At 59.5% G+C, this 55,769-nt stretch carries 54 protein-coding genes (2 of these 54 cut by a window edge); 24 read left to right on the plus strand and 30 right to left on the minus strand.

What is annotated here, in order from left to right:
- The 4 genes from Azoinq_RS08360 to Azoinq_RS08375 all read left to right on the plus strand — a co-directional run.
- Nucleotides 1–827 carry the 3' portion of a PA4780 family RIO1-like protein kinase gene (locus Azoinq_RS08360; protein ID WP_216130087.1) on the plus strand. 58 nt of this gene lie to the left of the window's left edge, so 827 of the gene's 885 nt are visible here — the last part of the coding sequence; its start codon lies off the left edge, out of view; it ends in the stop codon at nucleotides 825–827.
- A gap of 127 nt (nucleotides 828–954) precedes the next feature.
- Nucleotides 955–2,628 carry an ABC-F family ATP-binding cassette domain-containing protein gene (locus Azoinq_RS08365; protein ID WP_216130085.1) on the plus strand — a complete coding sequence of 558 codons (1,674 nt, stop codon included), beginning with the start codon at nucleotides 955–957 and terminating at the stop codon, nucleotides 2,626–2,628.
- Between the two features lie 167 nt (nucleotides 2,629–2,795).
- Nucleotides 2,796–4,142, plus strand: a complete 1,347-nt coding sequence (locus tag Azoinq_RS08370) for a type II toxin-antitoxin system HipA family toxin (protein WP_216130083.1) — start codon at nucleotides 2,796–2,798, stop codon at nucleotides 4,140–4,142.
- Entirely contained in the window at nucleotides 4,139–4,483 is a 345-nt protein-coding gene (locus tag Azoinq_RS08375; protein ID WP_216130081.1) for a helix-turn-helix transcriptional regulator, read from the plus strand. The genes Azoinq_RS08370 and Azoinq_RS08375 overlap by 4 nt, the downstream gene beginning before the upstream one ends.
- Nucleotides 4,484–4,525: 42 nt before the next feature.
- Here Azoinq_RS08375 and dbpA read toward each other — a convergent pair whose 3' ends face one another.
- Nucleotides 4,526–5,977 (minus strand): ATP-dependent RNA helicase DbpA, encoded by a 1,452-nt coding sequence (gene dbpA, locus Azoinq_RS08380; RefSeq protein ID WP_216130079.1) that lies wholly within the window; start codon nucleotides 5,975–5,977, stop codon nucleotides 4,526–4,528.
- A gap of 195 nt (nucleotides 5,978–6,172) precedes the next feature.
- Nucleotides 6,173–6,673: a hypothetical protein gene (locus tag Azoinq_RS08385; protein ID WP_216130077.1), complete on the minus strand. Its 501-nt coding sequence runs from the start codon at nucleotides 6,671–6,673 to the stop codon at nucleotides 6,173–6,175.
- Nucleotides 6,674–7,160: 487 nt separating this feature from the next.
- Here Azoinq_RS08385 and Azoinq_RS15105 point away from each other — a divergent pair, with 487 nt between their 5' ends.
- Nucleotides 7,161–7,646 (plus strand): type II secretion system protein, encoded by a 486-nt coding sequence (locus Azoinq_RS15105; protein ID WP_216130075.1) that lies wholly within the window; start codon nucleotides 7,161–7,163, stop codon nucleotides 7,644–7,646.
- A gap of 38 nt (nucleotides 7,647–7,684) precedes the next feature.
- On the opposite strand, the gene Azoinq_RS08395 is transcribed toward Azoinq_RS15105, so the two are convergent.
- From Azoinq_RS08395 to Azoinq_RS08420, 6 genes are all read right to left on the minus strand, one after another.
- On the minus strand, nucleotides 7,685–8,857 hold the full coding sequence (locus Azoinq_RS08395) for an MFS transporter (RefSeq protein WP_216130073.1): 1,173 nt from the start codon (nucleotides 8,855–8,857) through the stop codon (nucleotides 7,685–7,687).
- A gap of 121 nt (nucleotides 8,858–8,978) precedes the next feature.
- Nucleotides 8,979–9,728: a tetratricopeptide repeat protein gene (locus Azoinq_RS08400; RefSeq protein ID WP_216130071.1), complete on the minus strand. Its 750-nt coding sequence runs from the start codon at nucleotides 9,726–9,728 to the stop codon at nucleotides 8,979–8,981.
- Nucleotides 9,725–10,390: a hypothetical protein gene (locus Azoinq_RS08405; protein ID WP_216130070.1), complete on the minus strand. Its 666-nt coding sequence runs from the start codon at nucleotides 10,388–10,390 to the stop codon at nucleotides 9,725–9,727. Before Azoinq_RS08405 ends, Azoinq_RS08400 begins: the two co-directional genes overlap by 4 nt.
- A gap of 63 nt (nucleotides 10,391–10,453) precedes the next feature.
- Nucleotides 10,454–11,140, minus strand: coding sequence for a DUF799 domain-containing protein (locus tag Azoinq_RS08410; protein ID WP_216130068.1), 687 nt, complete (start codon nucleotides 11,138–11,140; stop codon nucleotides 10,454–10,456).
- A gap of 5 nt (nucleotides 11,141–11,145) precedes the next feature.
- Nucleotides 11,146–11,535: a DUF4810 domain-containing protein gene (locus Azoinq_RS08415; RefSeq protein ID WP_216130066.1), complete on the minus strand. Its 390-nt coding sequence runs from the start codon at nucleotides 11,533–11,535 to the stop codon at nucleotides 11,146–11,148.
- An 11-nt stretch (nucleotides 11,536–11,546) separates the two neighbouring features.
- The gene (locus Azoinq_RS08420; protein WP_216130064.1) at nucleotides 11,547–12,221 is read right to left on the minus strand and encodes a CsgG/HfaB family protein; all 675 of its coding nucleotides are present in this window, start codon (nucleotides 12,219–12,221) and stop codon (nucleotides 11,547–11,549) included.
- A 345-nt stretch (nucleotides 12,222–12,566) separates the two neighbouring features.
- Here Azoinq_RS08420 and leuE point away from each other — a divergent pair, with 345 nt between their 5' ends.
- Nucleotides 12,567–13,220 (plus strand): leucine efflux protein LeuE, encoded by a 654-nt coding sequence (gene leuE, locus Azoinq_RS08425; RefSeq protein WP_216130062.1) that lies wholly within the window; start codon nucleotides 12,567–12,569, stop codon nucleotides 13,218–13,220.
- Between the two features lie 27 nt (nucleotides 13,221–13,247).
- On the opposite strand, the gene Azoinq_RS08430 is transcribed toward leuE, so the two are convergent.
- Nucleotides 13,248–14,147, minus strand: coding sequence for an AraC family transcriptional regulator (locus tag Azoinq_RS08430; RefSeq protein WP_216130060.1), 900 nt, complete (start codon nucleotides 14,145–14,147; stop codon nucleotides 13,248–13,250).
- Nucleotides 14,148–14,242: 95 nt separating this feature from the next.
- Between Azoinq_RS08430 and Azoinq_RS08435 the strand changes: the two genes are divergently transcribed.
- Nucleotides 14,243–15,520 carry a YbfB/YjiJ family MFS transporter gene (locus tag Azoinq_RS08435; RefSeq protein ID WP_216130058.1) on the plus strand — a complete coding sequence of 426 codons (1,278 nt, stop codon included), beginning with the start codon at nucleotides 14,243–14,245 and terminating at the stop codon, nucleotides 15,518–15,520.
- Between the two features lie 22 nt (nucleotides 15,521–15,542).
- Here Azoinq_RS08435 and Azoinq_RS08440 read toward each other — a convergent pair whose 3' ends face one another.
- From Azoinq_RS08440 to cbiB, 4 genes are all read right to left on the minus strand, one after another.
- A complete protein-coding gene (locus tag Azoinq_RS08440) occupies nucleotides 15,543–16,079 on the minus strand; it encodes a flavin reductase family protein (RefSeq protein WP_216130056.1) in 537 nt (178 codons plus the stop codon).
- A gap of 130 nt (nucleotides 16,080–16,209) precedes the next feature.
- Complete coding sequence (locus Azoinq_RS08445; protein ID WP_216130054.1) at nucleotides 16,210–17,130, minus strand: cobalamin-binding protein; 921 nt, start codon at nucleotides 17,128–17,130, stop codon at nucleotides 16,210–16,212.
- Nucleotides 17,114–18,115 (minus strand): threonine-phosphate decarboxylase CobD, encoded by a 1,002-nt coding sequence (cobD, locus tag Azoinq_RS08450; protein WP_216130052.1) that lies wholly within the window; start codon nucleotides 18,113–18,115, stop codon nucleotides 17,114–17,116. Before cobD ends, Azoinq_RS08445 begins: the two co-directional genes overlap by 17 nt.
- Nucleotides 18,108–19,079, minus strand: a complete 972-nt coding sequence (gene cbiB, locus Azoinq_RS08455) for an adenosylcobinamide-phosphate synthase CbiB (RefSeq protein WP_216130050.1) — start codon at nucleotides 19,077–19,079, stop codon at nucleotides 18,108–18,110. The genes cobD and cbiB overlap by 8 nt, the downstream gene beginning before the upstream one ends.
- 134 nt (nucleotides 19,080–19,213) lie before the next feature.
- Here cbiB and Azoinq_RS08460 point away from each other — a divergent pair, with 134 nt between their 5' ends.
- The gene (locus tag Azoinq_RS08460; protein ID WP_216130048.1) at nucleotides 19,214–20,941 is read left to right on the plus strand and encodes a cobyric acid synthase; all 1,728 of its coding nucleotides are present in this window, start codon (nucleotides 19,214–19,216) and stop codon (nucleotides 20,939–20,941) included.
- 349 nt (nucleotides 20,942–21,290) lie between these two features.
- On the opposite strand, the gene cobU is transcribed toward Azoinq_RS08460, so the two are convergent.
- The gene (gene cobU / locus Azoinq_RS08465) at nucleotides 21,291–21,863 is read right to left on the minus strand and encodes a bifunctional adenosylcobinamide kinase/adenosylcobinamide-phosphate guanylyltransferase (protein ID WP_216130046.1); all 573 of its coding nucleotides are present in this window, start codon (nucleotides 21,861–21,863) and stop codon (nucleotides 21,291–21,293) included.
- Between the two features lie 160 nt (nucleotides 21,864–22,023).
- Between cobU and cobT the strand changes: the two genes are divergently transcribed.
- The 15 genes from cobT to Azoinq_RS08540 are packed head-to-tail and all read left to right on the plus strand — an operon-like array spanning nucleotide 22,024 to nucleotide 38,473.
- On the plus strand, nucleotides 22,024–23,079 hold the full coding sequence (cobT, locus tag Azoinq_RS08470) for a nicotinate-nucleotide--dimethylbenzimidazole phosphoribosyltransferase (protein WP_216132102.1): 1,056 nt from the start codon (nucleotides 22,024–22,026) through the stop codon (nucleotides 23,077–23,079).
- 6 nt (nucleotides 23,080–23,085) lie between these two features.
- Nucleotides 23,086–23,871: an adenosylcobinamide-GDP ribazoletransferase gene (locus tag Azoinq_RS08475; RefSeq protein WP_216130044.1), complete on the plus strand. Its 786-nt coding sequence runs from the start codon at nucleotides 23,086–23,088 to the stop codon at nucleotides 23,869–23,871.
- Nucleotides 23,856–24,410 (plus strand): alpha-ribazole phosphatase, encoded by a 555-nt coding sequence (cobC, locus tag Azoinq_RS08480; RefSeq protein ID WP_216130042.1) that lies wholly within the window; start codon nucleotides 23,856–23,858, stop codon nucleotides 24,408–24,410. The genes Azoinq_RS08475 and cobC overlap by 16 nt, the downstream gene beginning before the upstream one ends.
- 10 nt (nucleotides 24,411–24,420) lie before the next feature.
- Nucleotides 24,421–25,515: a putative lipopolysaccharide heptosyltransferase III gene (gene rfaQ, locus Azoinq_RS08485; RefSeq protein ID WP_216130040.1), complete on the plus strand. Its 1,095-nt coding sequence runs from the start codon at nucleotides 24,421–24,423 to the stop codon at nucleotides 25,513–25,515.
- Complete coding sequence (locus Azoinq_RS08490; protein ID WP_216130038.1) at nucleotides 25,512–26,672, plus strand: glycosyltransferase family 4 protein; 1,161 nt, start codon at nucleotides 25,512–25,514, stop codon at nucleotides 26,670–26,672. The genes rfaQ and Azoinq_RS08490 overlap by 4 nt, the downstream gene beginning before the upstream one ends.
- 52 nt (nucleotides 26,673–26,724) lie before the next feature.
- Complete coding sequence (gene msbA / locus Azoinq_RS08495; RefSeq protein WP_216130036.1) at nucleotides 26,725–28,500, plus strand: lipid A export permease/ATP-binding protein MsbA; 1,776 nt, start codon at nucleotides 26,725–26,727, stop codon at nucleotides 28,498–28,500.
- On the plus strand, nucleotides 28,500–29,525 hold the full coding sequence (locus Azoinq_RS08500) for a glycosyltransferase family 9 protein (protein ID WP_216130034.1): 1,026 nt from the start codon (nucleotides 28,500–28,502) through the stop codon (nucleotides 29,523–29,525). The genes msbA and Azoinq_RS08500 overlap by 1 nt, the downstream gene beginning before the upstream one ends.
- Nucleotides 29,522–30,610 (plus strand): glycosyltransferase family 4 protein, encoded by a 1,089-nt coding sequence (locus tag Azoinq_RS08505; protein WP_216130032.1) that lies wholly within the window; start codon nucleotides 29,522–29,524, stop codon nucleotides 30,608–30,610. Before Azoinq_RS08500 ends, Azoinq_RS08505 begins: the two co-directional genes overlap by 4 nt.
- Nucleotides 30,611–30,665: 55 nt before the next feature.
- Complete coding sequence (locus Azoinq_RS08510) at nucleotides 30,666–31,823, plus strand: CgeB family protein (RefSeq protein ID WP_216130030.1); 1,158 nt, start codon at nucleotides 30,666–30,668, stop codon at nucleotides 31,821–31,823.
- A 4-nt stretch (nucleotides 31,824–31,827) separates the two neighbouring features.
- Nucleotides 31,828–32,640, plus strand: a complete 813-nt coding sequence (locus tag Azoinq_RS08515; RefSeq protein WP_216130028.1) for a polysaccharide deacetylase family protein — start codon at nucleotides 31,828–31,830, stop codon at nucleotides 32,638–32,640.
- A gap of 7 nt (nucleotides 32,641–32,647) precedes the next feature.
- Nucleotides 32,648–33,658: a glycosyltransferase family 2 protein gene (locus tag Azoinq_RS08520; RefSeq protein ID WP_216130026.1), complete on the plus strand. Its 1,011-nt coding sequence runs from the start codon at nucleotides 32,648–32,650 to the stop codon at nucleotides 33,656–33,658.
- A gap of 1 nt (nucleotide 33,659) precedes the next feature.
- A complete protein-coding gene (locus Azoinq_RS08525; protein WP_216130025.1) occupies nucleotides 33,660–34,838 on the plus strand; it encodes a glycosyltransferase in 1,179 nt (392 codons plus the stop codon).
- A 29-nt stretch (nucleotides 34,839–34,867) separates the two neighbouring features.
- A complete protein-coding gene (locus tag Azoinq_RS08530) occupies nucleotides 34,868–36,019 on the plus strand; it encodes a glycosyltransferase family 4 protein (protein WP_216130023.1) in 1,152 nt (383 codons plus the stop codon).
- Between the two features lie 14 nt (nucleotides 36,020–36,033).
- Entirely contained in the window at nucleotides 36,034–37,395 is a 1,362-nt protein-coding gene (locus Azoinq_RS08535) for an O-antigen ligase family protein (RefSeq protein WP_216130021.1), read from the plus strand.
- On the plus strand, nucleotides 37,388–38,473 hold the full coding sequence (locus tag Azoinq_RS08540; protein WP_216130019.1) for a glycosyltransferase family 9 protein: 1,086 nt from the start codon (nucleotides 37,388–37,390) through the stop codon (nucleotides 38,471–38,473). The genes Azoinq_RS08535 and Azoinq_RS08540 overlap by 8 nt, the downstream gene beginning before the upstream one ends.
- Here Azoinq_RS08540 and Azoinq_RS08545 read toward each other — a convergent pair.
- The 5 genes from Azoinq_RS08545 to Azoinq_RS08565 are packed head-to-tail and all read right to left on the minus strand — an operon-like array spanning nucleotide 38,470 to nucleotide 43,621.
- Nucleotides 38,470–38,871: a divergent PAP2 family protein gene (locus Azoinq_RS08545; protein ID WP_216130017.1), complete on the minus strand. Its 402-nt coding sequence runs from the start codon at nucleotides 38,869–38,871 to the stop codon at nucleotides 38,470–38,472. The genes Azoinq_RS08540 and Azoinq_RS08545 overlap by 4 nt on opposite strands.
- Before the next feature lie 31 nt (nucleotides 38,872–38,902).
- The gene (locus Azoinq_RS08550; RefSeq protein WP_216130015.1) at nucleotides 38,903–40,801 is read right to left on the minus strand and encodes a polysaccharide biosynthesis protein; all 1,899 of its coding nucleotides are present in this window, start codon (nucleotides 40,799–40,801) and stop codon (nucleotides 38,903–38,905) included.
- Nucleotides 40,798–41,394, minus strand: a complete 597-nt coding sequence (locus tag Azoinq_RS08555; RefSeq protein ID WP_216130013.1) for a sugar transferase — start codon at nucleotides 41,392–41,394, stop codon at nucleotides 40,798–40,800. Before Azoinq_RS08555 ends, Azoinq_RS08550 begins: the two co-directional genes overlap by 4 nt.
- Nucleotides 41,391–42,551: a DegT/DnrJ/EryC1/StrS family aminotransferase gene (locus Azoinq_RS08560; RefSeq protein ID WP_216130011.1), complete on the minus strand. Its 1,161-nt coding sequence runs from the start codon at nucleotides 42,549–42,551 to the stop codon at nucleotides 41,391–41,393. The genes Azoinq_RS08555 and Azoinq_RS08560 overlap by 4 nt, the downstream gene beginning before the upstream one ends.
- Nucleotides 42,552–42,583: 32 nt before the next feature.
- On the minus strand, nucleotides 42,584–43,621 hold the full coding sequence (locus Azoinq_RS08565; protein WP_216130009.1) for a glycosyltransferase family 2 protein: 1,038 nt from the start codon (nucleotides 43,619–43,621) through the stop codon (nucleotides 42,584–42,586).
- Nucleotides 43,622–43,708: 87 nt separating this feature from the next.
- Between Azoinq_RS08565 and Azoinq_RS08570 the strand changes: the two genes are divergently transcribed.
- The gene (locus Azoinq_RS08570; RefSeq protein WP_216130007.1) at nucleotides 43,709–44,869 is read left to right on the plus strand and encodes an acyltransferase family protein; all 1,161 of its coding nucleotides are present in this window, start codon (nucleotides 43,709–43,711) and stop codon (nucleotides 44,867–44,869) included.
- Between the two features lie 4 nt (nucleotides 44,870–44,873).
- Here Azoinq_RS08570 and Azoinq_RS08575 read toward each other — a convergent pair whose 3' ends face one another.
- The 11 genes in view from Azoinq_RS08575 to galE are tightly spaced (at most 56 nt apart) and all read right to left on the minus strand, a layout consistent with a single transcriptional unit that may run on beyond the window.
- Nucleotides 44,874–45,887, minus strand: coding sequence for a hypothetical protein (locus Azoinq_RS08575; RefSeq protein WP_216130005.1), 1,014 nt, complete (start codon nucleotides 45,885–45,887; stop codon nucleotides 44,874–44,876).
- Nucleotides 45,874–46,854: a glycosyltransferase family 9 protein gene (locus Azoinq_RS08580; RefSeq protein ID WP_216130002.1), complete on the minus strand. Its 981-nt coding sequence runs from the start codon at nucleotides 46,852–46,854 to the stop codon at nucleotides 45,874–45,876. Before Azoinq_RS08580 ends, Azoinq_RS08575 begins: the two co-directional genes overlap by 14 nt.
- Nucleotides 46,855–46,910: 56 nt before the next feature.
- A complete protein-coding gene (locus tag Azoinq_RS08585; RefSeq protein ID WP_216130000.1) occupies nucleotides 46,911–49,016 on the minus strand; it encodes an acyltransferase family protein in 2,106 nt (701 codons plus the stop codon).
- Nucleotides 49,017–49,025: 9 nt separating this feature from the next.
- Entirely contained in the window at nucleotides 49,026–49,607 is a 582-nt protein-coding gene (gmhA, locus tag Azoinq_RS08590; protein WP_216129998.1) for a D-sedoheptulose 7-phosphate isomerase, read from the minus strand.
- Nucleotides 49,608–49,609: 2 nt separating this feature from the next.
- A complete protein-coding gene (rfaD, locus tag Azoinq_RS08595; RefSeq protein WP_216129996.1) occupies nucleotides 49,610–50,602 on the minus strand; it encodes an ADP-glyceromanno-heptose 6-epimerase in 993 nt (330 codons plus the stop codon).
- A gap of 12 nt (nucleotides 50,603–50,614) precedes the next feature.
- Nucleotides 50,615–51,382 carry a class I SAM-dependent methyltransferase gene (locus tag Azoinq_RS08600; protein WP_216129994.1) on the minus strand — a complete coding sequence of 256 codons (768 nt, stop codon included), beginning with the start codon at nucleotides 51,380–51,382 and terminating at the stop codon, nucleotides 50,615–50,617.
- Nucleotides 51,379–52,698, minus strand: a complete 1,320-nt coding sequence (locus Azoinq_RS08605; RefSeq protein WP_216129992.1) for a glycosyltransferase family 9 protein — start codon at nucleotides 52,696–52,698, stop codon at nucleotides 51,379–51,381. The genes Azoinq_RS08600 and Azoinq_RS08605 overlap by 4 nt, the downstream gene beginning before the upstream one ends.
- 56 nt (nucleotides 52,699–52,754) lie before the next feature.
- Nucleotides 52,755–53,915, minus strand: coding sequence for a glycosyltransferase family 9 protein (locus tag Azoinq_RS08610; protein WP_216129990.1), 1,161 nt, complete (start codon nucleotides 53,913–53,915; stop codon nucleotides 52,755–52,757).
- 21 nt (nucleotides 53,916–53,936) lie between these two features.
- Nucleotides 53,937–54,644, minus strand: coding sequence for an ABC transporter ATP-binding protein (locus tag Azoinq_RS08615; RefSeq protein ID WP_216129988.1), 708 nt, complete (start codon nucleotides 54,642–54,644; stop codon nucleotides 53,937–53,939).
- Between the two features lie 16 nt (nucleotides 54,645–54,660).
- On the minus strand, nucleotides 54,661–55,440 hold the full coding sequence (locus Azoinq_RS08620) for an ABC transporter permease (RefSeq protein WP_216129986.1): 780 nt from the start codon (nucleotides 55,438–55,440) through the stop codon (nucleotides 54,661–54,663).
- Between the two features lie 54 nt (nucleotides 55,441–55,494).
- Nucleotides 55,495–55,769, minus strand: the end of a protein-coding gene (gene galE / locus Azoinq_RS08625; RefSeq protein ID WP_216129984.1) for a UDP-glucose 4-epimerase GalE. 754 nt of this gene lie beyond the right edge of the window; only the last 275 of its 1,029 coding nucleotides appear in the window; its start codon lies beyond the right edge, outside the window; it ends in the stop codon at nucleotides 55,495–55,497.

Genomic DNA, 55,769 nt, shown 5'->3' on the forward strand with positions numbered 1-55,769 from the left:
TGGGCCAGCTCATGAGCGGTAAAGAGGCCATGGTCTTTGTCGTCCGCTGCGGGGACGAGGTGCGTTGCGCCAAGGTCTACAAGGAAGCCCATAAGCGCAGTTTCCGTCAGGCCGTGGCCTACACGGAAGGGCGCAAGGTGAAGAACAGCCGCCAGGCCCGGGCCATGGAAAAGGGCTCCCGTTATGGCCGTCAGGAGCAGGAAGCGGCCTGGCAGCACGCCGAGGTGGATGCCCTCTACCGGCTGGCGGGGGCCGGGGTGCGGGTGCCCACCCCCTTCAATTTCCATGAGGGGGTGCTGCTTATGGAACTGGTGGCGGACGCCGAGGGCAATCCGGCGCCCCGGCTCAATGACCTGAAACTGAGTCCGGAGACCGCCCGGCTGTACCACGACTTTCTGCTCCGCCAGGTGGTGCTCATGCTCTGTGCCGGGGTGGTGCACGGGGATTTATCCGAATACAACATTCTGGTGGATGACCAGGGGCCGGTGATTATCGACCTACCCCAGGCCATCGACGCGGCGGCCAACAATAACGCCCAGGCCCTGCTGGAGCGGGATGTGGCCAATCTGGCTGCCTATTTCAGCCAGTTTGCCCCGGAGTTGGCCGGGACCCGTTACGGCCCGGAAATCTGGGCCCTCTTTGAAAGCGGCAAGTTGCTGCCGGATAGCCCGCTAACGGGCCATTACTGTCCGGACCAAACCCCGGCGGACGTGGCGGAAATTCTCCAGGTCATCGACGCCGCCGAGGCTGAAGAGGTCCAGCGCCGGGCCCGCAAAGCCGCCGCCGAAGCGGCGGGCCAGTGGCCCCAGCCGGATAGGGGAGTCTAAGCGCCTTTCCGGGGAAGCCCGCCCATCGGCGGCCCGGGGGCCTAGGTGCCCGGGCCCATCACTTGACGGGGGCGGCCCGGTGTCGGCCCCCTGCCTTAAATTTTCTGAAGCTTTTGAAAGCGTTGTCATGATCCAGTTAAAAAACATCACCCTGCGCCGGGGCGCCAAGGTGGTTCTCAACCAGGCTTCCGTGAGCCTTAATCCCCAGGAAAAGGTGGGGCTGGTGGGGCGCAACGGGGCGGGCAAATCCTCCCTCTTCGCCATGCTCAACGGCAGTCTTCACGAAGACAGCGGCGACTGTTCCATCCCCCCCCAGTGGCGCATGGCCCAGGTGGCCCAGGACATGCCGGAAACGGATGAGAGCGCCACGGCCTTCGTGATCGCGGGGGATCAGGTGCTGGCCGCCGCCCAGGCCGAGGTGACCGCCGCCGAAGCCACCGATGACGGCATGCGCATGGCCCACGCCTACATGGCCTTGCAGGACGCCGGGGCCCACGACGCGGAAGCCCGGGCCCAGGCCCTGATCCTGGGCTTGGGGTTTCAGGTTCATGAATTGGATCGGCCGGTGAACAGCTTTTCCGGGGGCTGGCGCATGCGTCTCCAACTGGCCCGGGCGCTTATGTGCCCCTCGGACCTGCTGCTCCTGGACGAACCCACCAACCACTTGGACTTGGATGCCCTGGTGTGGCTGGAAGCCTGGCTCAAGCGCTATGACGGCACTCTGATCGTAATCAGCCACGACCGGGAATTCCTGGACGGGGTGACCAATGTGACCCTGCACATCGATAACGCCAAGCTGGTCCGCTACGGCGGCAACTACAGCACCTTTGAAGCCATGCGGGCGGAGCAGATGGCCTTGCAGCAGGCGGCCCTGGCCAAGCAGGAAGAGCGCATCGCCCACCTGAAAAAGTTTATCGACCGCTTCAAGGCCAAGGCCAGCAAGGCCAAGCAGGCCCAGAGCCGGGTCAAGGCCCTGGAACGGATGGAAAAGCTTTCCCCTGTGCTGGCGGAGGCGGACTTTACCTTCGACTTCCAGGAGCCCCTTAACCTGCCCAATCCCATGCTGTCTCTGGTGGATGTGGCCATCGGCTACCCGGCTCCGGAGGAGTCCCCAGATCAGGGCCCGGCGGTGATTGTGCGGGACATTCGCCGCTCCGTGCATGGGGGCCAGCGCATCGGCATTCTGGGGGCCAACGGCCAGGGCAAATCCACCCTGGTGAAGACCATCGCCCGGGAACTGGCGCCCCTGGCCGGGGAAGTCACCGAGGGCAAGGGCCTCAACATCGGCTATTTCGCCCAGCAGGAACTGGACGTGCTGCGCCCCGAGGAAAATCCCCTGGAACACATGAAGCGTCTGGCCAAGGCGGTCATCGCCGCCGGTCGCAGCGGCCACGTGGCGGGGCGGGAGCAGGATTTACGGAACTTCCTCGGCACCTTCAACTTCAGCGGTGACATGGTGAAGCAGGCCGTGGGCACCATGAGCGGCGGGGAAAAAGCCCGTCTGGTACTCTGTATGCTGGTCTGGCAGCGGCCCAATCTGCTGCTTCTGGATGAGCCCACCAATCACCTGGATTTGGCGACCCGGGAAGCCCTGGGGGTGGCCCTGAACGGCTTTGAAGGCACGGTCATGCTGGTGAGCCACGACCGTTCCCTGCTGCGCTCCGTGTGCGACGAATTTTGGCTGGTCTCCCGGGGCGGCATCGCCCCCTTCGACGGGGACATGGACGACTACCAGCGCTATCTGCTGGAAGAAGCCAAGCGCGCCCGTCAGGCCGCGGCGGAGGAGCGGCGGGTGGCCTGAGCCTGGGCTAGCTGGTGCCCTGCAGAAAGGAAGCCGCCGGTGTTTCTTTCCGCCAGGAGATAAGGGAGAGTCTGGTTTTCTGGAAGAAAAGGGACTTTGAGCGAAATTTTGCTCGAAATTTCCTCAAATGGCTTATGGTTGAGCAACTCTCTGCTCAGCTATAAGCCATGGACCTTACCTTACAGATTTATGTGGCAGGTGATTGGCATGATGCCGTACTCCTATCTCTCCCTGACCCGGCTATGGGGCGGCGGGGGAAAATACGCCTAGATTATGAGCAAGACTACGCGCTGCAGTGGTTGTTCCAGGATGATGAGCATGCCTGCTGCATGGGCTTCCCCGTAGAGATTTTTTGTTCCTACGGGGGAGATAGTTGGCCCGCGTTTATTGACGATATTTTGCCCTCGGGGGCCTCCCGGCGTTACTGGGTCAATCATTTGGGCCTCCAGAACCTGTCACCCATGGAACAGGATGGGGTGCTCTTGCACCAGGGGGTTATTGCGCCCATCGGCAATCTGCGTATCAAAGAATCCCTGCCTGTTATGGTCCCTGGCAGCCAGCTGGCTGGTCGTCGTTTCTCCCTCGCCCAGGTACGGGATCGGGACACGGATTTTCTCGAGTATGCCCAGCAGATGGGAGCCGCTAGCGGTGGTGCAATGGGGGCAGGGGGAGAGGCTCCCAAGTTGGTTCTGCGTTGTTCTGCAGAGGAACAGGTATGGATTGATACCTACCAGGATGACCAGGCCTGTCCGGACCGCCACTACCTAGTTAAATTCCCACGGGGCCAACGCACTCCCATCGACTGCGATATTTTGCGTGCCGAATACCACTACTATCAGGAACTCGCTGCCCTCGGGATTCCGACTATTGATACGGCGGCGATGCGTTTGGAGGAAGGGGCCCGCTATCCCTCTCTATGGTTGCCCCGTTTCGACGTGGCATTTAAGGCAGGGCAGCTCCAGCGCTATGGCTTGGAGTCCGTGTATTCCCTCCTGAATAAGCCGCCCGGGGACTATTTGTCCCATCTGGATGTTCTGGCGGCTTTGATCGATCTGCTCAGCCATCAATATCTCGTTCGGGAAGGACGCCGGCAGTTTGATCCGGCGGAATTTGCCATCGAATGGGTAAAGCGGGATATGTTGAATGTGGTGTTTGGCAATAGTGACAACCACGGGCGTAATGTAGCTTTACTGAAAACCCCGGAGGGGATTGGACTTTCACCCGTCTTTGATTTCGCCCCCATGAAAGCGGATCCGGAGGGTGTTGTCCGGACCATAAAGTGGCCATCGCCTCTGGAGGAAGGAGGCAATTTCAACTGGTGGTTGATTGCTGACCGGCTGAAGCCCTGGGTTGCCCCTGACCGATTGTTACCAGCGCTGGGCGAATTGGCTAACCGATTGTTGGGCTTGAGAGAGCGACTTCATTCCCGTGGCGTTCCCCCCAGTATTCTGGATTTCCCCTCCCTCGGCTTCCCTTTTCTCGATGAGAAAATACTTAGTTGGAAATTGCCATGAAGAAGAATCTGAGTCCTCGGGAGCGGGATAGCCTGTTATTGGACCTGTTGCACCAGCTGATGACTGAAAAAATAACGGAAGGCCAACTCCTGCGGCATTTGCGCAAGAAAGTGCTCGGCCTGTCCCAGGATCAGTACGCCAAACTGACGGGGATCAGTCGTCGCACCCTTTCTGACCTGGAACTTGGCAAAGGCGCTTCCTCGCTAAAATTATTAAACGGGGTGTTTAAGCCCCTGGGGCTACAGGTCGGATTGCTGCCGCGCAGTTCCCTTTTACGTCGCCAATTGTTTGAAACGCTGGAACAGCCCGATCCTTCTCCTTCCGGGTCGCTAACTTCGTAACTCGGGTATTGCCTCGGTTGCCACTTTTACGGCCATAAGGGCCTAATCCTCCAGCAGCCGGGCCTTGATCTTGCGCCCTTTGACCTTGCCCGCCGTGAGGCGGCGCAGGGCTTCCCGGGCCTGGGGGCGGGCCACGGCCACGTAGCTGGTCTGGTCCGTGACGGTAATTTTGCCCACCTGTTCCTTGCTCAAGCCCACGGTGCCGGTGAGGGCCCCCAGCAGGTCCCCGGCCCGGAGTTTGTCCTTGCGTCCGCCCAGAATCAGCAGGGTGGCCATGGGGGCTACCAGGGGGGCGTCGTTATGACTTTGCAGTTCCCCCAGGCCGTGCCATTCCGGCTCCATGCCGGTGAATTGGGCGATGTCCGCCACCCGGCGCTTATCCCGGGGGCTGACCAGGCTGAAGGCCCAGCCGTCCCGGTCCCCCCGGCCGGTGCGGCCGATGCGGTGCACGTAAATTTCCGGGTCCGGGGTCACATCCACATTGATCACCGCTTCCAGCTGGTCGATGTCCAGGCCCCGGGCCGCCACGTCCGTGGCCACCAGCACGGAGCAGCTCCGGTTGGCAAAGCGGATCAGCACCTGATCCCGGTCCCGCTGTTCCAGGTCCCCGTTCAGGGTCAGGGCGTCGATGTCCGCCTGATACAGGTAATCCCGCAGGTCCCGGCATTGCTGCTTGGTATTGCAGAAGGCCAGGGTGCTCACCGGGCGGAAATGGCGCAGCAGGGTGACCACGGCGGCGAAGCGTTCCTCATGCTTGATTTCGTAAAAGCGCTGGCGGATCTGGCCCCCGGCGGGGGATTCGTCGGCTTTCACCGTCTCCGGCTGGTGCAGGAAGCAGCCTGCCAACTGGGCGATACCCTCCGGATAGGTGGCGGAAAAGAGCAGGGTCTGGCGCTGGGACGGACAGCGTTCCACCACCTGGGCGATGGCATCGAAAAAGCCCATGTCCAGCATCCGGTCCGCCTCGTCCAGCACCAGGGTGGCGACCCGGGCCAGATCCAGACTGCCCCGCTCCAGATGGTCCAGGAGCCGCCCCGGGGTGCCCACCACCACATGGACCCCGTGTTCCAGGCTGTCCGCCTGGGGCGCCAGGGGGCTGCCGCCGCACAGACAGAGAATTTTCAGATTATCGACGAAGCGGCCCAGACGGCGCAGTTCCTGGGTGACCTGTTCCGCCAGCTCCCGGGTGGGACACAGCACCAGAGCCTGGACCGCCAGGGTGGCGGGTTGGAGCCTCGTGAGCAGGGGCAGGCCATAGGCGGCGGTTTTGCCGCTGCCGGTGCGGGCCTGGGCAATCAAATCCCGCCCGGCCAGGGCCGGGGGCAGGGCGGCGGCCTGGATGGGGGTCATGGCCACGTAGCCCAGCTGGTTCAGATTGGCCACCACGGCGGGGGCCAGGCCCAGGGCATCAAAGCCGGGGGCAGCCTGGACCTGGGACGTCGCCGGGTCCGACGGGGCAAGGGCAGGCGCGGGGGATTCGGGAGAGGTGGTCATGGCGGTCTTTCAAGGAGGGAGGGGCGGGGAAGGGGGCGAGGCAAGCCTGGGCCCGGAGGAGGGAACGTGGGGGCTAGAGCTCGTGAGGGGGAGGCAAAGTGTGCGCCAAAACGGGAGGGGAAGTGGGCGCTACCGGGCCGGTGGCCGGGAGCGTTCCAGATCAGCCCCCTGTGCCTGCCCCCGGCCCCCGATTCCCTAGCCCTTGGGGCGACGGCCGGGCAGGGGCTTGCGCCGGTGTTGTCCGGGCCGCTGCTGGCTTTTTTCTGGGGTGGCGGGCTTGGGCATGAGCAGATTTTTGCTGCGCTCGTCTCCTCCCGCCCGGGGGGCGTTCAGGGCAGCCTGCCAGATGGCCTGGGTATCCGGGGCGGCTTCAGGTGCGGCATCTTCGGCGGGGGGGGCATAGGCGGCCAGCTTGTCCTTGAGCCGGGCCAGCCGGTCCGCCAGTTCCCCCTTGCGGCTCAGATGATCCAGGGCGGCCTGGGCCGCCGGGGTGAGGGCCAGGGCTTCGTCTTGCCAGTCCAGCAGGCCCTGGGCTGTCAGCCGGGTCAGGGCTTCGCTCAGTTTTTCCGCCTCCGGTAGCCCGCCCCCCAGCACCTCGGTGGCGGCCACGATCTCCTCCGGGCTGGCCGGTCGGCGCTTGGTGGCCAGCAGGGCCGCCAGCAGAAGGAGAGCATCGACATCGGGGATTTTGACCATGGGAAACCTTTGCAAATAGGGAAAAGACAGGGGGCTCAGTCTGGACTGATCCTGAAAAAAAGTCTTCAAGGCAGGCGGGGCCCGGTAAGGCTTGGGAAAAGTGAAAGTGTACGGGGTTTTCTGCTGAAACCAAACATTGGGGAACGATTATGTCTAAAAAGTCACGTTTTTATGGGGGTAATGTACCCATAAGATATGTGTTTGTCCTGAATTTAATGGGCGACTTATGCCTAGCCCTCGTTCAGGCGGTAGAGAAAAATAAGGTTGAATGTGATCAACGTAAGTCATTAAAATACAAGGAAATGGAGCGGCTTGGCTTGGTGGGGCTGAAGGCTTTAGCCCTATGAATCGGCAGGGGTAATGATTTCGGCGGTTGATGGTCGTGGCGCTGGACTTCTGATTTCTTGCGTTTTTGCAGGTAAATGAAGTTTTAGCGAAAGACGGGATTTGGTTTGTTAAGCAATGAGATTTCTTTGATTCGAAAAAAATGAAGACTTTTGATAAAAGCCGGGGTTTTACTTTAATTGAATTGGTGATGGTGATCGTTATCCTGGGGGTACTGGCCGCCGTTGCTTTGCCCAAGTTTTTGGATTTTGGTACGGATGCGCGGGTTGCCGTATTAAAGCAAACCGCCGGAGCCATGACCACTGCGGCAAATTTTGGCGGCGCTCGATGCCAGATGACCCCGGGCTGCGCCAATTCGGGCTGGTCGAATAACCCGGTTCAGTCCCCGGATGGCACCTCGGGCGATATGTACAATGGATTTCCCACGGCCAATGCGGATGCGGCGGATTCCCACATCAGCCATTGGTTTTCCATTTCAGACGATTTTGTCCTGAGCTCCAGCAATATCGAATATAGCGACTTTTCGTTGAAAGGCGCGCCGGAGCCCTCCGCCTGCGCCGTTCGCTACCAATATGCCGCCAATTATGGGGAGGTGCCGGTGGTGACTATTACCAGCAGTGGTTGCTAGCCAAGGGGGCCGTTAGGTTGCCCCTGGCCCTTTAGCTTTTACTTCCCCTCCGCTGCGTTTCTGGCCCCCGCCGCAATGGCCAGGGCAAACAGGGCCAGCAGGCCCAAGGCCAGGGGCAGGCCGGTGTGGTGGGCGGTAAAGCCCACGATCACCGGCCCCACCAGAATGCCCAGATAGCCCAGGCGGCCCACCAGGGCGATGGCTTCCGAAGAGGAAACCCCTTCCACCTTGACGCTGGCGGCAAAGAGCACGGGAACGCAGTTGGCGCAGCCCAGGCCCACCAGGGTGAAACCGGCCACGGCGCTGGCGGTGAAGGGCAGGCCTAGGGCCAGCAGCAGCCCCAGGGCGGCCAGACTACCCGAAACCATGAGGGTGCGCCGGGCGCCGAGCCAGGCCCGCAGCCGATCTCCGCCGAAACGGCCACTGGCCATGCCCAGGGAAAAGCCCCCATATCCAGCCCCGATCCAGAAGGCCGGGGCCCCCACCTCGTCCCGCAGATAGACCGAGGTCCAGTCATACATGGCCCCCTCTACCACCAGCCCGAGAAAGGCCAGCACCCCCAGGGCCAGCAGGCGGCGCCGGGCCCCCGGAGGCGCTCCCCGGCGGGAAGCGGCGGCATCGCTGTGGGGGTCCGGGAGCAGATGGGGGCTGCCCAGCAGCACCAATCCGGCCACCAGCAGGGCGGTGACCACAAACAGGGCAGCGGCGGACCCGCCCGCCCCCAGCCAGACACTGCCCGCCAGGGCCCCCACCAGCCCCCCGGTACTGAACAGGCCGTGAAAGCTGGACATGATGGGGCGGCTGGCCTTCAGCTCCAAGGTGGCGGCCTGGGCGTTGATGGCCACATCCAGTACCGCATTGGTGGCGCCGAACAAGAGCAGCCAGGCCAGTAGCAGGCCGAAGTGGGGAATCAACAAAATGGGCGCCACGGACAGGGCGAACACCAGCCCCCCTTGGCGACAGGCCGTTGGACTGCCCCGCCGGGCGATCCAGGGACCGATGACGGACATGGATAGCAGGGCCCCCAAGGCCACGGCAAACATGGCTAGGGATAGGTGGGCGTCATTCAGGGCGAACTGGCTTTTGATTTGGGGCAGACTGACGCCCCACACCGCATAGGTGAAGCCGCTGGCAAAAAACAGGGCGGAGTTTGCCAGCCGGGCGGCGGTCAAGGGATCAGAGAAGGGTGAGGGACGGGAGGTCTGGCGCATCGGCGGATTATGGCCGATGGGCCGGGTAGCGGGGTGCAAAGGAGGGAAATATTTTGCTGCTAAATAAATATGGCGGCTAATTAATTTGCGCAGATATTTTATATAAAAAATTACAACGTTTTTATTTCATATACTTTTTTTTGATTTCGGCGAAAGGCTCTTCTGAAAGTAACTGAAGAGTTTTACTACGGTCGTCCTCTTTTTTTTGATTGACTAGTAGACGTACCTTTTCCATATCTGCGAGCGCAAAAGATGATAGGCCCATCTGGTCGTAAGCAAGAGCACGGTAAGCATATGCCCACAGATAATTAGATTGATAACTCATTCCTTCAGATAGTGCTTCAGCAGCATCTGGCCATCGCTTTAAGGAGATTAGTGTTACCCCAAGGTGATAGTAACTAGGCATACCAGGTGAGGTCCCTTTTCCTGTCATCCCAATATTGTCCTGAAGCATTTTTTGCAGCATTTTCAGTGCCTGTTCTGGTTGCCCATTCTCACGATAAAGAGCGGCGAGCCCAATAATCGCCCAGGCGGATCGGGCGGGGGCTAGAAGTAAAGCCTCTTCTCTATCTTTTATGGCGTGGCCGTATTCTCTTCTTTGGGCATAGGCAATGGACCGCAAAGTCAGTGCGGCAGCCTTTGTATTTGCCGGTGCGTTGGGTATAACAGCTAGACATTCAGATAGCTTTTGGATTACCCCGCTCGGGTTTTGAACTTCAGATCCATCCTGAGAGTACCTAATATATTTAATTTGCTCGCAAGGCCCCAGCTCTTTTGTATTAGTGAGGTCCGTGATATCCGCATCTTTCGCTTGGCAGCTGAAAGAACATACGGCGAGAAACAGCGCCGCTCGGTAGGGGAGCGGGCTCATTGAGGATACTCGGCAGTAGTCAGGTCGGGGCGCATGAGCTGAATCAACGGTGGTGTGAGAGACCCCTGTAAGCTGCAGAATATGCTCGTTTGGCCTGGGGCTTCACTTTCAAGCAAGAGCACGCGCTCTACGCTTCCCTTGGGAGTGGGAATACCTGCGGAAGCCCTATTAGGCCGCCAAGAGCCGAGTGGGTCGCCGATTACATGGATTTCTGCGCGTGCCCAGGTATCACCGGTTTTTTCCAATTTTTGGGGTGTTGTGAGAATGGCGTTTAGCTTTTCCGCTATGGTTTGCGGAGTTCCATTTGCCTTAAATCCCCAAAACAGGAAGCCACCGAGATGTTCCTCATAAAGTACTTCGTTGTGCCATGAAATTAGTTGTATCCCATTTATTTCCAAGGGATTTGTGAATAGCTGTTCTTGACCATTTTCGGCTAACGGATTGGCCACTTTGATCGTTGCCGCAGTCCCTTGGTTTTGTACGATTACGGACGGTCCGAGAAGAGTTTTGTTTTCCTTAAGAGCCTTAAACAGAGAGGCATCACATTGGGTAAAAAGACGGAGTGCGTCGCTTGCCCCAGTTGCTTGGGAGTCTGTTGCTAGAGCAGAACCGATTCCTAGAAATAGGGCAGAGGCAAGAAAGATCATCGGGAATTTTGACATTTTGTATCCCAGGAAAAGAAATAAGACTCTCGTACGTAAAGGCCGTTTTTTTCCGATTGAGCTTTAATGATCCGGCCCCCCCTCCTTCAAATACTTAGGCGACCGGGGCCCATACAGCAGTCCTCCGGCGGTGCTTGCTGCCAGGAGGCGGAAGCTGGTGACGCCGGCTATGGTGTGGCCTTTGTCGTTGATGGAGTCGGCGATCTGGTTGATCAGGGCTTTCACCAGCATGCCCACCAGGCCGTTGTTATTGTTGTTGTCCCCTTCAGCGCTGGAGGCGGTGGCGTGGCCTTTCCATAGGGAGCGGCCGTTGCGCAGGTCGATCAGTTCCCCGTCGGCGGTGACCCGGGTTTCGCTGGAAATGATCTTGTAGGAGGTGCCGTACTGGGTGACGTTGATGTAGAGAGCCGCGTCGGCGCCGAAGATTTTGCGCAGCTTGTCGATGGGCAGCTGGTGGATGTCGTCCGGGGTGGTCAGGCCGTTCTGGCGGAAGGTTTCGTTGGCCAGGGTGACGGGCACCACGTAATAGCCGGATTCGGCCAGGGGGTAGGTGACCTGGGACAACATGCTGAGGGAGGCATCCACGTCCGGGGAGGTGTTCAGGGGCGGCAGCACCAGGATGGAGGCGGGGCGGCTTTCCTTGAAGGCGGAGTAATCGGGGCCGGCGTAGTGGCTGGTGGAGGCGCAGCCGCTCAGGAGGGCGAGGCCCAGCAGCAGGCTGGCCCCGGGAAAAATAGCGTGGCGGGTCATGGGGTTCAGCCTTTCGTGGCGGTGGGGGCGGGAGTGGCTTGGGCTTTTTTCAGGAGAAAGTCCATGAAGGTGGCGCTTTCCGGGTACTGGCGCTTTTCCGCCTCCAGGTTTTCCACCATTTGGTCGGTGCGGCCGATTTCCCCGTAGAGAATGCCCAGGTGGGCGCGGAAGCCCGGGGGCACGGCCTCGCCCTTGGCCAGGGCCAGTTCCTTATCCTTTTCCATGGCCTGGATTTCCGCTTCCGGCCCCTTGTCCCCCTTGAGGTGGCTGTAGATGGTGGATTGGTAGCTGCCCCAGTAGTAGAGGGGCTTGGGCTGGCTGGCGCAGGCGGCGCAGAGCAGGGCCGCCGCAACGGGCAGGCCCCAGGTTTGGCTGAGGTAACGCAGGCGGGTCATGGGGCGTCTCCTCAGGAAGATTTCTTCAGCCAAGCGCCACCGTCCACCCCGGCCACCAGGGCGTCCACGGCCTGGCGAATGGCCAGATCCAGCACCTTGCCGTTGAGGGTGGAGTCGTAGCTGGCGGTGCCGCCGAAGCCGATTACTTCCCGGTTGGAGAGGGCGTATTCCCCGGCGCCTTGGGCGGAGTAAATAACTTCCGAGGTCTGCACATCCACCACATTGAGGGACACCTTGGCGTAGGCGATCTGCTGCTTGCCCCGGCCCAGGATGCCGAAGAGCTGGTGGTCCCCCACTTCCTTGCGGCCAAACTCGGTCACGTCCCCGGTAATGACGTAATTGGCGCCCTTCAGGTTCTGCCGGGCCTTGGTGAGGGAGGCTTCCTGCTTGATCTCGGTCATGTTGTCCCGGTCCAGCACGTTGAACCGGTTGGTTTGTTGCAGGTGGGTGACCAGAATGGTCTTGGCCTGACTACCGAGCCGGTCCACCCCGTCGGAGAAAATGCCCCGCAGGAAGGTGGAGCGGTTGTCGAACTTGCCCACGGATATGGGATAGCGCACCCCGTTATAGGCGACGGAGGCGGAGGCCGACTGGGCGACGGGCAAGCTTTGGGAGGTTTCCGTGGCGCATCCGGCCAAGCCCCCCAGGGCGATCAGGCCCATGGCCATTAGTGTGACTTTTTTCATGTTTTTTGCGATTAGAATAAAGAAGGAGAGAGCGGTAATTCCGAAATTAATCAATTGGTTAATTAAATAACTCCGGGGATTTTAAGATTTATGATTTTTAAAATTCTCCTGCCGGTCATATTTCAATGGCAATAATCCAAAAGTAATAAAATAGGTTAAGTTCTCTGAATATAAAGCAATATTTTTTGATTGACGGCATTAATCCTGGAAAATCTGGCCACGGCGAGAAGTCCCCTTTTCCGGGATTTCTGGCCTTTCTTACTGCCTATTTTCTGGGCGCTAAGGCGTTCCGCTCCGGGCTCGCCGGTGTATCCTTCCCCTCTCCCTATTTGTCTCCCCGTTCCCATGTTTTTCGGCATCGATCACCTGGCCACCTTTGTGCTGGGCACCATTTTTATCGTCCTATTGCCCGGGCCCAATTCCATGTATGTGATGAGCGTGGCTTCCCGCCGGGGAGTGGGTGCAGGCTATGGGAGCGCCTGCGGGGTGTTTCTCGGGGACACCATTCTCATGGTGCTGGCGGCCACCGGGGTGGCTTCCCTGATCGAGGCCAATCCCCTGCTCTTTACCCTGCTGAAATACGGTGGTGCCGCCTATCTGGCCTATCTGGGGATCAATCTGCTGCGGGCGGCGGTGGCCCGCTGGCGGGGTCAGGAAAGCGCCGGGGATGGGGCGGCGACGGGGGAAGACAACGGTGCCGGACCCTTCCGCCGTGCCCTGGTGATCAGCCTGCTCAACCCCAAGGCCATCCTCTTTTACCTGTCCTTCTTCATCCAGTTTGTGTCCCCGGGCTACGCCCATCCGGGGCTTTCCTTCCTGGTGCTGGGGGCCATCGTCCAGCTGTGCAGCGCCCTTTACCTTTCAGCCCTGATCTTTGGTGGTTCCTATCTGGCGGAGGCTTTCCGCCGTCGGCGGCGCATGGCGGCAGGGGCCACGGGCAGCGTGGGGGGCCTGTTCATCGGCTTTGCCCTAAAGCTGGCGGAAGCTTCCCTGAGCTAGGTAGGGCCCGGGGCTTAGGCCCCTTTTTTAATCTGCCCGATTCGGGGTCGGAGGCTGGATGTCCCCGGCGGCCCGCTCCTGTTCCGTCTCCGTCTCTCCTTCCCCTTCTGCGGTCCCGCCCTCCAGGTGGGTTGCCCCGCCTTGCCGTCGGCGGCGCCATTCCGTGGGGGAGCAGCCCAGGGCCTGGCGGAACATGTAGGTGAAGGCCGCCGGATTGGCATAGCCCAGATCCAGGGCGATGCCCGTAATGGGGCGCCCGGCGCAGAGCCATTCCAGGGCGAGAAAGAGGCGCAGCCGGTGGCGCCATTCCCGCAGGCTGATGCCCACTTCCCGGGCGAAGCGGCGGGCCAGGGTGCGAGCCGAAGCCCCCAGTTCCCGACCCCAGTCTTCGGCGCTTCGGTTATCCGCCGGTTGGGCGTAGAGGGCTTCACAGAGCCGTTGCAGCAGGGGGCTGGCGGGCCAGGGCAGGTGAAAGTGCTGCACCGGCTGGCGTTCCAGCTGGGCGAAAATCAGGGCGGTGAGCTGGTCCAGGTAGGTGTCGTCTTCCTGGCGATTCACGGCTTCCAATTCCACGATCAGGGCCCGCAGCAGGGGGGTGACCGCCAGCACCGTGCATTGCCGGGGCATGGCCAGATCGGGCCGGTCGGCCACGTAGAGATTGCGGAATTCGGCGCCGCTCAAGGCTCCCGTGGTGTGCTCCACCCCGGTGGGCAGCCAGATGCCCTGTTCCGGGGTAATCACGTGCCAGGTGTCGGCGGCGGTGACCATCAGGGTGCCCGCCGTGGCATAGACGAACTGGTTCCAGGGATGGCTGTGCAAGGGAAAAATCTGCCGCGCCGCCAGATTCTGGGAGCGGGGCACGATGGGCCGGGGCAGAGAGGGAAAGTCGGGAACCGGGATGGTTTCCCAGGTGTGCCAGTCCAGCATGGGCTGTCATCTCATCAATGGATATCGTCATTCTATCGAAAGGTGGCGGTAGGAAAAGGGCCTAGCATGGGGCCATTGTTTGCCGGAGTCCGCCCATGACTGCCTCTTCCTCCGCCCCTTCCTCCTCCGCCTCTCCATACCCGGCCCCGGCTCCTGACGCCGGGGTGGTTAGCCCCCTTTCCGCCGTGCCCCTGGCCGTCGCGCCGTCCCAGGCGGCCGCCCCGGCACCCCACCGGCTGCGGGTGATCTTTGCCGGGGTCTGCGCCCTCATCCTCACCGTGGGCCTAGCCCGTTTTGCCTACACCCCCATGCTGCCCATCATGCGGGCCCAGGCCGGGCTCTCCTATCTGGCCGGGGGCTGGCTGGCCACCTTCAATTACGCCGGTTACATCGCCGGAGCTCTCCTGGCCGCCTCCCTCAGCGATCTGCAACGCAAGTACCGGCTGTACCGCATCGGCCTGGTGGTGGCGGTGGCCAGCACCGCGGCCATGGGGCTCACGGACGATCTGGTGCTGTGGGCTGTGCTGCGCTTTCTCTCTGGATTTTCCAGCACCGCCGGGCTGCTCATTGCCTCCGGTCTGGTGCTCAACTGGCTCATGGGCCAGGGCCACCGGCCCGAGCTGGGGCTCCATTTCACCGGTCTGGGCCTGGGCATCGTGGTGTCCGGGCTGGCGGTGGCGGCCATGGTGGGGCGCCTGTCCTGGGAACATCAATGGCTGGGCCTGGGGCTCCTGGGCCTGCTCTTTTTTCTGCCCGCCTGGGGCTGGCTGCCCGCCCCCGCGCCCCTGGGCAGTGGCCGGGCCGTGGCGGCCCCTGCGCCCCCTTCCCGGCGCTGGATGGGCCTGCTGATTGGGGCCTATTTCTGCGCCGGTTTTGGCTACGTGGTGAGTGCCACCTTCATTGTGGCCATTCTGGAAAAGCTGCCCCTGCTGGCGGGCAAGGGGGGCTGGGTGTGGGTGGTGGTGGGCCTGGCGGCGGCCCCCTCCTGCTTTGTCTGGGACCGGCTGGCGGCGCGCCTGGGCCAGATTCCGGCCCTGCTCCTGGGCTACGGTCTCCAAGTGCTGTCCATCCTATTGCCCGTGGTGAGCGCCGACCCCACCCTGAATCTCCTGAGCGCCATGCTTTACGGGGGCACCTTCGTGGGCATTGTGAGCCTGACCCTGTCCCTAATCGGCCGCTGTTTTCCCCAGAATCCGGCCAAGGCCATGGCCCGCCTCACCTTGAGTTACGGGGTGGCCCAGATCGTGGCCCCGGCCATGGCCGGTTATATCGCCGCTGCCACGGGCAGTTATCAGGGGGCATTGCTGGTGGCCGCCGGGGTCATGGGGGTGGGTATGGTCCTGCTCCGGCGCCTGGGCCGGGAGCCCCACTGAGTCTGGTGCCGGGGGGACCCGCCTATTTCATCCGGGAGGGTAGGCGGATCAGCTTGCCGTCAATGCGGAAGGCGCCCCAGCCCTGGTGATGCAGGGTGCGGGGTCGTTTCCGGCCAGGGGCCACCCAGGCGGCCACCACTTCCAGGACAAAAAAGTTGTAATCCGTGTTCAGACGTTCGTCCCGCAGACGGCATTCCAGGCTGGCGTAGCACTCCTCAATGAGGGGGGCTTTGACCTGGGAGGCGGCTACCGGGGTGAGGCCGAAACGACGGAATTTGTCCATGCGCCGCCCGCTGCAATTGCCTACCCCCACCACCTTTTCCGCCAGATCCTCCGTGGGAATGTTGATGACGCATTCCCGATTGCGGGTGAGGAGTTCGTAGCTGTAATTCCGGTTGCTCACCACACAGCCCACCAGGGGCGGCTCGAATTCCATCATCAGATGCCAGCTCTGGGTCATCACATTGGGCCGCTTGGGTCCGGCGGTGGTGAGGAGAATGACCGGGCCCGGTTCCAGCAGGGTATAGGCCTGGTCCAGGGGCAGGGGACGCTTTTCCATAAGGGGGGAAGACCGGCGGGCCGGTGGGGGAAAAGGCCCCATCCTACCCCCGTGACATGGCAAGGGGGGAGGCGGGCATGGCCCCCGGGGGACCGGCGGGCCCTTCCCGGGGAGGAACGGTGGCGGGGGCCTAGTGGGCGGGGCGGCGCTGGCGGGCGGTTTCCAGGTCGGCGCAGAGCCGGGCAGCCCCTTCCAGCAGACGGGGGGTGTGGCGCTGGATCAGGTCCGGGGGCACGAAAAACAGATTGCCCCGGGCCACCGCCGTCACCTTGTCCCAGCGCTTCCAGTCATCCAGCCATTCGGGCCGGGAATCCCCCATGCCGCTGGCGGCGATGACTTCCGGATTGGTGGCCAGCACCGCTTCCACCGTCACCTTGGGGGCCAGCTGTTGCAGGTTAGCGAAGACGTTTTCCCCGCCACAGAGGTGGATCACATCGGAAATAATCTGGCCGCCCCCCACGGTCATCAGGGGCTGCTGCCAGATTTCATAGAAGGTGCGCACCCGGGGCAGGGTGCTGTAGCGGTGGCGCAGTTCCCCCAGCCGTTGCCGGTAGCGGGCCGCGGCGGCATTCGCTACCCGTTCCGTACCCGCCAGATGGCCCAGGGCTTCCAGGGTGCGGGCCACGTCGTCGATGCGGTTGGGCTGGGAAAGATAGACGGGAATGCCCAGGGCCCGCAGTTTGGCGATGTGGCCACCGGCGTTGCCGCTTTCCCAGGCCACCACCAGATCGGGCTTGAGGGCGGCGATGGCTTCCAGGTTGAGCTTGGAGTAGCCCCCCACCCGGGGCAGCTTTTTCGCCGCCTCCGGATAGTCGCTGTAATCCACCGTGCCCACCAGTTTGTCCCCGGCCCCGGCGGCGTAGAGGTTTTCCGTCAAATGGGGGGCCAGGCTGACGATGCGCTTGGCGGGGGCGGCCAGGCGCACGGTCTGGCCGGCGTCGTCCTTGAGTACCACGGGGGCGGCCTGGACGGTCTGGATGGCGGTGAGGGCGGCCAGGGCCAGGGTCAGGCAAAGACGGGGGAGAAGACAGGGCTTAGAGATCCAGTTCATGGGCGATTTCGGTGAGGGCGGTGGTGAGGCGCTGCCAGTGGGCTTCCCGGGCGGGGAGACCGATGCGCAGGCCGCTGGGGTCGGTGATGAGGCGGGTGAGGATACCCCGTTGGGCCAGTTTTTCGTGGAGGGTGGGGGCCCAGGGGTGGGGCAGCCAGCGGAACAGGGCGGTGCCGTCGTTGCGCCCCAGGATGTCCTGGAGCAGGCGTTCCAGGCGGGTGGAGGCGGCCATCAGTTCTTCCAGGGTTTCCTCTTGCCAGGGTCGATTTTCCAGGGCGGCCTTGGCCACGGCCCGGGAGGGGCCGCTCAAGGCCCAGGGGCCCAGGGTTTCCCCCAGGGCGGTGAGCAGTTCCGGCCGGGCCAGGGCAAAGCCCACCCGGGCGCCAGCCAGACCGAAAAATTTTCCCAGGGAGCGGAGCACCACCAGGTTCCTGGCCCGGGGGGTGCCCGCCAGATCGGCCAGGGAATTCCGGTTGTCCGCGTCGCCAAAGGCTTCGTCCACCACCAGCAGGCCCCCGTGCTTGGCTAGTTCCCGGGCCACGGCCCGCAGCCGGCGGGCGGTGAAGGCGTCTCCCGTGGGATTGTTGGGATTGCACAGCACCACCGCATTGGCCTGGGTGGCGGCCTGTTCCAGCTGTTCCGGGGTGAAGGGCAGCACCTCCCAACCCGCCCGCTGCCAAGCGGCGGCGTGTTCCCGGTAGGAGGGGGCGAGGACGGCGGCCCGGCCCGGGGGCAGGAGCCGGGGCAGGGCCTGGATGGCAGCCTGGGAGCCGGGCAGGGGCAGAATATTGGTATTGCCGTAGTACTCCACCGCCGCCTCCAGCAGCCCATCCTCGTCCTCCGGCAGGCGCTGCCAGGCGGCCGCCGCCAGGGTGGGCACCGGGTAACCCCAGGGATTGATGCCGGTGGACAGATCGAGCCAGGTTTCCAGGGGAATTCCCCAGTGGGCTGCGGCTTGGCGCAGTCGTCCGCCGTGTTCAAGCATGGGTCGCTTTCCTCAGGAGAAATAGGGCCAGGGCTGTGAGGGGGGGAAGGGCTACCAGCAGGGTGAGCCACAGGCCCAGCCCCCCTTCCACCAGCCGGGTGGCCCGGAGTATGTCCGGGGCGGCCGGGGGACGGCCCCGGCCCAGGGGCGGGCGCATTTCTTCCCGGCCTTCGTAAGTGGCGGCGCCTCCCAGGGTGAGGCCCAGGGCTCCGGCTCCGGCGGCCATGACCGGCCCCGCATTGGGGCTGTCCCAGGCGGGGGCCTGGGCGCGCCAGCAGGCCAGGGCCTGACGGGCCTGGCCCTGGGCGGCGTAGGTGAGGGCGGTGAGCCGGGCGGGCAGCCAGTTGAGCAGGTCATCCAGGCGGGCGGCGGCCCAACCGAAATAGCGGAAGCGGTCGTTGCGGTAGCCCCACATGGCGTCCAGGGTGTTGGCCAGACGGAAGAGCAGGGCCCCCGGGCCCCCCAGCACGGCAAACCAGAAGAGGGCGCCGAACACCCCGTCATTGCCGTTTTCCAGCACGGATTCCACGCAGGCCTTGGCTACTCCGGTAGCGTCCAGGGCCCCGGTTTCCCGGGAGACGATGTAGCCCACCCGGGTGCGGGCGGCGGCCAGATCCCCAGCGGCCAGGGGAACGGCCACGGCCCGGGCGTGTTCCCCCAGGCTGCGGGCCCCCAGGGCGAAATAGAGGAGCAGCCCGTCGCTCACCACGCCCAGCCAGGGGGTGGCGTGGAGCCAGGCGGCCAGGAGCACCCAGGGCAGGACGGCGGCGCACCAAGCAATGGCGCCGAAGAGGCGCAGGGCCCGGGGCGGCACCAGGCCCGGTGCCGGGCGCAGGGCTTTTTCCAGTAGCCCGGCCAGCCGGCCGAAGCCCACCAGGGGGTGGTAACGGCGCGGTTCCCCCAGCCAGCGGTCAAGGCCGTAGCCGATCAGGGCGGCGAGGGGCAAGGCGAGCCAGTGGGGCATGGGATAATCGGGTCCTTTCCGGCGCTTCGGCTCAAGCCGTGGCGCCGCCAATGGGGCCGGTGATCCCGAGGGGGCCGGCGGGCTGCTGCGAATTTGTTGATGGGTTGGGCAGGTTGCCAATCCCGGGATTTTAAATGAACAAACCCACTTTGATGGTTCAGGGCTGCACTTCCGATGCGGGAAAAAGCACCCTGGTGGCTGCATTTTGCCGCCTTTTGCACCGCCGAGGGGTGGCGGTGGCCCCCTTTAAGCCCCAGAACATGGCCCTGAACTCGGCGGTGACGGTGGATGGGGGGGAAATCGGCCGGGCCCAGGCCTTGCAGGCCCTGGCCGCTGGCTTGGCGCCCCATACGGATTTCAACCCGGTGCTTTTGAAGCCCAACAGCGACACCGGGGCCCAGGTGATTATCCACGGCAAGGTGGTGACGGACCTGGACGCCCGGGCCTACCACGCCTACAAGCCCCGGGCCATGGCCGCCGTGCTGGCCTCCTACGGGCGCCTTTGCGCACGCTACCAGGCGGTGCTGGTGGAGGGGGCGGGCAGCCCGGCGGAAATCAATCTGCGGGACCGGGATATCGCCAACATGGGCTTTGCGGAGGCGGTGGATTGCCCGGTGATTCTGGTGGGGGACATCGACCGGGGCGGGGTGTTCGCCCATCTGGTGGGCACCTTGGACCTCCTTTCCCCCAGCGAACGGGCCCGGGTGCGGGGCTTTGTCATCAACCGCTTTCGCGGTGACCTGTCCCTGCTCCAGCCCGGCCTGGACTGGCTGGAAGCCCGCACCGGCAAGCCCGTGCTGGCGGTGCTGCCCTATCTCCACGGCCTCTACCTGGATGCGGAGGACGCCATTGCCCGGGAATCCCTGACCCGGGGGGAAACCCGGCTCCGGGTGGTGGCCCCCGCCTATCCCCGTACCTCCAACCACAACGACCTGGACCCCCTGCGCCTCCATCCGGCGGTGGATTTCCGCTTTATCGGCCCGGGGGAGGCCCCGCCCCGGGAGGTGGATCTGATGGTGCTGCCCGGTTCCAAAAATGTGCGGGACGATCTGGCCTGGCTTCGGGCCCAGGGCTGGGAAGGGGCCATCCGCCGCCATCTGCGCTACGGCGGCAAGGTGCTGGGCATTTGCGGTGGCTTCCAGATGCTGGGCCGCTGGATACACGATCCGGAGGGCCTGGAAGGGGCGCCGGGCAGCGCCCCGGGCCTGGGGCTCCTAGACATGGAAACCACCCTGGCCCGGGACAAGCGCCTGGCCAATGTGGCGGGCTGGCTCAATCTGCCGGGCCAGCCCCCCCTGGAAGGCTACGAAATTCACCTGGGGGTGAGCCAGGGCCCCGCCCTGGAACGGCCCGCCTGCTGGTTGGCGGATCAGGGGGAAGAAGGCGCCGGGGGGGCGGCAGTGGGTGAAAAAACAAGGGCGGGGGGCGGTGCAGAGATAGGTGCAAAGGCCGTTGCAGAGGCAAGTGCAGAGGCAAGTGCAGAGGCCGCCGGGGCCTGGCTCGGGAGCGGCCAGCCGGGAAGGGGGCGCCCAGAAGGCGGCGTCGTGGCCTTCTCTGGCGCCGATTCGGCCCTCGGTCCCACTCCGCCCCGGCCCGGGTTGCGGCCGGATGGGGCCCGCTCCCCGGACGATCAGATCCTGGCTACCTACTGTCACGGCCTTCTGGACCGGGCCGAAGCTCTGTCCGCCCTGCTGGACTGGGCGGGCCTGGGGCAGGAGGGGGACGGTGCGGCGCTCCCTCAGGTCGATCCCCAGGCCCGGCGGGAGGCGGATTTGGAGCGTCTGGCGGACAGTCTGGAGCAGGCCCTGGATTGGCCCAAACTGGCCCGGGCCGTGCCCGAACTATGGGGGCCGGAGGCGTAACCCTGGGTTTTTTGCGGCGGAGGGCTAGGGCGGAGGGTTTCGGCACGGGTCCCTGAGTTCAGGGGCCTGGTGCTGAGGTCTTAGCCTTTAATTCTGGGGCTGGCCGATAGGTCGGTAGTGCCCAGCATGGCGGCAAGCCCTTGCCTATAAAGCGCCCAGGGGCTTAGCTCTTGCCGACCCGACCCGACCCGACCCGACCCGACCCGACCCGACCCGACCCGACCCGACCCGCACCCAAGCCAGAGCCAGAGCCAGAGCCAGAGCCGCAATCCGACCCCCGCCCCGAGCCGCAGCCCAACCGATACCAAAAAAGGAAGCCGGGCCCCGAAGTGCCCGCCCCGCGCCGGCCTTACTTCAAGGCCAAAGGCAGGCCCGCCGCCACCAGGGTGACTTGGGTGCAGACGGCGGCGACCCGCTGGTTGAGGCGTCCCTGTTCGTCGCCAAAGAGGCGGGAGACCGGGTGCATGGGCACAATGCCCCAGCCCACTTCGTTGGAGACCAGGATGATTTCCCCGGGCAGGGTGGGCAGGCAGTCCAGCAGGGCGCCGGTTTCCTCCGCCAGCAGGGGACATTGGATGGGCAGATGGGCTTCCGCCTGCCGGGCGGCGTCCCCGGCGAACAGCAGGTTGGTGAGCCAGAGGGTGAGGCAATCCACCAGCACGCAGCGGTTCGGGGCGGCGTTTTCCGCCAGGGCCAGGGCCAGATGGAGAGGTTCTTCCACCAGGCCCCACTCAGCCGGGCGGCGGGCCCGGTGGTGGGCCAGGCGCTGGGCCATTTCCGGGTCTTCCGCGCTGGGGCGGACCTGGGCCGTGGCCAGATAGATCACCTCCCGGTCCGGGGCCGCCCCGGCCCAATCCTTGGCCCGCTGTTCCGCCAGGGAGCTTTTGCCGCTGCGGGCGCCGCCGATGATGAGTTGTGCCATGGGCCGACTTTAGCACAGGGCCGGGGCCCCTTTGGACCGGCGGGCGGGCTTTCCCGGGAGCGGGTGGGGCGGGGGAAAGGCGGGGCCTGAGGGTATAATCTCGGGTTTCCTTTCTTGCTGCCTGGGGCCTGTTGCCGTGGAACGGCCCACCTATCTTTCCATGTCCTTCACCATTACCGCTCCCGCCCTTTCCGCCCAGGACCCGTTCTGCCAGGCCCTGCAACACAAGATCGACAGCAAGACCAAGCCCCTGGGCGCCCTGGGGCTGCTGGAAAAAGTGGCGTTCCAGGTGGGCTGGATGCAGCAGACCCTGACCCCCAGCCTGTCCCGGCCCCAGCTCTTCGTCTTTGCCGGGGACCACGGGGCCGCCAAAGCCGGGGTGTCCGCCTATCCCCAGGATGTGACCTGGCAGATGGTGGAAAACTTCCTGGCCGGCGGGGCGGCGGTGAATGTGTTTGCCCGCCAGAGCGGTTTTGATCTGGCGGTGGTGGATGTGGGGGTGGCCCACGATTTCGCCCCCCGGGAAGGCCTGATCCAGGCCAAGGTGGCTCCGGGCACCCGGAATTTCATTACCGAAGCGGCCATGAGCGCCGAGGAGCGGGACCGGGCCCTGGAAACCGGGGCGCAACTGGTGCGCCAGGCGGCGGCCCGGGGCTGCCGGGCCGTGGCCTTCGGGGAAATGGGCATCGGCAATACGGCCTCCGCCTCCCTCATTACCCACGTCCTCACCGATACCCTGCTGCCCCAGTGCGTGGGACGGGGCACGGGTCTGGATGACGCGGGCCTGTCCCGCAAGCGCAATCTGCTGGCCCAGGCGGCCACCCGTTATCGGGTCGCCGGGGGGGATGGGGATCCCTTGGGGGTGCTGGCGGAATTCGGCGGCCTTGAAGTGGCGGCCATGGTGGGGGGCTTCCTGGCGGCGGCGGAAGCCAAAATGCTGATTCTGGTGGATGGCTTCATTGTCACCTCCGCCTTGCTGGTGGCCGCCCGCCTCCATCCGGAAGTGCTGGCCTACTGCGTCTTCTGCCATGCCTCCGCCGAACCCGGCCATCAGGCCCTGCTCGACGCCCTGGGCGGGAAAGCCCTGCTGGACCTGGGCCTGCGCCTGGGGGAAGGCACCGGCGCCGCCCTGGCCTGGCCCCTGGTCCAGTCTGCCGTGGCCTTCCTCAATGACATGGCCAGTTTTGAATCCGCCGGTGTGAGCAACAAGGACTAACCCCCCATGGTCCGCCGCGAGCTGGAATATTTTTTCGGCGCCCTGCGCTTTTTCACCCGCCTGCCGGTGCCGGCCTGGGTCGGTCATTCCACGGAAGGGCTGAACCGGGCGTCCCGCTATTTCTCCGCGGTGGGGCTGGTGGTGGGGGCCGTGGCGGCCCTGGTGTTCTGGCTCGCCAGCCTGGGCTGGCCCACGGAGCTGGCGGTGCTGGCATCCATGGGGGCCACCCTGTGGGCCACCGGGGCCTTCCACGAAGATGGCCTGTCGGACATGACCGACGGTTTTGGCGGCGGCTGGACCAAGGAAAAAGTGCTCACCATCATGAAGGATTCCCGGGTGGGCAATTACGGGGTGGTGGTGCTCTGGTGCGTGCTCACCGGCAAATTCCTGGCCCTGCTGCTCCTCGCCCAGCGGGCCCCCGTGGCCTGGCTGGTGCCCGCCGTGTTGGTGGCGGGCCACAGCCTGTCCCGTTTCTGCTCCACCGTCCTCTTGCGCCTGATGGACTATGTGCGGGAGGATGCCTTATCCAAGGCCAAGCCCTTGGCGACCCGCATGGGGAATGGGGAAATGGCCCTGGCCGCCCTCTTCGCCCTGCTTGGCCTGGCGCCCTTGCTGTTCCTGCTGCCCCCAGCCCCCGCCCTGCGCGGCTGCCTGCTCGCGGCCCTTGGCACCTTCTGGGTGGCCCGGCTGATGCGCCGCCGCCTGGGAGGCTATACGGGCGACTGTCTGGGGGCGACCCAGCAGATCGCCGAACTGTGCTTCTATTTGGGGATGTTATGGACCTCTATCTGATTCGCCACCCCTGGCCGGCGGTGGCTCCTGGTGTCTGCTACGGCGCCGCCGATCTGCCGTTGGCCGAAGCCGTGGCCCCGGTGGCCGAGCGCTTAAAGCCCCTGCTGCCGCAAGGCGCCCGGGTGCTTTCCAGCCCCCTGCAACGCTGCCGCCAGCTGGCCGAGGCCCTGCATCCCAGCCCGGTGCTGGACCCCCGGCTCCAGGAAATCAATTTTGGCCGTTGGGAAGGCAAGACCTGGGACGATATTTACCGGGATGACCGGACCAGCCTGGATGCCTGGGCTAAGGATGTGCTCCATTTCACCCCCCCGGGAGGCGAATCCGCGGCCCAGATGCAGGCCCGAGCCCTGGCCTGCGTGGGGGAACTGGCCCATGAGGACACGGTGATCGTCACCCACGGGGGCGTCATCCGGGCTCTGCTGGTCTATTGGCTGGGTATTCCGGCGGAACGCTGGCGCCAGGTGCAGCTGGATTTCGGCCACCTCACCAAGGTGCGGGTGGATAACCAGGGCGGCCGCCTGCTCTGCCTTAACCGCTAAGGTCTTGCCTATGGTCAGCGATCCCGTTCCCCTGTCCGACCTGCACCGGGTGCTGGTGGTGAAGTTGCGCCACCACGGCGATGTGCTGCTGACCTCCCCGGTCTTTTCCGCCCTCCAGGCCGCTGCGCCCCAGGTGGAGATTGACGCCCTGGTGTATCGGGACACGGCGGAAATGCTGACCCTGCACCCGGCTATCCGCCAGGTCCACACCATTGACCGGCATTGGAAGGCCCTGGGCCCCCTAGGCCAGATCCGGGCCGAATGGGGTCTGTTGCAGAGCCTCCGGGCCCGCCATTACGACCTCATCCTGCACCTCACCGAGCATCGCCGGGGGGCCTGGCTGGCCCGCCTGACCGGCGCCCCCTGGGCGGTGGCTCCCAAGGTGAAGGGCCGGGGCCGGTTCTGGCAGAACAGTTTTACCCATTTCGTGGAAGCTCCCCGCAACGCCCTGCGCCATACGGTGGAGCGCAATCTGGACGCCCTGCGCCGCATCGGGGTGTATCCGGAAGAGGATGCCCGGCGGCTGGTGCTGGTCCCCGGGGAAGGGGCGGAAGCCCGGGTGGCGGGGTTGCTGGCGGAGCGGCAGCTGGGGGCGGGGGGCTTTCTCCACGTCCATCCCGGTTCCCGCTGGCTCTTTAAGTGCTGGCCGGCGGAAAAGATGGCCCAGACCCTGGCCCGTCTCCAGTCCCAGGGCTGGCCGGTGCTCCTCACCGCCGCCCCCGATCCCCGGGAATTAGCCATGGTGGATGCTATCCAGGCCCGGCTGGTCACCCTGGGGGGGCGCCCCGCCGTCTCCCTGGCGGGCCAGTTAAGCCTCAAGGAACTGGCCGCCGTGGCGGGCCGGGCCAAGGTTTTTCTTGGGGTGGATTCCGCCCCCATGCACATTGCCGCCGCCATGGGCACCCCCGCCGTGGCCCTCTTCGGCCCTTCCGGCGACAAGGAGTGGGGCCCCTGGGGCGTACCCGCCCGGGTGATCACCAGCGACCGCCACCCCTGCCGGCCCTGCGGCATCGACGGCTGCGGCGGGGGCAAGGTAAGCGACTGCCTGGTGAGCCTGGAAGTGGAGCGGGTGGTGGCGGCGGTCCAGTCCCTGGGGGCGCCGTGAGGATTGCCATTGCCCGCCAGCGCTACAACCCCTTCGGTGGGGCGGAGCGCTTCGTGGACCGGGCCCTGGCCGCCCTGGCCCGGGAAGGGGCGGAAGTGACCTTGATCGCCCGCCAGTGGGCGGGCAGCGTGGAAGCCTGTGGCGGTTACCAGCTGCTCACCTGCGCCCCCTCCTACCGGACCCGGGTGGGCCGGGATCGGGGCTTCGCCGCCTGTGTCCAGGCCGCCATGGGGGAAGGGCATTTCGATCTGGTTCAGTCCCATGAACGTATTCCCGGTTGCACCCTGTACCGGGCCGGGGATGGGGTCCATGCGGCCTGGCTGGAACACCGGGCCCGCATCCTCCCCGCCTGGAAGCGCTGGGCCCAGTACGCCGACCCCTATCACCGTTATCTGCTGCGGGCGGAGCGGGAAATGTTCGAGCATCCGGACCTGCGGGCGGTGATCTGTAATTCCCGGCTGGTTCAGGACGAAATCGTGGAACGCTTCGGCCTGCCTCGGGAAAAGCTGCCCATTATTCGCAACGGGGTGGATCTCCAGGCTTTCCACCCCAGCCTGGCCGAGCGCTATCGCCAGCCCCAGCGGGCCGCCCACGGCATTGGCCCGGAAGAGACGGTTTTCCTGTACGTGGGCAGTGGTTTTGAACGCAAAGGGGTGCCCCAGTTGCTGCGGGCCTTCGCCGCCCTGAAAGCCCCTGCCCGCCTGGTGGTGGTGGGCGCCGACCGGCACCTGGAAGGGGCCAAGCGTCTGGCTCGGGACCTGGGCATTGCCTCCCGCACCCTGTTCACCGGTCCCGTCACCGATGTTAAACCCTGGTACGGCGCCGCCGACGTCTTCGTCCTCCCCACCCTCTACGACCCCTTCCCCAACGCCGCTCTGGAAGCCATGGCCTGCGGGCTGCCGGTGGTGACGTCTCGGGCCTGTGGAATCTCCGAGCTGATTGAGCCCGGCCGGAATGGCTTTATTCTGGATGCCCTGGATGTTTCGGCCTGGAGTGAAGTCCTGGAGCGGCTGGCCGACCCCTCAAACCATCATGTGCTGATGGGGGATGAGGCTCGGGCTGCTGTGGCCGACCTTTCCCTGGAGAGTCTGGCCGAGGAACTGCTGACCTTGTATCGGCAATTGCTGATACCCCTGAACGGCGGTGGCCGGGCTTAACGGGCCTGGTTTGCCGCTCCGGTATAATTCACGATTTTCCCTTGGCCTTGCCATGACCGCTCCCCAAATCCCCGCAACCATGACCTCCAGCCGCGAGTTGTATGTTCGCCTCCTGGGCTACGTGCGTCCCTATTGGCGCGCTTTTGTGCTGGCGATTGGGGCGATGGCCTTGTCCGCGGTGAGTGAGCCCCTGCTCCCGGCTTTGATGAAGCCCTTGTTGGACGGGAGCTTTGGGGAAAAAGCCCACCACTTCAACTATTGGCTGGTGCCTTTCATTATCGTGGGGATTTTTTTGTTGCGGGGGGTTTTGGGATTCCTCGGCGACTACGCCATGGTTTGGGTGTCCAACAAAGTGGTGGTGGATTTACGCAACGCCATGTTTTCCCGGCTGGTCCATCTCCCAACCCGGTTTTTTGACAATCAATCCTCCGGGGTGTTGATGTCCAAGGTGGCCTATGACGTGGGGGGGGTCATGGCAGCGGCCAGCGGGGTTCTGACTTCCCTGGTCAAGGATTCCCTTTCCGTTATTGGTTTGTTCGGCTGGTTGCTGTATTTGAACTGGGCCTTGACCCTGGTGGCCATGGCCATGGTGCCGTTGATTGCCTTGTCTGTGCGTATTTTTAGCAAACGCCTCCGGCAGATGAGCCGGGGAGGGCAGTTTGCTATGGGGGACATTACCCATGTGCTGGAAGAGTCCATTGAGGCTCACAAGGTCGTCAAAATCTTTGGTGGACAGGAATACGAGCGGCGCCGCTTTTTGGCGGCTAATGAACGGCAGCGGGGCTTCAATATCCGGGCGACGGTGGCGGCTGCCGCCCTGGGACCCATTGTGCAATTTCTGGCATCCATCGCCCTGGCGGTGATTGTGGTGGTGGCTTTGTCCCAAACTGGAGACAAGACCACGGTGGGGGGCTTTGTTTCCTTCATTACCGCCATGCTCATGCTGCTGGCCCCCATGAAGCGGCTGACCGACATGAATTCCCAGTTGCAGCGCGGCCTGGCGGCGGCGGAAAGCGTTTTCTCCCTGGTGGATGAAGCCCCGGAAGAAGACCGGGGCACTGTGGAGCTGGATCGGGCCAAGGGGGAAATCCGGGTGGAAGAGGTGGTGCTGCGCTATCCGGATACGTCCCGCAATGCCCTGGATGGGGTCAGCTTTGCCATTGAACCGGGACAGACCGTGGCCCTGGTGGGGGCTTCCGGCAGCGGCAAAACCTCCATGGCCAATCTCATGCCCCGCTTCTACAAGCCCACCGCCGGGCGCATTCTGCTGGATGGTCATGATCTCCAGGATTTGCGCCTGGATAGTCTGCGGGCCAATGTGGCCCTGGTGTCCCAGGATGTGGTGCTGTTCAACGATACGGTGGCGGCCAACATTGCCTACGGCACCCTGGAGCAGGTTTCCCGGGAGCAGATTGAGGCGGCGGCGGAAGCGGCCTACGCCATGGAATTTATCCAGGCCCTGCCCCACGGCCTGGATACGGAAATCGGAGAAAACGGGGTGAAGCTCTCCGGCGGCCAGCGGCAACGGCTAGCCATTGCCCGAGCCCTGCTCAAAAACGCTCCGGTGCTGATCCTGGATGAGGCCACTTCGGCCCTGGATACGGAATCCGAGCGGGCGGTCCAGGCGGCCCTGGAACAGCTGATGCGCAACCGCACCACCCTGGTGATTGCCCACCGCCTGTCCACCATCGAAAACGCCGACCGGATCATTGTCATGGAACGGGGCCGTATTGTGGAAACGGGGACCCATGCTGAACTCTTGGCCCGGGACGGGGTATATGCCCGGCTTCAGCGCCTCCAATCCGCCGGGGATGAGGCCACCGCCTGATGGAGCGTATTCTCGCCATCAACGTCAGCCGTATCGGCGATACCCTGCTGGCCACCCCGGCCCTCCGGGCCCTGGGCCAGCGGCAAGGGGTGATCCTGGATGTGCTGGCCCATCCTAAGCGCCGGGAGGTGCTGGAGGGCCTGCCCTTCATCCATCGGCTGGGAAGCATTACCCCCACCCGGGCCAAATGGTGGCTGTTGTTTCGTTGGTTACTGGGAAGAAAACCGGATTACGACTTGGCGGTGGTTTGGGGACAGGATGAGCCCCTGGTGCGCTATGCCCTGGCCCGAGCCCGCCGGGTGGTGGCCTATTGCCAGGAGGATGATGGGCTTAACCGGCAGTTGACGCCGGCGGTTCCTGTGCCCGATCGCACCCTTCATGCGGTACGGCAGCGTCTAGCCCTGGTGACTCCATTGCAACTCCCCCTTCAGGGCAAGTGGCTCAGCTATCAGGTGAAGCCGGAAGAAAAGGCCTGGGCTCAGGCGCTACTGGCTGAAAAAGGTGCCTGTGGTCCTTGGGTAGGGCTACAGCTCAAGAGCTTTCATACCAAGAGCCATCGGGATTGGCCCTTGGACTCCTTTTGCCAATTGGTGGAACGCCTGTTGAAGGCTTATCCCCAGGCGGGCATTTTGATCCTGGGTGGGCCGGAATCCCGGGGGGAGGCCGCAGAAATGGCGGCCCGCTTCCCCGGTAAGGTGTTGCCCTTGTCTGGAAGGCTCTCCCTGCGTCAGGCGGGGGCGGTGATGTCCTGTCTGGACCTCTATGTGGGGGTGGATACGGGCCCCTCCCATTTGGCCGGTGCATTAGGCATTCCCATGGTAGTGCTCTACCACTGTGCCTATCCGGCCTCCGTTTATGGCCCCCTGGAGCGGCCTCTGGCCCAAACCATTGACCATCCCGCCCTGGCCCAGGGCGATCAGGCGGTGACCCATTCCATGGCGGACATCGGGGTGGATCAGGTCTGGGCGGCCGTGGCGGAGCGTTTGGCGTCCGTGGCTTCCCGGAAAGAAGCAAAACCATCATGAATATATTGCACACCGAATGGTCCGACGGCTGGGGCGGACAGGAACACCGCATTGTGACGGAAATGGTCGGTATGGCCGGGCGGGGCCACCGGGTAACCCTGGCGACTCGGCCCCAGGCCATTATCGGAAAAAAAGCCCGGGCGGCAGGTATTCCCGTCCTTGAGTTGCCGTTCCGGCATAAATTGGATTTGCGTTCTATCCGCGCCCTGGTCCGGTTTATCCGTCAGGAAGGGGTGCAGGTGGTCAACACCCATAGCGGGGTGGATAGCTGGGTGGGAGGGCTGGCTGCCCGTTGGGCCCGGGTTGGTCTGGTGCGTACCCGCCACCTGAACCTACCGCTGCATCCCAGTTGGCATAACTTCATCCACTATCTTCCCCAGCGTATTGTGGCCTGTGGGGAGGTGATGCGCCGGGATTTGATTGCCCGTGACGGCTTTCCCCCGGAAAAGGTAGTGAGCATTCCCACCGGAGTGGATTTCGGAAAATTTGTTCCTTCTCGCCCCCGGCAGGAAATGCGCCAGACCTTGCAGGTGCCGGAACGGGCCTTCCTCGTCCTGATGGTGGGGGTGGTACGACGGATCAAACGCCATGAAGTGGCCTTGGAGGCCTTTGCTAAATTCCATCGTTCCCATCCCAATAGCCTGTTCCTTATTGTGGGGGACGGTCCCCGGCTCGACGATATCAAGGCTCTGGCTAGGGCCTCCGGGCTGGCCTCCCAAGTGCGTTTCCTGGGATATCGGGCGGATATTCCGGACTTGATGGGGGCGGCCGATTGCCTTCTGCTGACCTCTGCCTCCGAGGGGGTTCCCCAGGCCGTTACTCAAGCCTTGGGCTGTGGCCTCCCCGTGGTGGCCACGGCGGTAGGTGGTGTTCCCGAATTGGTTCGGGATGGGGAAACAGGGTTGCTGGTAGCCCCGGAAAACAGCGAAGCAACCGCCGCAGCCCTGGGGCGTATTGCAGACGATCCCTCCCTGGCCCAGCATCTGGCTGTTGGTGGAAAACGCCATGCCCATGGCTATTTCAGCCTGGAGGCTATGCTGGATGGGACGGAAGCCATGTATTGCGGTTTAACGGATCAACCTTAGAGGGTGGCCTTATGTGCCAGGAACCTACCTGCGAATGTCGGATTCGGACAAAGTAATGAATGCCTCCCTGCACGCCAGTCCTCCTTTGCCTGCCGATGCCACGAGCGGGTTGGTAGCTTCACCCAAGGTTCTGGTCAGTTTTCCCTTTCATGAGCGCCAGCAGGAATGGCATATCCCCTTGGGTGACGGCTGTGCCGAGGCCCTTGCAGATATGGGCTTTGCGGTCTGCCGATTCAATCCCATTCAAGAGGAAATTCGTTTTGTCGGGAAAAAGCCCCTGGAAAAGCTGGTGCTGTCCTTGGGCAAAATGATTGGCTTCGATAAACGGCAGATTCAGGAAAGCCTGCCTTGGGGGGATGATCAGGTTCGCTTCAAGGCGCTGCTGCGGGCGGTGGAGGATTTTCGGCCGGATTGGCTGCTGGTGATCTCCACGTTCACCTACCCCGCATGGCTGCTGGAAAAAATTCGGGCCTGTGGGGCTAAGAAAATAATCGGCTGGTGTGTGGAGGGGCCAACCTGGATTCGCTCACCCATTGAGGAATCCCATCTCTACGACCACTATTTCTGTATTCACCGGCATGGCATAGGGGCGGAGGAAAATATCGGCTTTCTGCCCGCTGTTTCCTTCGACAAGGATAGCTATTACCCGATTACCCCGCGTCCGGATAAATGCCGGGATGTGGTATTTGTGGGGCGAGCCAAGGAACGGCGGGTCGACTATGTAAAAAATATCACCGATTTTGACCTGCATATCTATGGTCCGGCTTGGGAACGTTGCGACCCCTCAGTTCTTGCCTGTCTGAAGGGGAAGGCCATTGGTGGCGACGCCTTGAATTTGCTCTATAACCAGGCAAAGATCGTTTTGAATGTCACCGCCTGGGCCAATGAAGGGCAGGATTGTCCCAATTTACGGGTTGTGGACGTACCTGCTACTGGTAGTTTTTTGTTGAGTGATTACTCGGATTTTGCGGCGGAATTGTTTGTGCCGGGAAAAGAAATTGAGTTCTTTTCTTCGGTAGAAGAACTGCGGGACAAGCTGAAGTTCTATCTAGCCAACGATGGGCTGCGGGAAAAAATTGCGCGAGCAGGTTATGAGAAGGCCATCAGTCTTGAGACCTATCGGGACAAGATTTTGACCATATTGCAGCGCAGTCGGATTGCCCTGCCCGAGGGCTCCATTTCCCGCACGCAATGTCAGCAAGGGGTAGGGTAGAAATATGCAGGCAGTGCCTATTCTGATGTATCACCATGTCAGTCCCAACCCGGGATTGGTCACGATTTCCCCCGCCTTGTTTAAAAGCCATATGGAATGGCTGCATGACCATGGCTATACAACGGTGGGTGCCCATGACTTGGCGGCATTTCTTGCGGGCAAGCCTTTGGCGCCCAAGAGCGTTGTGGTCAGTTTCGATGATGGGTATCTGGACAACTGGGTCTATGCCTATCCCACCCTTAAGGCTCTGGGCCAGAAAGCCGTTTTGTTCCTGGTGACAGGGTGGGTGGGGGACGGTCCTCTGCGTGCCTGCTGGAGCACGGATGGGGCTATTCCCCCCTGTCCGGATCATCGCCAATGCAAGGCCCTGATTGAACAGGGCGCCTCGGACGAGGTGATTGTGCGGTGGTCTGAGGTGGAACAGATGGTGGCCTCAGGGGTGTTTGAAGTGCACTCCCATACCCATACCCATACCCGCTGGGATAAGTCTTTGCCTGCGGGGGGGGCGCGGGAAAAGGCACTAGCTGAGGATTTGGGCCAATCTCGGGAAACACTGAGCCAACGTCTAGGACAGGTCAGTTCCCACTTATGCTGGCCCCAAGGCTACTACGACGAGGGCTATGTGCGAGTTGCCCAAGCCGCTGGATTTCAGTACCTCTATACCACCGAGAAGCGGGTAAATACGGCCCAGGCGGACCCCCTGCATTTGGGGCGGGTGGTCGCCAAGGACCGTTCTGCCAGTTGGTTGGGGAATCGGGTCTTTATCTGGCGCCACGGCACTCTGGCCCACTTTTACGCGGGGCTGCGGGGAAAGTGAGCCGACGGTGATCCAAGAAGATAAGGAATGTTGGCTGTCAGTTGTTGTGACGGCTTATAACGTGGAAGCGTGGATTCCCCGTTGCCTGGATTCTCTGCTCCAGGGATGGCTGCCTGGGGTGGAGATTATCGTGGTGGATGATGGCTCCACGGACGGCACCGCTGCCCAGGTGCGGCAGTATGAGCACCAAGCCCTCAGGCCCTACTTGCTGCCCCGCAATGGAGGGGTTTCTGCGGCCAGAAATTTCGCCATTCAACAGGCCCGGGGAACGTACCTAGCCTTTGTGGATGGGGACGATACGGTTGCTCCCTCCTATTACGAGGCGATTCAGGCAGCCTTGCAAGCAACCCCTGCCCAGTTCTATTCATTTGAAGCTTTCAACTTCTTCCCGGATGGCAGAGAAGCCACTCCGGTCGTGGGCTTGGATAGAAGCTTCCAAGGCAAGGGCGCCGAGCTGCTGGAGTTAATGCATCGCTGCCATGTCCACTCTTTCCACTGCTGGCGGGTGGTGGTGGAGAGAGAGGTTCTGTTGGCAAAAGGGTGGTTATTCCCTGAAGAACTGAGTGTCTTTGAAGATATGGCTTGGTTCCTGATGACCTGTCTGGGCGCGGTGTCGGCCTGTCATGTGCCCGCTCCGATTTATCGGTATTGGCATCGGAGTAACTCGGTCATCAATCAGAGTACGGAGCAAAGCCGCTTGGGGCGGGTCCATGCGGTGGCGGGGTGTATACAGCGATTGAAACTGATGCAATCCGAAGTGACGGAAAAACGCGTGAAGCAAATCCTTGGCAACCTGGGTTGCCATCTCTGCTTTTCGGCTTTCCACCAGATGAAGCGGATTGCTTCGATAGAAATGAAAACCCGGGCCCGTTGCGCTTTGTGGAAAAGCGGCGCTGCCGGTTTTCTGCTGCACAACGGAGGCTATCTGAAATTGCGGGAACAGGTTCGCGCCTATAAACGTGCGCTTCAGTTATGTCTGGCGGTTGTTACCAGTTGCCGCTCCATGCGGGAGAAATGAAATGGCGGTGTTGTGGGTCCATTCCGGAGGCTGGCTGAGCCGGGCGGCAATCTCCTATATCGGTGTTCACAACGGCGCCTCTTTTGCCGCAGCGGGGCAAGACAGTCACCTGTTGATGCCTGCCGCCGCAGAGGATGGGGCGGCGGAAGCCCATTTGCAGGAATATTACGGGGTTCAGGCTCAGGCCAAGCTTCATTTGCAGCTCTTTTCCGAAAAACGACGCTGGTGGCAGATTCATCATCCCTACTATGGCTATGGGGAGCGCTATGCCTTGCGTTTGCGTAAGGCACTGCCTGCCGATGAAAAGCTGGTGATTCTTACCCGGGAGCCCCGTTTCCTCCCCTACCTAGCCAAGCTCTCCCGAGTCCCCGGGATCGTCGGGCTCTATGAGTCCCATTATTTTTATTACGATCTTGGCTGGCGTGAAGGCCCTGTTTCCAAGGGGGACAGGATGCGGGGCAATCTGGAACGCCGTTATTTGCCCCAGATCAGCGGCATTGTGGCCATTGCTTCAGAACAGGCCAAGCTTTTCGCCCAGGCCATGCCCCATGTCCCGGTCCTTTTTTCCCCTTTGGGGGCAAAGCACTTACCCGAGTCGCTGATTTCCCGGAAGCGGGAAGAGCAATGGCGACAACGCCGTACCGTGGCCTATATCGGCCATCTCTTCGCCTATAAGGGGGTGGATGCCCTGGTGGCCTACGGTACCCGGCTGAAACAGAAAAATATAAATGCTGTGTTCTTTGGCGGTACTCCGGAGGAAGTGGCCCGGTACGAGAAAATCTGTGCGGAACAAGGAGCGGATAATCTGCGCTGGCATCCCTTCCTGCCTCCTGCGGCAATGTTCCAGGCCCTCGCCGGCTGTGCCAGCGTTGGTTTAGTGGCTCTGGAAGATAATTACTACAACCGGCATTTGACCTGTCCGGTCAAAGCCCTGGATTTCCTGTCCTTGGGAATCCCGGTAGTGGCGTCTGACCTGCCTTGTACCCGGGATGTACTGGGAGAGGCGGGTGTTTATTTCCCGCCTGGGGATACGGAGGCCATGCTCGAGCGAATTTGCGCTTTGCTGGACGACGGGGATAGTTATGCTCATCGTGCCCGGTCCGGACTGGACCGGGCAGAACAGTTGTCCTGGAAAAATCGGGCGGCCCAGATTCTCGCCTTTGCCAACCAACTGAAGTAGGCGTTTAACCGGTATTCAGGGAGTTTTTTTTGAAAGTCGTTACCTATATCCCCCACGGCGGTATCCCCGACCGTCGGGGGTTTGCTCCGGCCATTGCCGCTCAGTATCTGGCCCGTGGATTCAGCTTTTTTCAGAACATCCATGTATGCCGTCAGGAAGCGGATCTGCCCCAGCATGAATTGAATGATGCCTACGGGGAAGTGCTGCGGCTGAAGGTGGGGAGGGCCTACCGCCTTTTGTTCCAGAAGTGGACCCGTTGGGACCCCTTTCCCTTGCATGCCCGACTGGCTAAATTTATGGCGGCATGGGGGGGGGATGTGGTTCATGCCCACCAGCTGGAATTTCCGGTAGATGATTTCAGAAAGCGCCTGGGACGAGCGATTCCCGTGGTTATCCACGCCCACGCCCAGCGCACCTTTGATCCCCGCTGGGGGGCTGCCGATGCCTATGTGGCGGTTTCGGATTACACCAAGCAGGCTTTGGAGGAAAAAGGCTTTCCTGCGGAGCGCATTCACGTCATCCATAACGGGGCGGATACCCAGCGTTTTGCCCCGGCCTCGGAAGCAGAGGTGGCCCGTTATAAGGGGCTATTGGGATTCCAAGGCAAAAAGATTGTTGCCTACGTCGGGCGCAAGCAAGAAAACAAAGGGTATTTCTCTTTCCTGGAAGCCCTGGAATTGCTGGCCCATGAAAATAGTAACGTGCGGGGGGTAGCGGCGGGGGCCCTGCCTTCCCATGTGGAGCGTCGCCCCGAATATGCCGAGCCCCTGGCCCGGGCGCGCCGTCTTGTGGAGCAGGGCATTTTGCTGGATCTCCCTGCTTTACCCCATGGCGTACTGCCCCATGTGTTTCAGATGGCGGATGTGTTGCTATTTCCCACCCGCTTCTCGGGGGAACAACATCCCATGGTACTGGTGGAGGCCATGTCCTGCGGTGGAGTGGTAATTAGCGCTCCCATTGCCGGCATTCGGGAGACCGTGGGTGAGGAAGGCGCCATTCTTTTGGATGACGTGGAAAATCCTGCTGCCTTGGCTGACGCGGCGGGGAAAGTCCTGCGCAACCCGGAAGATTACCGGGGCATGCGGGAAAAAGCTCGGGAATTGGCCGTGTCTCGGTTCGATTGGCGTTTGCAGGCGGCCCAATTGGAACGTCTTTATTTTTCTTGTTTGGGGTATCGATAATGTGGGCCAGCCAGATGCAAGGTATTCGCCGCTATTGGTTGTTTGTACTGTTGGCAACGCTGCTGTTTGTATGGTCCATCGGCAATACGGTGGCACTACGTAACCTGTTGATCGGCCTCATCCTTCTGGGATTGCTCCCCCTGGCCAAGGCTAGTCTAGGCTATTTCAGAGAAATCAAAGCAGGGGCCCCCTGGGGATGGTTTCTGGCCGTCACCGCCTGGTTGGTGTTGCAAGCCCTGTTCATTTCTCCGGAAACAAACTGGGCCTTGACCAATATCCGGGGCCAATGGATTAAAGCCGCCCTTTGCCTGTTTCTGGGCTACGGGGTGGTCTTTTGGGGAAAGGAAAAAGGTTTCAGTCGGGGCACCCTTTGCCTGGTGGTGGCCGGAGCCTTGGGGGTGGAATGCCTGGCCCACGCCCTGGATTCTCTATGGCTGTGGTGGCAACAAGGCGTACCGCCCTTGTCCGTTTCCCGGGTGACCGGTTCCAAGGAACGGATCAGCTACGTCAATAATCTGTTCTTTTCCATTCTGGCGGCTGAGGTGGTGGCCCGTCTGAATGGCACACCGCGCCTGCTGCCCGTGAGCCGCAAATGGGTGGTATTCGGGTTGGTGGTGGTCTATTTCAATTCCTGGGTGATCGGCGCCAGAAATGGGGAAATCGGGGCCCTTGCCCTGACTGTTTCCGCCGCTTTTTTGGTTTTGATTGCCCAACGGCATCGTCTGGGAACGAAGCGTCTGGGGGCGGTACTGGCGGGATTGCTGGTCTTTCTTTCGGCTCTCGGTTACCTGGGTTACAAGAGCGATGGGCGGTGGAATACCTTGTGGGAGCAAGCCCAGATCGGTTGGCAGACCGATACCTACCGGTTTTGGCTGAATGCCCAAAAATATCCCCGGCCTTTGGATAGCGAGGGTCGGGAAGTCAGCCTGTCTAACTACCTGCGCATTGCCTGGATTAAGGAAGGGGTAAAAATCATCGCCGATACCCCCTGGGGGGTTGGCTACGGCCGTACCGCTTTTGGTCACGCTCTGGCCAAGCGTTACCCTGAGGACAATCCCCGTCTGGGTGCCCATTCCCATAGCGGCATTATCGACTGGACCATTGGCACCGGCTGGCTTGGCCTGATTTTGTGGCTGGGGTTTGTCGGGGTAGGGATGAAACAGGGGGTGAAGAAATATGTGGCCTGGTCCGATCCGGCGGCCTTGATGCTGCTGTTTGTGGTGACCGGGTATTTCTCCCGTTCCCTGGTGGATAGCAATATTCGGGACCACATGCTGGAGCAGTTCATGTTCCTCTATGGGTTCTTCTATGCCCTGTGTTGTTGGGGGCTGGAGGCTCCCCTGGCTGTGACAGGGGCGAAGGACACCCATGAGTGAGCCGATTGCCGCAAGCGTAATGGCCTCCTTATTGCCCCACGCCAAAGTTCTGGTCATCCGTAAAGACAATATCGGGGACCTGGTGTGTACCACCCCCATGATTCGCGCCCTGCGCCAGCATTTTCCCCACATTCATCTGGCAGCTTTAGTGAACAGCTATAACGGGCCGGTGCTGCGAGGGAATCCGGATCTGGATGCGGTGCATGTCTACACCAAGGCCAAGCATCGCCAGGCCGATGAGTCTCTATTGGGGGTTTATTGGCGGCGTTTGGCCTTGATGGGGCGCTTACGCTGGCTGGACTATGACTTGGCCATCCTGGCCAACTGTTCCTTCGTTGCCTCCTCCCTGGGGCTGGCGCGACAGATGGGCCCTAAACGTATCCTGGGGTTTTCCAACGGCAGCAATCCCCGTCTGGAAGCTCGGCTCACGGACCCGGTGCCCTACCATCCCGATCCCCAGGAACACGAAGTAGAACGTTTGGCAAAGCTCCTGGTGCCTCTGGGCATTCCCGAGCCCATGCCCGCAGCCCGGGTGTATGCGGATGAAGCCCTCTTGTTGCGGCAGCGGGAACGCCTGAACGAAGCCTGGGGCTCGTTTCCCCGACCGCCGATAGCCATCCATATCAGCGCCCGCAAGGTTCCCCAGCGTTGGCCGGCGGAACGCTTCGTCGCACTGATGCGGGCTCTGTACCAGGAGCGGGGGGAGCGTTTCATGCTCTTCTGGTCCCCGGGGGAGGAAAACAACCCTTTGCATCCGGGGGATGACGGCAAGGCCCGGGAAATACTGGCGGCCTTGTCGGACGTTCCGGTGCAGCCCTGTCCCACGGCCCGTTTGGAAGAATTGATTGCTGGCCTGGCCTGCTGCGGCGCCATGGTCTGCTCCGATGGCGGAGCCATGCACCTGGGGGCCGGGTTGGGCCTGCCCATCGTCTGCTTTTTTGGCAATTCGGATGCCCGCAAATGGCATCCCTGGGGCGTACCCTACGAGTTACTCCAGGCGGATAGCCAGGACGTCAATGACATTTCCGTGGCCCAGGCCCTGGAGGCCTATAGTCGGTTGCAGGGACGCCTGGCTTAAAACAGGCGCTGCATCACCCAGGCCACCCCTACTCCCACCAGGATGCCCGCGCCGATTTCTACCCGGCTGTGCCCCATCCGTTCCCGTAGGGGGGTGTCGCTCTCCGGGGTGAGCCGGTTGATGGCGGCGGCTTGTTTGCCCACCTGACGGCGCAGGCTGTTGGCGTCCAGCATGACGATGAAGGCCAGGGTCAGTGCAACGCCAAAGGCGGGGTGCTGGATGCCTTCCTTGAAGGCGATGAGGGCGGCGGTGCTACTCACGATGGCGCTGTGATTGCTGGGCAGGCCGCCGTAACCGATCAGGCCGAAGGCAAGCCGTCCGGACTTGATGCTGTTGATGCAGAATTTCAGGCCGCCGGCGATAAGCCAGGCAAGGAAGGGCGTCAGGGCATAGGCCACGGCAGGGTTCCTCTTTTTTGGGGGCGGGGGACTATTCGTCCCGGGGGGAATATTCTTCGACGGCCGCCTTCAGGGCTGCCTTCAGGGGGGCCGGGGTGTGGCCATTGCAGGCGCCGTCCACCCGTTCCAGCAGGGGGACCAGTTGTTGCCAGGACAGCATGTGTTCTTGCAGGCGCAGGATGCGGGGATGACGGGTAGGCTGTACATCGCCGCCGATCAGCAACTCTTCGTAGAGCTTTTCCCCGGGGCGCAGGCCGGTAATGCGGATTTCGATGTCCCCGTCCGGGCATTGGGCGTCCCGTACCGCCAGACCGGAGAGGTGCACCATGCGCCGGGCCAGATCCAGAATGCGCACCGGGTCTCCCATATCTAGCACAAACACCTCGCCACCTGCCGCCAGGGCGCTGGCTTGGATGACCAGCTGGGCGGCTTCCGGGATGGTCATGAAAAAGCGGGTAATGTCCGGGTGGGTCAGGGTAATGGGGCCACCGGCCTTGATCTGGCGCCGGAACAGGGGCACCACGGAGCCGGAGGAGCCGAGGACGTTGCCGAAACGCACCATGGTGAAACAGGTCTGGCCGCCTTCCGCCGCCAGGGCTTGAAGCACCAGTTCCGCGAGGCGCTTGCTGGCCCCCATCACATTGGTGGGGCGCACCGCCTTGTCCGTAGAAATGAGCACAAAGGTTTCCACCCTGGCGCTCTGGGCGGCCCGGGCCATACGCAGGGTGCCCTGGACGTTGTTGCGCACCCCGGCGGCCGGATTGTGTTCCACGATGGGCACATGCTTGTAGGCTGCCGCGTGATAGACCGTGGCCACCTCGTACTGGCGCAGCAGGTCAGTCATGCGCTCCTGATCCAGGGCCGAGCCCAGCACCGGTACCAGTTCCAGGGCGGAGTTGCCCGTTTTGGCCCGCCAGGCTTGCAGTTCCTGATCGATGGCATAGAGGGCGTATTCACTCAATTCCAACAGCACCAGACGGCGGGGCGCCAGGGCGGCGATCTGGCGGCAGAGCTCGCTGCCGATGGAGCCGCCGGCCCCGGTCACCAGCACCGACTTGCCCGTTACCCGGCGGGTCAGCAAGCCTTGGTCCGGCACGATGGGTTCCCGCCCCAGTAGATCTTCGATATCCACCTCCCGCAGCATGGACACATCCACCTTGCCGCTGGCTAGTTCAGCCAGACTGGGCATGGTTTTCAGGGTGATTCCCAGGGGTTCCAGGCGTTGCAGAATGGTGCTGATGGTGGCCCGGGGGGCAGACGGCATGGCCAGTAGAATCTGGCCAATATCCTTGTCCGCCACCACTTTGGCGATGTCCTCTGGGCTATACACCTTGGCCCCCGCGATTCGGGCGCCTTGAATGTCCTTTTTGTCGTCAAAAAAGGCAATCACCTGATATTCGTTGCCAGAAGCAAAGGCCAGGGCCAGTTGGGCTCCCGCATTGCCCGCTCCGTAGATGGCTACTTTGCGCCGGTCCCGCCGGTGCCGGTCCAGGCGCAGCAAATAGCTACGGGCCAGGAAACGGCTGGCGCCTACATAGAGAATGGCAAGGCACCAGTAAATGCCGAAGACGCCACGGGAAAGCCCCTGGGTGTGGGTCAGGGCGGCCAGGGACATGAGCATGAGGACCGAGGCGGTGACTCCGGAAACCACGGTAAGTAGCGCCTTGTCCCCCATGAAGCGCACCACCGCATGGTAGAGCCCCAAAACCACGAATACGGGCACGGCGAAGAGGGGCGCGGCCAGGGTCAGCATGCCGTACCCGGCCACGTCGGCATGAAATGAATCGAAGCGGAGTACCTCGGCGCTCCAGAAGGCCAGGGGGAGCAGAATGAGATCCGCCACCACCACCGCGCCCCGCTTCCAGAAACGGGGCCAGGAAAGGATACGGTCGTGGAGTTGCTGCAGGAGTTGGGGGACCAGGGTAGTCAACGGAAAAGGCACAGCTTGATGGTTTTGAGGATGATGGCGATATCGCCCCAGAAGCTTCGCTCCGCCACATAGCGGCGGTAGTGGGCCAATTTCACGGGGAGAATGTCTTCCACATAGGCTTTTTCCGGATCGGCGGCCCCGGAAAGGAGGCCATTTTCGTCTCGGAATTCAATGGAGGCAAGGTCGGTGATGCCGGGCCTGACGGATAAAACGATGCGCCGATCCTCTTCCGAATAGCATTGGACGTAACGGGGCACCTCGGGGCGAGGCCCTACCAGACTCATGGTCCCGACCAGCACGTCTAGGAGCTGGGGTAATTCGTCCAGCTTGTAACGCCGAATGAAGGCCCCACTATGGGTAATGCGGGGGTCCGCGCCCACGGTAATTTGCAGTCCCCGGGCTTCCGCGTCCGGTCCCATGCTGCGGAATTTATGGATGGCGAAGGGGACGCCCTGGCGTCCGACCCGGGTCTGGCGAAAAAACACCGGCCCGGGGGAATCCCATTTGATCCACAGCGCCAAAACGAGAAACAGGGGGCTAAGCAGCAATAACCCCAGGGCGGCGCAGACAAGGTCAAAAAGGCGTTTGCTCATGGGGCCAGCAGACTGCGGACAGCATCCACCACCCGTTCCACGTCCCCATCCCCCATGCGGGTGTAGATGGGCAGGCTGACCTCCCCTTCATAGAGCCGTTGGGTGTGGGGAAAATCCTCCGGTCGCAGCTGGTAGGTGTCCCGCCAGTAAGGATGCTGGTGCAGGGGAATGTAATGGACGCTGCACCCGATACACCGGTCAGCCATCCCCTGGATAAAGGCATCCCGCCCCAGGGGCGCTTCCGGCTTAAGACACAGGGCATAGAGGTGCCAGGCGTGGCGATCCCCGGTGGCGGCGTCCGGCGGCAGGATCACGGGCAGGTCGGCAAAGGCCTGGTGGTAATGCTGGGCAATGGCCTGGCGGCGTGCCTGAAAGGTCTCCACCTTGCGCAATTGGTGGATGCCCAGGGCGGCCGCCATGTCGGTCATGTTGTATTTGAACCCGGGGGCGATGACCTGATAGTGCCAGGCGGGTTTGCTGGAGCGGTAACGGTCAAAAGCATCCCGGTCGATACCGTGCAGGCGCATCACCCGGGCCCGCTTGGCAATTTCCGGATGACGGGTGACCAGCATGCCCCCCTCCCCGGTGGCCAGGGTTTTGGTGGCATAAAAGCTGAATACCGTGGCGTCACTGCCCAGGGTGCCAATCAATTGCCCACCACAGGTGGTGGGCAGGGCGTGTGCGGCGTCTTCCACCACTTTCAGCCCGTGCTTGCGGGCAATTTCCAGAATAGGGCCCATGTGGGTGCTGCGACCGGCGTAATGGACCGGAATAATGGCCTTGGTGGCCGGGGTGATGGCCGCTTCCAATAACCGGGGGTCCAGGCAATAGGTGGCCGGATCAATATCCACAAACCGGGGATGGGCCCCCATGTAGCGGATTACCTCCGCTGTGGCGGTAAAGGTGTGGGAGACGGTAATAACCTCGTCCCCTGGGCCGATCCCCAGGGCTTCCAATGCTAGATGCAGCCCAGCGGTTGCCGAGTTGACCGCAATTGCCTCCACATTGCCACCCAGATAGGCGGCGAAATCAGTTTCGAAACGCTTGGTCTTAGGCCCGGTGGTAATCCAGCCAGAGCGTAGGGAATCCACCACTTCATTGATTTCTTCGTCCCCGATATCCGGTACGGCGAAGGGGAGAAAAGCAGGAGTCGTCATAGGAAAATTCAATCAACCGCCCGAAGGCGAAACTAGCGGGAAAGCCCAATGTTAACCGCCCCGGCCTGGCGGTGCTTGCGCCGAATGGCAAAATCCACAATACCGCGCAGGTAGCCCCAGCCATAGGCCAGATGGGCGGTGAGAAAACCGCGAAACAGCCAGGGCACCAAGGATAACCCCCTTTCCCTGGCTAGCTTGAGGGAATAGCGCAGGTTCAAGGCACTGTGGGCCACTACCATGGCCCCCCAGAGATACCAAAGCGGTGCCCAGACCAGTCCGGCCAGGGGCAGACCGAGCAAGGCCATCACAAACAGGGGCGGAGCGAACTGCCGAAGCGTCGCCGGTTTGCCAACCACCAGGCCCACCAGGGGCTTGAAATAGCCGTACTGGTAGAGCATGGTGGCCATTTTCCCCATACGCTCTCTAGCGTAGTAGTCGATGCGAATGCCGGGAATCAGATAGATTTTTCCCCCATGCCGCTTGAGGCGGGCATTCAACTCATCGTCCTGATTGCGGGTAAAGCGCTCGTCGTAAAGGCCAATGCGTTCGAAAACTTCCCGCCGGTAACAGCCGAAAGGCACCGTGTCCACTTCCATGGGGGCATCAATACCCAGCCGGTAGTGGGCATTGCCAATGCCAAAGGGATGAGAAAGGACGGCGGCTACGGCCTGGGCCTCCCGGGTATGGGCCCCGGGATGGGTGATCCATACCCCCCCCACGTTATCCGCCTGTAATTTCTCCAGCCACTCCACCAATAGGGGGATGTAGTGCCGATCATAGTGGGCATGGGCATCCATGCGGATAATGACCTCCCCTTTCGCGGCCCGAATGCCGATATTCATGGCGTAGGGCACGGTGCGGTGGGGGTTATCCAACAGGCGGATGAGGGGGGTGGCTTCGCTTGCCTTGCTTACCCGGGACCGGGTATCGTCCTCGCTTTGCCCATCTACCACCAGAATTTCCAGTTTTTCCCGGGGATAGTCGTTATCCAGAATGGAACCTAGACATGCTTCAATAAACCGGGACTCATTCCGGGCGGGGATGATGACGGACACAAAGGGTAGAGGCATGCGGGGGAGAGGTAATCAGCGGTAGATTGACGCCATATTCTACTATTTACAAGGCTCTCGAGGGGGCGCTGATCTGATTTGAACTGTATGAATACATCAAATAAAAATCTTGATATAGAAGTTTTGCGGGGGTTCGCAATTCTGTTTGTTCTGTTCCACCATAGGGTTTGGTTGCTGCCCGGTGGGAAATGGGCGTACCTAGATAACTACATTACATTTTGGGGCGGCGTTGATTTATTCCTGGTTATTTCTGGTTTTGTGATTGGTAGAGGGCTACTAAAGAATTGGCAAAGAGCAGAAACGCCGATTGTATTTATGTGCCAAATGGGAGCCTTTTGGATTCGGCGAGCATGGCGAATATGGCCTATTGCCAGCCTGTGGATGCTTATTCCATTAATTGGCAGCATCCTTTTTGGGCAAGAGCTGTGGGGAAAGGTTGCTCCAAATATTACGACGGTGGCATCAATTTTGACGGGGACGCAAAATGTTCATGCATATCTGGGGGAGAATGGCTTCGTTGACAGGGGATCGCTAGCTTACGTGCCCTACTGGAGCCTATCTCTGGAGGAACAATTCTATTTGCTATTCCCGGTAATACTTTTTGCTCTGATGGGGGGGCGAAAGCGTTTGCTGGCTCCAATTCTGATTCTTTTGATCGCCTTGCAATTATTTGCTCCTCGGGCGGTATGGTCCTTGGCCTGGGCCTTGCGGAGCGATGCGCTGTTGTTTGGGGTGTTAATTGCCTATAGTTTGCATAACCAGAATATTAGGAAAATATGGGAGCCGACATTCTTGGATAACTCCCCCCTGCGTTGGGTGATTCTTCCTGCCATATTAATTTTGATTGCAATATATTCTGCGGGTAAGGTTGTGCCTTTTTCGACGGGCGCGGTGGCCCTGTTATCGGCAATTTTGGTTTGGATTGCGTCTTATAATAAATCTTACCTATTTCCTTTGGGTGTATTGAAAAAGGTGTTGGTCTATGTGGGGGGGCGTTCCTATTCAATTTACTTGGTGCATATGAATGTTTTTTTTGCTACGCGGGAACTCTGGTCACATCTGCTTCCCCCGGGGGTTGAGGCTGATGGCCGCTATACGCTACGATTTTTGGTAACTGCGATACCCTTGGTTTTTGTTTTGTCCGAAATAAGCTATCGGTTTGTAGAAACGCCCCTTCGAGAAAAGGGCAGAAAAATAGCCGAAAGTTACCTGTCTAGGCATCTTCCGGCTCTTGTGGCGGATAAGTGACGAATCAGTTTTTATATATTGATGAGTTTTTTTGGTACGTGGTAAAAATGAAAAACTGGAACAGCGCTGCAAATAAAGGAACTAGCTCGTTATAAATTCGCAACTCTACGAAGTTTCCAGTCCACAATAAAATTCCCAACGCGGGAATGGTGGCGATACATAGCCATTTTAAGGAAGAGGGAAGCGCACGAAACACGAAGGGCAGCCAAAAAATCGCGCCGCAGCCAATAAGCAGGGCCTGAACACGGTAGTTGGCGTCGTGTTTTAGAGAAATAAGATTATATAAAAAACGCGCCTGCCCTTCGTAGCTGACAGAGGCATTATCGTTAACTCCGGAGCCTAACCAGTGGTTAATTAATAAACGGCAAACGATAAAAGTTGCAACTATGCCAGCCATAATGGCAACCCGCTTATTTAATAGGGCTTGCTTGCGATAAAAATAGTTGTAGGCGAATGCATGTAATAGAGCAATTACCAAGGTTTCCCGACTCAGAAAACCAATCAATATGATAAGAGGGGCGTAGAGCGGAATACGCTTCTCTTCCGTCAATGTGTTAAATGCGTAAAAATAAAACAAAATTGAAGGAAGGTCGTACAGGTAATACACGTTTAGGGAACGGGGAAGACAATAGTGGGAAAGTAGTACCAGAAATAGCACCAAGCAGGTAATTTCACGATGCCCTACGACTGCATGGGTCGAGGGTAGAATTTTTTTGACGAATTTTTCCTGCTGTATAAAAATCGCCATCACGAGAGGGACGGCGAACAGAAAATGAAAGTTTTTTGCGTCAAGTTGCTGTAACGAAAAAACTCCTCGTAAAAGCAAAGGTAGGATAAATCTAAATTTGAACGGGGGGTCGGCATCGAACGTTGCCAGAGCAGAAACTGTGGCGGCGGTGTTGATGCCGGCTACTTTTATGTATATGGCGGTGAATAAAATAGAGAATAAAACGATTAACCGATTCGGCAGATTCGCAGAAATGGCGGTTTTTAACTCTATGAAACTAATTCGCGTCATGGGTCAGTTGCTTTAATGTGAGAATAATATCGCTTGCCGAAATACTACGCATACACCGATTTTCGTAGGGACAGGAATAAAAATTGGGGGTTTCGTAGCAGGGCATGCAATCTAAATGGTCTCGGCTGCGCAGCACAAATCCCCTGGAAGTCCAAGGCTTAGTGCTATTGACGTCCGTAGGCCCAGCCAAGGTGATTACCGGCAAATCAACGGCTGTTGCTAGGTGACCATAACCACTATCCCCTGCAATGAGGGCATTGCCCCGGGCAAGTACGGCTAATATTTCTCCAACCCCTTCTATTTTTAAGTTGCGGGCACTTGGGGTTTCTGGAAATAGGGGGATCAAATTCACCTCGTCTGGACCAAATACTCTAATAATTTTCCAGGCGCCACTCCAATGGCTTACCCCTTCCTCTACAGATTTAAGCACTAACGGATCAGGGCGTTTAGTGGCGCTTTGTTGGGCGCTGGAGCCGGGATGGATAATCAATAGGGGGCTATTCCCCAGCCATGCTGTTAACCCATCGCTATCCGGGAAAGAAGGCAAGTAACCCCGAGGAATGCGGGGAATAGGCCAGGATTCGGGAGAGATGTTTTCTTGGATTCCCACCAATCCGAGGTTGCGTTGAACCCGGTGGCCCGGCCGGGGCACATGACATTTCACCCCCAGCATGGCTAGGATGGGATTTATTCCCTCCCAATGCACGTCTGGAATGCCTGCCAGTAGGGAGAGCAAAAGAGGGTAGAGTGGGCTGATCCCCACCCCTAAATAGGCGGATTTATATTTATAGCGCCTTAAGTTGAGAAAGAATTTGAAAATATAGCCAGGAGATTTCCGTTTGTGGTCAAAGGTAATGACGGTGGATTGGGGGCGCAGCAGGGATAAAAATTCTGCTGCCCCAGCATTCCCGCAAAAAAAATCAATGGTCGCCCCGTCAGGGTAAAGACGCGGAATGGCAGTATCCATTGCCGAGGCCATGACCATGTCTCCCATTCCCCATGGCTGAACGATCAAACACCGAGTCATTTTTGCTGAACATCCCTATTGGCTATGGCCTTGGTAACCAAGGGCATCAACTCCCTAGCGATCAGAATATTCGAATAGTCGGAAATGTGGTCACCATAGCTATATAGAAATTTCCCGTTAACGGCTGTTGGGCAGGAGTGGGTCTGTTCCGAACAGAGCAGATGGGTGGGGTCGTAGACAGTGGTCCGGGGTAATGCCTTCTTTATGGAAGCAATGAGCTGCAAATAAACGCTTTGCACTTGCTGATTTTCCTCAATCGGCGTTTGACACCATATTTCTTCCTGCTTCAAATTATGCCTGTCCAACGCGGTTATTCCGGTACGTCTATAAGCGCGAAAGCATAATTTGGGGTCATATTTTGGTGTTGGGTTATCAATGACAAAAATAACGGCTTTTCCGGAACGTTGAAGTCGGGAAATGGTTTCTGTTAATGCTTTCGTGGCGTCATCTAAATGCTTATTTTCATATTCAAGCGTTGGCCCATCCTGGAAGTGATATGTACTGGTTTTGAATATGGATCGTAAGGCGAATACCAAGACTACAGCATTAATATCTTTCCGTTCTTCAAGGAACGGTAGGATGCCGTTCCCCTGCTGTTGGTACTCCTGGTAAAAACTACCGGAAGCCACCGGCGGCGTACTGGAATAACCAATCAATCCCCAGTGCCCATTGACGGTGGGGAGCCGGATTAGCCCCCAAAATAGAGCGTCAGCTTTGCTGTCCCCCCAGAGGTACAGATTGGGCTTCCCTGCTTTATCAGAATTACAAAAACTCATGTCCCCACTTAGCCCGCACTGGTTAGAAGCCAGATATGCTGCATTCCCCAGCTTCATGGAGTCGGAAATGCTCTGATTGCGTTTTACGACCTGGCGGGAGGGATAGCCGCCGTGTAAAGCGATCGCATAACCCGCGTAGCCAATGACAAAAAGAAAAAGGCTTAAGCCAGCCGCTTTTATAAAAGAATGGCGATTATTCCGGATGTGCCGCTCGACAAACCGATAAGTTGCCCAGGATAGAAAAATGCTCAACAGAACTATTAATATGCGTAGGTTTCTATCCTGTGGAACGGAGTGAGGGGCGTAGAGTGAGGTGTAAAAAGATAAAAGGGGCCAATGCCATAGATAGAGGGGGTAGCTGATTAAGCCAAACCATACCAGGATACGGTTGGACAGCAATCTATTTACCAGAGAACGCTCACCGGCTGCAATAATGAGAACGCCGGCAGCTACAGGGTACAACGCGTAGGCGCCGGGGAACGGCGTAAAGCTATTTAGGTGACTGGCAGCATAAATATATAACCCCGCCCCCAAAAAACCTGTACCACTTTGAATTAGGTTAAAGTTGGGGGCGCCCACCGGGTTGCGTGCAAATATTAGCCGGTTGAGGCCAGTGTTGGCGGAAGAAATAAATTTGAAGAATGTTTTTTTTCTGTTGGTGTGAATGTAAGCTAGACAACCGCCGGAGGCTAATTCCCAAAAGCGAGATAGGGGGGAATAAAAATCAAGATTTGTATTGATTTTTATGGTGTGGATCGAGAATAAAAAAGAGGCCAAAATGGCCAGTATCATGAACGTAAGGGTGTTAAGGCGGGTGCGCCAGAGTACCCAAAGCAATATGGGCCAAACCACATAGTATTGTTCTTCTACCCCCAGACTCCATAAGTGCATAAGGGGGAGAAATTCGGAATTAACATGAAAATAACCATCGGTTCCGAGGAGGTGGATATTGGAAAAGAAACTGGCACCCGCAAAAATATTTCCGCCTAAATCAGAAAACTCGGTGGCTGTAAAGGTGATCCATCCCAGCGCTATAGAAAAAGTCAGCACTAAGGCTAGGGCGGGAAATATCCGCAGTATCCGCTTTTTGTAAAATTCGAGAATGCTGAATTTGCTGTGCTTGATACTACGAAGAATAATGGTGCTGATTAAATAGCCGGAGATTACGAAAAAAATGTCGACGCCAATAAACCCGCCCGGAATGACGTTTGGTAGGGCGTGGAATATGACTACGGAGAGGACGGCGATGGCACGGAGCCCATCAATGTCCCTACGGTAAGCCGGGTGAAAAATGTGACCGGAAGAAGGCGGTGGTTTTTTTGGCATTGCCGCTTCTTAAAGAACCAGAGTACTTTCAATGAGCAGGCATAGGACATGCCCAATAAAAATATGCATTTCCTGTATACGCGCCGTGGTACGGGATGGGGCGATTAGGGGGATGTCCACGAGGCCCCTCAGGGCGCCTCCATCTTTTCCCAACAAGCCCACGGTTTGAATACCTTTTGCCTTGGCTGCTTCTACTGCCTTGATCACGTTCTCAGAGTTTCCAGAGGTGGATATACCGATGAGCACATCCCCCGGGCAGCCCAAGCCTTCCACCTGCCGGGAGAAGACCTGATCGAAGGCATAGTCGTTGGCAATACAGGTAAGGGCCGAGGTATCCGTGGTCAGGGCCAAGCCAGCCAAGGGGCGGCGGTCATTAATAAAACGGCCCGTCAATTCGGCGGCTATGTGCTGGGCGTCGGCTGCCGATCCACCGTTACCGCAAAGCATTATTTTTTTGCCTTCGGCCAGGGCTTTTGCGCAGAGGTCCCCCACGGCGTTGATTGGGGTCTGTAGGTCACCTAGGGCGGCAAAGGCTTGTTGATGTTCTTCCAGGGCGGCAGCAAATAGCTGCGGTTGTTCCGGTACGGCCATGTTCAGCGCCTATTCAAAAATTGCACATATTCGCCCACGCCCTGGGCGACAGTATGGAAGGGGGCGTCGTAGCCGGCGGCCCGTAGTTTGGTCAGGTCGGCCTGGGTGAAGCTCTGGTATTTGCCCTTCAAGGCTTCCGGGAAGGGGATGTATTCCACCAGGCCCTGTTCCCGCAATTGCTCCAGGCCCAGGGCCGGCTTGCCTTCCAGGGCGCGACAGCTATTCACCGTGGCTTCCGCCACATCGTTAAAACTCTGGGCCCGGCCCGTACCCAGGTTGAAGATGCCGGACTTTTCCGGGTGGTCCAGGAAAAAGAGATTGACCTTGGCCACATCTCCCACATAGACGAAGTCCCGCTGCTGTTCCCCGTTATCGTAGCCGTCACAGCCTTCAAACAGCTTAACCTTGCCTTCGGCCTGGTACTGGTTGAAGTGGTGGAAGGCCACGGAGGCCATGCGCCCCTTGTGGCTTTCCCGGGGGCCGTATACGTTGAAATAGCGGAAACCGGCGATCTGGGAAGAGGCTTCGGGCAGACGCTTGCGCACGATCTGGTCGAAGAGGAACTTGGAGTAGCCGTACACATTCAAGGGCGCTTCGTATTGCCGCTCTTCCTTGAACACGTTGCTGCCCCCGTAGGTAGCGGCACTGGAGGCGTAGAGAAACTGGACCTCCTGATCCTGGCACCAGTCCAGAAGGGCCAGGGAGTAGCGGTAATTGTTCTCCATCATGTAACGGCCATCCGTTTCCATGGTGTCGGAGCAGGCCCCTTCGTGGAGAATGGCGTCCACGTCCCCATCGAACTGGCCGCTCATGAGCCGTTCCAGGAAGTCGTTCTTGTCCAGGTAGTCCGCAATGTGACAATCCACCAGGTTCTTGAACTTGTCCGCCTTGGTCAGATTGTCCACCGCAATAATGTCGGTGATGCCCCGCTCATTGAGGGCTTTGACCAGATTGGAGCCAATGAAGCCGGCCGCGCCGGTGACGATAATAGACATAAAATATTTAAATCAAGAAAAGAGCTTTTTAAGGGCTTGATAAAACAATGCCAAACTGGATGATTTTTGTTGTTCTAAATATTTAATACGTTGCCGAGCATCAATGAGTTGAAAATGCAAGGACTGAAAGAGAATGCGAGAACTATTCCCTTCTTCCTGAATGTCAGAATTCTGTGCAGCCCGTTGAATTATTTCCTCTACTGCACTAAGCATGGAGTTGCGAAATTGAATCTTCAGCTCAGCAGGGGAGACTAGCGGTGCGCGAACTTTCTTACTCTTTATATTGAGAGAGATGGCGATTCGCGCGCCATCAATAATGGGCTGCCATCCATTGGATGCGTCAGATACATCAGAATTCCAATGCTCAAATTCTGAAAAACCCAGCAGGTTCAGCAAATCAGTCATCATTCCTAGCGTGTAGGAGAACTGATGAGCTTCAAATTTATTAAAAATGCGCCCAACGCCAAAGAGTAAGCCCATAGAGTGCCAGGAAGATTTTTTGGAGCTAATCAACTCGGCAAGAAGCCCAGCGTCGGGAATGGCAATTTGTAAAACGCCCTCAGGTTTGAGAATCCGCTGGAATTCACAAAGGGCAACGAAACTATCAGGCCATGCCAAATGCTCTAGAACATGGGAAGCAATAATTTCGTCAACTGATTCATCCTGAATGTTGTCCAGGTGGGTGATGTCCCCCACAATATCGGGATTCCACTGCGGGTCAATATCTACAGATAGAAAGCCTTCCGGCTTGTAATCGCGACTGCCGACGTAAAGTTTCATTGTTGTTTCCTATTTTTAATAGAAAGGATTTTTGAGATTTGTTCAAATACAAATTTTGGTTCAATCTCTTGCATGCACTGCGGTGTTTTTGCTTTCCTGGGGCATTGGTTCATCCAGTTGTCATCTAGCCACCAGCAGGAATGGCAGGATTCACTCTGAATGTTAATGTTGCCAGGAAGTCCATAATAATTAGCGGAGGTCGGGCCGAACATTACCACTGACTGGGTGCCCATAATCCAAGCGGCCCTTACCATACCAGAGTCACCGTCAATATGAAGCATACTATTCTTTAGCACGGCGAAAGCTTCTGCAATGGTTGTCTGTCCAGCAAGATTTAGAGAAACGCCCGAAATAGGATGAGAGTCCTTCGTGCCTAGTTGTACGATTAATATGTCGGGAAAGAATTGTGATATATACCGAACTAACGTTTGCCAATTTTCTGGACTCCACTGTTTGGTTGATTGGCTTGTGTGGGTCCCAAAGCAACTATCGTGACCATCGTGGATGGTGATATACCGCTTTCCTGTCAGAGAAAACCGATCTCTTATAAGTATGGATTGCTCTTTATCTGTCAGAAACAACTGCGGTGAGCTTATTTCAAATTTTGCCCCCTGGGGATGAGCAAAAGCCAGGGGTAGGGACAGACGATTAAGCGCCTTCTTCTCCGCCTGGACGGCAAGAGAGTTATCCAAATAAGGGTGGTGGCGAATTTCGAAATCAAATTTTTTGATCTCTGCTTTGTTGTGCCGAATTGCTTTTTGCAATTCTGGGTTATCTCGAATAATAAGAGAGTGGGGCAGCGTTATTTCATAAGACAGATAATCTGTCAAATCTATAACCAGCTCGTAATTGTTCTTTAAAGACGAGAACCTAGCCTCATTGAATGTCTTATTTATCCATGGGGCCGTATTAAACGCGGCCGCGCAAATGGCGGTATTTTTATAAAAAACATCTATTTTTGTGTCGTTAAGATTTAATCGCCGTATTAGGTTATCAATAACAAATCTGGCGTTGACAACGTCGCCAACGCCACCGGATAGCCGTATTGCTACAGTAGAAGTTGCCTGAGGGGTGGCACTTGTGCTGATTATTTTGAATAAAGCGAAAAATGGAACGATTACCCCTAGAAAACGGCTTATTAGGCTATTACATGCCATGCGGGCTAGGCATATTAGAACGGGTTGCCCTGTTTGCTTGTGCTGGCGACGGATTAGATATAGTCGCTTTTTTAGGAAAGACCCCTTGTCGAATATGTCGTAAGAGATCATGCGCTTGCGCTGCATATTCACCACGTCTGGATTGAAGGGGCTTTTCATTTTTGATTGATCGTCTCAAGTATGCAGGGGGGGTGAAATTCTATTTTTTCTTAAGGCTACTGTATCGATTTAAGGTATTTGCTAATACCTTCGAAAATTATTCGTGGGGGAATGCTTTCTAGACATTTTGGTGAAGAGAAGCCCCTCGGGCATTTAGTAACCCAGTCGGTGGTGTACCACCAACAATTGCCGCAAAATTCGGGGCGGATGTTGATGTTTTCTGGGTAAGAAAAAAAGCCGTAGGAAGTTGGGCCAAACGCCACGCAACTTGTTTTTTCAAAACACGAAGCAATATGTACTAAACCGCCTTCGTTGTCTATATGAAGTAAGGCGTTACTAATTATGTGGGCGCTTTCGTTTAGGGTGGTTTTGTCCAGAAGAGAGTAATCAACGCCAGCAATCGGGGTGCTGCTTTCACTAACGCCTAGTTGGACAATTTTTATGTCTGGATGGTTGGCCTTTAACAGATGTACCACCTGCTCATAATAAGGATATGTTTTTGTGGAAGAGGCGGTGGGTGTGGCTAGGGTTTTATCGAAGCCATTATGGATGGTGATGTAGGGGAAATTCGATTCCGTAAAATAATTAGAAGGAGTCGAAGGTATTTCATGCCGGTGCCCCCCATAGGGAAGGCCAAGAAAGTAGTGTGGGGAGTTGTAGCGCTTGATGCCATGGATGAGTAATTTTTCCGCTTCGTGGCTATCAAGAAATGGGAAATTGTCAATTTCTAGCTTGAAATCAGCGTAGTGCTTTTCTGAAATCCTGTAGAGATTCTTCCACTGTTCGGGTGCAGTTGTTGGGTTGCGCAAGTACACGCGGGCAAATTGGCTGATATCAACCGTTATATCGTAGGCGAGGGCGGTGCTTTTGATTTGTCGTTCATCGAATATTCCGGTGACGAGCGGGTTTTCGCCAAAAATCCATTTGCCGCAAAAAACCCTGCCACAATATAAGTCGAATTTTTGTGGCCCAATAAGAGCGAATAAGTCCCGTATGCAGCGGCTGGCAATGATATGGTCACCAATGCCGCCGCGTACGATGATGGCGATATTGGACTGCTTCTTTCTGAAAAAAAGAGAATGGGGATTACGGATCAGGAAGAAGATCTGACGCAGTGCTTTGTGCACCGAAAAAACGAAAGTGCCGTCCTTTGCGGTGTTTAGGCCTATTTTGTTGTAAGCAAAACGTAATAGATATTTTAGTTTTTTGAAATCCATGTGGCGGTTGGTTATGTCGATTTATGGGGTAGGGTAAACCTTGCCGTGTTTTATGGTAAATACTTTTTTGCAAAGGGATTTTATAAGAGACATATCATGCGAAGCAAATACAAAAATGTCTGCATCATTGATTAGCTTCTGCATCCGCTCCTTGGCTTTGGCCTGAAATGAGGCATCTCCGGTGCCAAACATTTCATCCACCAGCAGGATGGAAGGCTTGATCGAGGTGGCGACGGCAAACATGAGGCGCATGGTCATCCCGGAGGAATAGGTCCGCACGGGCAGGTTGAGAAAATCCCCCAGCTCGGTGAATTCTTCCACGTCGGCGGTGATGGATTGGGCCTGACGCAGGCTCATACCCATCAACATCCCCATGCGGATGATGTTTTCGTAGCCGGTCAATTCCGGGTCCATGCCGGCCCCAATTTCAAAGACGGTTGCCACACTGCCTTTGCGGATAACTTGGCCGGAATTGGGCTCGTAAATACCGGCCATGGTGCGCAGCAGGGTGCTTTTCCCTGCGCCGTTGTGACCGATGAGACCGACGGAATCGCCGTTCCTCAAGGAGAAGCTAACCTCTTCCAGGGCAGTGACGGTGACGATGTGGCTGGCTTCCCCGGCAATTTTTCCGCCCGTACCGATGCGTACCAATTGGTTACGCAGGGACATGGCCTTGCTGTTGTAGATCGGGTAGCGAACCGTGACGTTATCAAATGTGAGTTCGGACATAGGGATTCTCCGGACCTTATACCCAATAGGGAATGCGGTTACGCCGGGATTGGAACAAATAGAAGGTCAAGGACCATCCCAGGAGGGCCAGGACGGCGGAAACGCCGTAATTGAGCAGGCTGGGCATTACCCCCATCAAGGGGTCACGGACGATGCCGATCAAATGGGCCAGAGGGTTGAGCCACATGATGTATTGGCGCATCCCCAGGTTTTCCGGGCGGTACAGCACGGGGGTGACGAAGAACACCATGGGCATGAAAGCTTGTACCAGGGGTTCAATGTCCCGGAAGCGGGCTCCCAGCATGCCGATCAGCAGGATGACCCAGAGCATGTTGAGGATCAGCAGGGCGAGCCCCGGGATGGCCATCAGCATGGTGGGGCTGAGCTGGGGGGGAAACACGAGAAACACCACCAGAATCACAATTGCGTTGTGCAGCAGGGTGATCAGGTGACGCATCAGAAGCTGTAACGGGTGGAAGAAGTAGGGAAGGCGCAGGTTACGGATAACACCGCTCTGCCGGACGAAAAGAATGGGGCTTTCCGTGATGCAGCCACTCATGAATTGCCAGATGATCAGACCCACCGTGAGCGGCGGAACAAAGGTTTTCATGTCCGTCTTGAGCAGAATGCTCCAGACCACGCCCAAACCGGCGACGCCGATGGCGGTGCCCAGGGTCAGCCACAGGGGGCCCAGGACACTGCGCTTGTAACGGGCCTTGGTTTCGCTCCAGGCGAAATAAAAAACCGTGGATAGTTGCTTGCAACTGGTGACAATGTCTTCTAGTGCAGGACTCATATCGGAGAAGGTAGATGAAAGGGAGAACGGCTCCTAAGGGGGCCGGCGGATTTGCTATAGGGCGAAGCCTTGGGGGTTGTTCTGTTGCCAGCGCCAGGCGTCCCGGCACATCTGCTCCAGTCCCAGCTCCGCCTGCCAGCCCAGCAGGCTTTTAGCCAGGGTGGGATCGGCGTAGTAGATGGCGACGTCACCGGGACGCCGGGGAGTAATGCGGTAAGGGATAGGGCGACCGGTGGCTTTTTCAAAGGCGCGGATGATTTCCAGGACCGAGTGGCCCTCACCTGTGCCCAGATTTACTGTGAGAAGCTGTCCCTTTTGTTCCGGGCTCC

Source organism: Azospira inquinata (assembly GCF_018905915.1).
GTDB lineage: Bacteria > Pseudomonadota > Gammaproteobacteria > Burkholderiales > Rhodocyclaceae > Azospira > Azospira inquinata.

Bases quoted from the DNA above. Each gene is read 5' to 3' on its own strand.
- Azoinq_RS08365 (WP_216130085.1), top strand. From the start codon at position 955: ATGATCCAGTTAAAAAACATCACCCTGCGCCGGGGCGCCAAGGTGGTT.
- Azoinq_RS08370 (WP_216130083.1), top strand. From the start codon at position 2,796: ATGGACCTTACCTTACAGATTTATGTGGCAGGTGATTGGCATGATGCC.
- Azoinq_RS08375 (WP_216130081.1), top strand. From the start codon at position 4,139: ATGAAGAAGAATCTGAGTCCTCGGGAGCGGGATAGCCTGTTATTGGAC.
- dbpA (WP_216130079.1), bottom strand. From the start codon at position 5,977: ATGACCACCTCTCCCGAATCCCCCGCGCCTGCCCTTGCCCCGTCGGAC.
- Azoinq_RS08385 (WP_216130077.1), bottom strand. From the start codon at position 6,673: ATGGTCAAAATCCCCGATGTCGATGCTCTCCTTCTGCTGGCGGCCCTG.
- Azoinq_RS15105 (WP_216130075.1), top strand. From the start codon at position 7,161: ATGAAGACTTTTGATAAAAGCCGGGGTTTTACTTTAATTGAATTGGTG.
- Azoinq_RS08395 (WP_216130073.1), bottom strand. From the start codon at position 8,857: ATGCGCCAGACCTCCCGTCCCTCACCCTTCTCTGATCCCTTGACCGCC.
- Azoinq_RS08400 (WP_216130071.1), bottom strand. From the start codon at position 9,728: ATGAGCCCGCTCCCCTACCGAGCGGCGCTGTTTCTCGCCGTATGTTCT.
- Azoinq_RS08405 (WP_216130070.1), bottom strand. From the start codon at position 10,390: ATGTCAAAATTCCCGATGATCTTTCTTGCCTCTGCCCTATTTCTAGGA.
- Azoinq_RS08410 (WP_216130068.1), bottom strand. From the start codon at position 11,140: ATGACCCGCCACGCTATTTTTCCCGGGGCCAGCCTGCTGCTGGGCCTC.
- Azoinq_RS08415 (WP_216130066.1), bottom strand. From the start codon at position 11,535: ATGACCCGCCTGCGTTACCTCAGCCAAACCTGGGGCCTGCCCGTTGCG.
- Azoinq_RS08420 (WP_216130064.1), bottom strand. From the start codon at position 12,221: ATGAAAAAAGTCACACTAATGGCCATGGGCCTGATCGCCCTGGGGGGC.
- leuE (WP_216130062.1), top strand. From the start codon at position 12,567: ATGTTTTTCGGCATCGATCACCTGGCCACCTTTGTGCTGGGCACCATT.
- Azoinq_RS08430 (WP_216130060.1), bottom strand. From the start codon at position 14,147: ATGCTGGACTGGCACACCTGGGAAACCATCCCGGTTCCCGACTTTCCC.
- Azoinq_RS08435 (WP_216130058.1), top strand. From the start codon at position 14,243: ATGACTGCCTCTTCCTCCGCCCCTTCCTCCTCCGCCTCTCCATACCCG.
- Azoinq_RS08440 (WP_216130056.1), bottom strand. From the start codon at position 16,079: ATGGAAAAGCGTCCCCTGCCCCTGGACCAGGCCTATACCCTGCTGGAA.
- Azoinq_RS08445 (WP_216130054.1), bottom strand. From the start codon at position 17,130: ATGAACTGGATCTCTAAGCCCTGTCTTCTCCCCCGTCTTTGCCTGACC.
- cobD (WP_216130052.1), bottom strand. From the start codon at position 18,115: ATGCTTGAACACGGCGGACGACTGCGCCAAGCCGCAGCCCACTGGGGA.
- cbiB (WP_216130050.1), bottom strand. From the start codon at position 19,079: ATGCCCCACTGGCTCGCCTTGCCCCTCGCCGCCCTGATCGGCTACGGC.
- Azoinq_RS08460 (WP_216130048.1), top strand. From the start codon at position 19,214: ATGAACAAACCCACTTTGATGGTTCAGGGCTGCACTTCCGATGCGGGA.
- cobU (WP_216130046.1), bottom strand. From the start codon at position 21,863: ATGGCACAACTCATCATCGGCGGCGCCCGCAGCGGCAAAAGCTCCCTG.
- cobT (WP_216132102.1), top strand. From the start codon at position 22,024: ATGTCCTTCACCATTACCGCTCCCGCCCTTTCCGCCCAGGACCCGTTC.
- Azoinq_RS08475 (WP_216130044.1), top strand. From the start codon at position 23,086: ATGGTCCGCCGCGAGCTGGAATATTTTTTCGGCGCCCTGCGCTTTTTC.
- cobC (WP_216130042.1), top strand. From the start codon at position 23,856: ATGGACCTCTATCTGATTCGCCACCCCTGGCCGGCGGTGGCTCCTGGT.
- rfaQ (WP_216130040.1), top strand. From the start codon at position 24,421: ATGGTCAGCGATCCCGTTCCCCTGTCCGACCTGCACCGGGTGCTGGTG.
- msbA (WP_216130036.1), top strand. From the start codon at position 26,725: ATGACCGCTCCCCAAATCCCCGCAACCATGACCTCCAGCCGCGAGTTG.
- Azoinq_RS08500 (WP_216130034.1), top strand. From the start codon at position 28,500: ATGGAGCGTATTCTCGCCATCAACGTCAGCCGTATCGGCGATACCCTG.
- Azoinq_RS08505 (WP_216130032.1), top strand. From the start codon at position 29,522: ATGAATATATTGCACACCGAATGGTCCGACGGCTGGGGCGGACAGGAA.
- Azoinq_RS08510 (WP_216130030.1), top strand. From the start codon at position 30,666: ATGAATGCCTCCCTGCACGCCAGTCCTCCTTTGCCTGCCGATGCCACG.
- Azoinq_RS08515 (WP_216130028.1), top strand. From the start codon at position 31,828: ATGCAGGCAGTGCCTATTCTGATGTATCACCATGTCAGTCCCAACCCG.
- Azoinq_RS08525 (WP_216130025.1), top strand. From the start codon at position 33,660: ATGGCGGTGTTGTGGGTCCATTCCGGAGGCTGGCTGAGCCGGGCGGCA.
- Azoinq_RS08535 (WP_216130021.1), top strand. From the start codon at position 36,034: ATGCAAGGTATTCGCCGCTATTGGTTGTTTGTACTGTTGGCAACGCTG.
- Azoinq_RS08540 (WP_216130019.1), top strand. From the start codon at position 37,388: ATGAGTGAGCCGATTGCCGCAAGCGTAATGGCCTCCTTATTGCCCCAC.
- Azoinq_RS08555 (WP_216130013.1), bottom strand. From the start codon at position 41,394: ATGAGCAAACGCCTTTTTGACCTTGTCTGCGCCGCCCTGGGGTTATTG.
- Azoinq_RS08560 (WP_216130011.1), bottom strand. From the start codon at position 42,551: ATGACGACTCCTGCTTTTCTCCCCTTCGCCGTACCGGATATCGGGGAC.
- Azoinq_RS08565 (WP_216130009.1), bottom strand. From the start codon at position 43,621: ATGCCTCTACCCTTTGTGTCCGTCATCATCCCCGCCCGGAATGAGTCC.
- Azoinq_RS08570 (WP_216130007.1), top strand. From the start codon at position 43,709: ATGAATACATCAAATAAAAATCTTGATATAGAAGTTTTGCGGGGGTTC.
- Azoinq_RS08575 (WP_216130005.1), bottom strand. From the start codon at position 45,887: ATGACGCGAATTAGTTTCATAGAGTTAAAAACCGCCATTTCTGCGAAT.
- Azoinq_RS08580 (WP_216130002.1), bottom strand. From the start codon at position 46,854: ATGGATACTGCCATTCCGCGTCTTTACCCTGACGGGGCGACCATTGAT.
- Azoinq_RS08585 (WP_216130000.1), bottom strand. From the start codon at position 49,016: ATGCCAAAAAAACCACCGCCTTCTTCCGGTCACATTTTTCACCCGGCT.
- gmhA (WP_216129998.1), bottom strand. From the start codon at position 49,607: ATGGCCGTACCGGAACAACCGCAGCTATTTGCTGCCGCCCTGGAAGAA.
- rfaD (WP_216129996.1), bottom strand. From the start codon at position 50,602: ATGTCTATTATCGTCACCGGCGCGGCCGGCTTCATTGGCTCCAATCTG.
- Azoinq_RS08600 (WP_216129994.1), bottom strand. From the start codon at position 51,382: ATGAAACTTTACGTCGGCAGTCGCGATTACAAGCCGGAAGGCTTTCTA.
- Azoinq_RS08605 (WP_216129992.1), bottom strand. From the start codon at position 52,698: ATGAAAAGCCCCTTCAATCCAGACGTGGTGAATATGCAGCGCAAGCGC.
- Azoinq_RS08610 (WP_216129990.1), bottom strand. From the start codon at position 53,915: ATGGATTTCAAAAAACTAAAATATCTATTACGTTTTGCTTACAACAAA.
- Azoinq_RS08615 (WP_216129988.1), bottom strand. From the start codon at position 54,644: ATGTCCGAACTCACATTTGATAACGTCACGGTTCGCTACCCGATCTAC.
- Azoinq_RS08620 (WP_216129986.1), bottom strand. From the start codon at position 55,440: ATGAGTCCTGCACTAGAAGACATTGTCACCAGTTGCAAGCAACTATCC.